The organism is Tractidigestivibacter montrealensis (assembly GCF_024741235.1).
GTDB classification, from domain to species: domain Bacteria; phylum Actinomycetota; class Coriobacteriia; order Coriobacteriales; family Atopobiaceae; genus Tractidigestivibacter; species Tractidigestivibacter montrealensis.
Map to the genome: position 1 here is coordinate 1 of NZ_JANSKA010000008.1, position 57,671 is coordinate 57,671.

Annotated in this window: 47 protein-coding genes and 1 pseudogene (1 of these 48 running past the window's edge); 40 read left to right on the top strand and 8 right to left on the bottom strand. The window is 60.8% G+C overall.

The window, feature by feature from the left end:
• From NVS32_RS09985 to NVS32_RS10025, 9 genes are all read left to right on the top strand, one after another.
• Positions 1-189: hypothetical protein (locus tag NVS32_RS09985; protein WP_258499678.1), on the top strand; the 189-nt coding region annotated here is incomplete at its 5' end.
• A gap of 572 nt (positions 190-761) precedes the next feature.
• A complete protein-coding gene (locus NVS32_RS09990; RefSeq protein ID WP_258499679.1) occupies positions 762-3,464 on the top strand; it encodes a PRD domain-containing protein in 2,703 nt (900 codons plus the stop codon).
• Positions 3,465-3,482: 18 nt separating this feature from the next.
• A complete protein-coding gene (locus NVS32_RS09995; RefSeq protein WP_258499680.1) occupies positions 3,483-3,914 on the top strand; it encodes a PTS sugar transporter subunit IIA in 432 nt (143 codons plus the stop codon).
• A 12-nt stretch (positions 3,915-3,926) separates the two neighbouring features.
• Positions 3,927-4,424, top strand: coding sequence for a PTS sugar transporter subunit IIB (locus NVS32_RS10000; RefSeq protein ID WP_258499681.1), 498 nt, complete (start codon positions 3,927-3,929; stop codon positions 4,422-4,424).
• A gap of 6 nt (positions 4,425-4,430) precedes the next feature.
• Entirely contained in the window at positions 4,431-5,246 is an 816-nt protein-coding gene (locus tag NVS32_RS10005; protein WP_258499682.1) for a PTS mannose/fructose/sorbose/N-acetylgalactosamine transporter subunit IIC, read from the top strand.
• Positions 5,243-6,082 carry a PTS system mannose/fructose/sorbose family transporter subunit IID gene (locus tag NVS32_RS10010; RefSeq protein ID WP_258499683.1) on the top strand — a complete coding sequence of 280 codons (840 nt, stop codon included), beginning with the start codon at positions 5,243-5,245 and terminating at the stop codon, positions 6,080-6,082. The genes NVS32_RS10005 and NVS32_RS10010 overlap by 4 nt, the downstream gene beginning before the upstream one ends.
• An 11-nt stretch (positions 6,083-6,093) precedes the next feature.
• Entirely contained in the window at positions 6,094-6,978 is an 885-nt protein-coding gene (locus tag NVS32_RS10015; protein ID WP_258499684.1) for a class II fructose-bisphosphate aldolase, read from the top strand.
• Positions 6,979-6,987: 9 nt separating this feature from the next.
• The gene (locus NVS32_RS10020) at positions 6,988-7,965 is read left to right on the top strand and encodes an aldo/keto reductase (protein ID WP_258499685.1); all 978 of its coding nucleotides are present in this window, start codon (positions 6,988-6,990) and stop codon (positions 7,963-7,965) included.
• A 9-nt stretch (positions 7,966-7,974) separates the two neighbouring features.
• Complete coding sequence (locus NVS32_RS10025; RefSeq protein ID WP_258499686.1) at positions 7,975-8,880, top strand: AEC family transporter; 906 nt, start codon at positions 7,975-7,977, stop codon at positions 8,878-8,880.
• 226 nt (positions 8,881-9,106) lie between these two features.
• On the opposite strand, the gene NVS32_RS10030 is transcribed toward NVS32_RS10025, so the two are convergent.
• Complete coding sequence (locus tag NVS32_RS10030; protein ID WP_258499687.1) at positions 9,107-9,820, bottom strand: GntR family transcriptional regulator; 714 nt, start codon at positions 9,818-9,820, stop codon at positions 9,107-9,109.
• Between the two features lie 219 nt (positions 9,821-10,039).
• Here NVS32_RS10030 and NVS32_RS10035 point away from each other — a divergent pair, with 219 nt between their 5' ends.
• From NVS32_RS10035 to NVS32_RS10060, 6 genes are all read left to right on the top strand, one after another.
• The gene (locus tag NVS32_RS10035) at positions 10,040-11,146 is read left to right on the top strand and encodes an SIS domain-containing protein (RefSeq protein ID WP_258499688.1); all 1,107 of its coding nucleotides are present in this window, start codon (positions 10,040-10,042) and stop codon (positions 11,144-11,146) included.
• Between the two features lie 39 nt (positions 11,147-11,185).
• The gene (locus NVS32_RS10040) at positions 11,186-11,692 is read left to right on the top strand and encodes a PTS sugar transporter subunit IIB (RefSeq protein WP_258499689.1); all 507 of its coding nucleotides are present in this window, start codon (positions 11,186-11,188) and stop codon (positions 11,690-11,692) included.
• Between the two features lie 65 nt (positions 11,693-11,757).
• The gene (locus NVS32_RS10045) at positions 11,758-12,558 is read left to right on the top strand and encodes a PTS mannose/fructose/sorbose/N-acetylgalactosamine transporter subunit IIC (RefSeq protein ID WP_258499690.1); all 801 of its coding nucleotides are present in this window, start codon (positions 11,758-11,760) and stop codon (positions 12,556-12,558) included.
• Between the two features lie 2 nt (positions 12,559-12,560).
• Positions 12,561-13,376, top strand: a complete 816-nt coding sequence (locus NVS32_RS10050) for a PTS system mannose/fructose/sorbose family transporter subunit IID (RefSeq protein ID WP_258499691.1) — start codon at positions 12,561-12,563, stop codon at positions 13,374-13,376.
• A gap of 259 nt (positions 13,377-13,635) precedes the next feature.
• Positions 13,636-13,965 (top strand): hypothetical protein, encoded by a 330-nt coding sequence (locus tag NVS32_RS10055; RefSeq protein WP_258499692.1) that lies wholly within the window; start codon positions 13,636-13,638, stop codon positions 13,963-13,965.
• Positions 13,965-14,615, top strand: coding sequence for a hypothetical protein (locus tag NVS32_RS10060; RefSeq protein ID WP_258499693.1), 651 nt, complete (start codon positions 13,965-13,967; stop codon positions 14,613-14,615). Before NVS32_RS10055 ends, NVS32_RS10060 begins: the two co-directional genes overlap by 1 nt.
• Before the next feature lie 88 nt (positions 14,616-14,703).
• Here the strand turns inward: NVS32_RS10060 and NVS32_RS10065 are convergent, their stop codons facing one another.
• Entirely contained in the window at positions 14,704-15,432 is a 729-nt protein-coding gene (locus tag NVS32_RS10065; protein ID WP_258499694.1) for a hypothetical protein, read from the bottom strand.
• 547 nt (positions 15,433-15,979) lie between these two features.
• On the opposite strand from NVS32_RS10065, the gene NVS32_RS10070 reads away from it, so the two are divergent.
• Positions 15,980-17,389: an exopolysaccharide biosynthesis polyprenyl glycosylphosphotransferase gene (locus NVS32_RS10070; protein ID WP_258499695.1), complete on the top strand. Its 1,410-nt coding sequence runs from the start codon at positions 15,980-15,982 to the stop codon at positions 17,387-17,389.
• A gap of 30 nt (positions 17,390-17,419) precedes the next feature.
• Here the strand turns inward: NVS32_RS10070 and NVS32_RS10075 are convergent, their stop codons facing one another.
• From NVS32_RS10075 to NVS32_RS10085, 3 genes are read right to left on the bottom strand one after another with little or no spacing between them, the layout of a single operon-like run.
• Positions 17,420-19,330: an ABC transporter ATP-binding protein gene (locus NVS32_RS10075; protein ID WP_258499696.1), complete on the bottom strand. Its 1,911-nt coding sequence runs from the start codon at positions 19,328-19,330 to the stop codon at positions 17,420-17,422.
• The gene (locus NVS32_RS10080; RefSeq protein WP_258499697.1) at positions 19,320-21,149 is read right to left on the bottom strand and encodes an ABC transporter ATP-binding protein; all 1,830 of its coding nucleotides are present in this window, start codon (positions 21,147-21,149) and stop codon (positions 19,320-19,322) included. Before NVS32_RS10080 ends, NVS32_RS10075 begins: the two co-directional genes overlap by 11 nt.
• Positions 21,146-21,661, bottom strand: a complete 516-nt coding sequence (locus NVS32_RS10085) for a MarR family winged helix-turn-helix transcriptional regulator (protein ID WP_199589964.1) — start codon at positions 21,659-21,661, stop codon at positions 21,146-21,148. Before NVS32_RS10085 ends, NVS32_RS10080 begins: the two co-directional genes overlap by 4 nt.
• Positions 21,662-21,923: 262 nt before the next feature.
• On the opposite strand from NVS32_RS10085, the pseudogene NVS32_RS10090 reads away from it, so the two are divergent.
• Positions 21,924-22,718, top strand: a pseudogene (locus NVS32_RS10090) (HAD family hydrolase).
• A gap of 55 nt (positions 22,719-22,773) precedes the next feature.
• Here NVS32_RS10090 and NVS32_RS10095 read toward each other — a convergent pair.
• Positions 22,774-24,792, bottom strand: coding sequence for a YgiQ family radical SAM protein (locus NVS32_RS10095; RefSeq protein ID WP_258499698.1), 2,019 nt, complete (start codon positions 24,790-24,792; stop codon positions 22,774-22,776).
• Positions 24,793-24,996: 204 nt separating this feature from the next.
• Between NVS32_RS10095 and NVS32_RS10100 the strand changes: the two genes are divergently transcribed.
• The 7 genes from NVS32_RS10100 to NVS32_RS10130 all read left to right on the top strand — a co-directional run bounded on the left by NVS32_RS10100 (position 24,997) and on the right by NVS32_RS10130 (position 32,196).
• Positions 24,997-26,043 carry an inorganic phosphate transporter gene (locus NVS32_RS10100; RefSeq protein WP_258499699.1) on the top strand — a complete coding sequence of 349 codons (1,047 nt, stop codon included), beginning with the start codon at positions 24,997-24,999 and terminating at the stop codon, positions 26,041-26,043.
• A 9-nt stretch (positions 26,044-26,052) separates the two neighbouring features.
• The gene (locus NVS32_RS10105) at positions 26,053-26,673 is read left to right on the top strand and encodes a DUF47 domain-containing protein (protein ID WP_258499700.1); all 621 of its coding nucleotides are present in this window, start codon (positions 26,053-26,055) and stop codon (positions 26,671-26,673) included.
• Positions 26,674-27,412: 739 nt separating this feature from the next.
• Positions 27,413-28,351: a quinolinate synthase NadA gene (gene nadA / locus NVS32_RS10110; RefSeq protein WP_258499701.1), complete on the top strand. Its 939-nt coding sequence runs from the start codon at positions 27,413-27,415 to the stop codon at positions 28,349-28,351.
• Between the two features lie 5 nt (positions 28,352-28,356).
• On the top strand, positions 28,357-29,598 hold the full coding sequence (locus tag NVS32_RS10115; RefSeq protein ID WP_258499702.1) for an L-aspartate oxidase: 1,242 nt from the start codon (positions 28,357-28,359) through the stop codon (positions 29,596-29,598).
• Positions 29,595-30,458, top strand: a complete 864-nt coding sequence (nadC, locus tag NVS32_RS10120) for a carboxylating nicotinate-nucleotide diphosphorylase (protein ID WP_258499703.1) — start codon at positions 29,595-29,597, stop codon at positions 30,456-30,458. The genes NVS32_RS10115 and nadC overlap by 4 nt, the downstream gene beginning before the upstream one ends.
• A 10-nt stretch (positions 30,459-30,468) precedes the next feature.
• On the top strand, positions 30,469-30,999 hold the full coding sequence (locus NVS32_RS10125; protein ID WP_258499704.1) for a transcription repressor NadR: 531 nt from the start codon (positions 30,469-30,471) through the stop codon (positions 30,997-30,999).
• Positions 31,000-31,158: 159 nt separating this feature from the next.
• Complete coding sequence (locus NVS32_RS10130) at positions 31,159-32,196, top strand: branched-chain amino acid aminotransferase (protein WP_042088820.1); 1,038 nt, start codon at positions 31,159-31,161, stop codon at positions 32,194-32,196.
• 429 nt (positions 32,197-32,625) lie between these two features.
• Here NVS32_RS10130 and gpmA read toward each other — a convergent pair whose 3' ends face one another.
• Positions 32,626-33,390: a 2,3-diphosphoglycerate-dependent phosphoglycerate mutase gene (gene gpmA / locus NVS32_RS10135; protein ID WP_117652307.1), complete on the bottom strand. Its 765-nt coding sequence runs from the start codon at positions 33,388-33,390 to the stop codon at positions 32,626-32,628.
• 113 nt (positions 33,391-33,503) lie between these two features.
• Between gpmA and NVS32_RS10140 the strand changes: the two genes are divergently transcribed.
• From NVS32_RS10140 to NVS32_RS10215, 16 genes are all read left to right on the top strand, one after another.
• Positions 33,504-33,719 carry a FeoB-associated Cys-rich membrane protein gene (locus tag NVS32_RS10140; RefSeq protein ID WP_258499705.1) on the top strand — a complete coding sequence of 72 codons (216 nt, stop codon included), beginning with the start codon at positions 33,504-33,506 and terminating at the stop codon, positions 33,717-33,719.
• Between the two features lie 151 nt (positions 33,720-33,870).
• On the top strand, positions 33,871-35,211 hold the full coding sequence (locus NVS32_RS10145) for a glutamine synthetase family protein (protein WP_258499706.1): 1,341 nt from the start codon (positions 33,871-33,873) through the stop codon (positions 35,209-35,211).
• 1,056 nt (positions 35,212-36,267) lie between these two features.
• The gene (locus tag NVS32_RS10150; protein WP_258499707.1) at positions 36,268-37,119 is read left to right on the top strand and encodes an amino acid ABC transporter substrate-binding protein; all 852 of its coding nucleotides are present in this window, start codon (positions 36,268-36,270) and stop codon (positions 37,117-37,119) included.
• Positions 37,120-37,211: 92 nt separating this feature from the next.
• Complete coding sequence (locus NVS32_RS10155; RefSeq protein WP_258499708.1) at positions 37,212-38,054, top strand: ABC transporter substrate-binding protein; 843 nt, start codon at positions 37,212-37,214, stop codon at positions 38,052-38,054.
• A 78-nt stretch (positions 38,055-38,132) separates the two neighbouring features.
• Entirely contained in the window at positions 38,133-39,605 is a 1,473-nt protein-coding gene (locus NVS32_RS10160; RefSeq protein WP_258499730.1) for an amino acid ABC transporter permease, read from the top strand.
• On the top strand, positions 39,595-40,461 hold the full coding sequence (locus NVS32_RS10165) for an amino acid ABC transporter ATP-binding protein (protein WP_303646629.1): 867 nt from the start codon (positions 39,595-39,597) through the stop codon (positions 40,459-40,461). Before NVS32_RS10160 ends, NVS32_RS10165 begins: the two co-directional genes overlap by 11 nt.
• A gap of 262 nt (positions 40,462-40,723) precedes the next feature.
• Positions 40,724-41,398, top strand: coding sequence for a response regulator transcription factor (locus NVS32_RS10170; protein WP_258499709.1), 675 nt, complete (start codon positions 40,724-40,726; stop codon positions 41,396-41,398).
• 607 nt (positions 41,399-42,005) lie between these two features.
• On the top strand, positions 42,006-43,670 hold the full coding sequence (locus NVS32_RS10175) for a S1C family serine protease (protein WP_258499710.1): 1,665 nt from the start codon (positions 42,006-42,008) through the stop codon (positions 43,668-43,670).
• A gap of 486 nt (positions 43,671-44,156) precedes the next feature.
• On the top strand, positions 44,157-45,620 hold the full coding sequence (locus tag NVS32_RS10180) for a DUF2130 domain-containing protein (protein WP_258499711.1): 1,464 nt from the start codon (positions 44,157-44,159) through the stop codon (positions 45,618-45,620).
• Positions 45,621-45,922: 302 nt separating this feature from the next.
• Positions 45,923-46,252 carry a metal-sensing transcriptional repressor gene (locus tag NVS32_RS10185; RefSeq protein ID WP_258499712.1) on the top strand — a complete coding sequence of 110 codons (330 nt, stop codon included), beginning with the start codon at positions 45,923-45,925 and terminating at the stop codon, positions 46,250-46,252.
• A gap of 72 nt (positions 46,253-46,324) precedes the next feature.
• Positions 46,325-48,955: a heavy metal translocating P-type ATPase gene (locus NVS32_RS10190; RefSeq protein WP_258499713.1), complete on the top strand. Its 2,631-nt coding sequence runs from the start codon at positions 46,325-46,327 to the stop codon at positions 48,953-48,955.
• A gap of 157 nt (positions 48,956-49,112) precedes the next feature.
• The gene (locus NVS32_RS10195; protein ID WP_258499714.1) at positions 49,113-49,994 is read left to right on the top strand and encodes an ROK family protein; all 882 of its coding nucleotides are present in this window, start codon (positions 49,113-49,115) and stop codon (positions 49,992-49,994) included.
• 334 nt (positions 49,995-50,328) lie between these two features.
• Complete coding sequence (gene ligA / locus NVS32_RS10200) at positions 50,329-52,560, top strand: NAD-dependent DNA ligase LigA (protein ID WP_258499715.1); 2,232 nt, start codon at positions 50,329-50,331, stop codon at positions 52,558-52,560.
• A gap of 1,254 nt (positions 52,561-53,814) precedes the next feature.
• Positions 53,815-54,867 (top strand): nucleoid-associated protein, encoded by a 1,053-nt coding sequence (locus NVS32_RS10205; RefSeq protein ID WP_258499716.1) that lies wholly within the window; start codon positions 53,815-53,817, stop codon positions 54,865-54,867.
• Between the two features lie 144 nt (positions 54,868-55,011).
• On the top strand, positions 55,012-56,250 hold the full coding sequence (locus NVS32_RS10210) for a coiled-coil domain-containing protein (RefSeq protein WP_258499717.1): 1,239 nt from the start codon (positions 55,012-55,014) through the stop codon (positions 56,248-56,250).
• The gene (locus tag NVS32_RS10215; protein WP_258499718.1) at positions 56,243-57,247 is read left to right on the top strand and encodes a hypothetical protein; all 1,005 of its coding nucleotides are present in this window, start codon (positions 56,243-56,245) and stop codon (positions 57,245-57,247) included. The genes NVS32_RS10210 and NVS32_RS10215 overlap by 8 nt, the downstream gene beginning before the upstream one ends.
• Positions 57,248-57,277: 30 nt before the next feature.
• Here NVS32_RS10215 and NVS32_RS10220 read toward each other — a convergent pair whose 3' ends face one another.
• Positions 57,278-57,671: the final stretch of a Sapep family Mn(2+)-dependent dipeptidase gene (locus NVS32_RS10220; RefSeq protein ID WP_258499719.1), read on the bottom strand. It continues 1,052 nt past the right edge of the window; the window shows 394 of its 1,446 coding nt (coding positions 1,053-1,446); its start codon lies beyond the right edge, outside the window; it ends in the stop codon at positions 57,278-57,280.

Here is a 57,671-nt window from a genome sequence, read left to right on the forward strand (position 1 = left end):
CGAAGTGTCGAAAACCTGCTGAGCGTTCCGTCGACTCCTACGTTAGCGAATACAGTCGAAGCAGTCGACGGCCGCGCTGAGGTAGGCCTTGAAGCCATCCAGCCGGAACTCGGTGACGTCGGTGACGCAGAGCAGGCCGGGCTCGGCGGCGTGGAAGCCGTGCGTCCCGTCCTCGCGGAGGGGCAGTAGCCGACGGTGGTCGGTGTGGCTGCATGCCTAAACGCGAAACTTTTGCGTGCTCAGAGCCGAGGCTATCCCGCACTGAAAAGCGGTACTACCCTCAGCCAGCAAACCAGAGACTAATAGTCCCGTAGCTTATCCTTGTGGTTCTTCTCGGCGTCGGAACTGTTGCGTGCCTCCACCTCGCCACTCCGGGTGGCCTGACACCAACATTCGGCATGCAACCGTCCGGAAAAGCCTCGAACCAGCGACGCCCGTTCCTCGATGTCGATTATTGTCCTACGCAAAGGTATTACTCGCCAGGTGGCGTGCCTTGAGGTGAAATCCTAAGGTATGCGAGAACCTTAGTTGATTGATGGTTTGATACCATCGCCCATGACGTTCTTCAACTTTCCTAGGCCTAATTTGTTTGTCAGCTTCTCTCCTGTTAACAAACTCGCGATATGACTTCAACAGAACTGGCGGTTGTTCGTCAGATAACCGTTTACGCCACCCTGTGTGGGAATTAGTGACTAAGGATCTCATCGAAGCAGGCTTGAACTGAATCGCCGATGCAGAGTATGCACCAAGAAAGGAGCCACATGCAGAGCAGTAAAAACAAAGTGTATGAGTTGCTTGACCGCCGAACCCGGGACTCCGTCATCTCTGATGAGTCGCTGTTTCAAGCGTCTAGCGTTGCCTCTGAACTGTTTGTAAGTCGAACTCTAGCAAGTCAGTATTTAAACGCCTTGCATGCGGATGGCCTGCTTGTCAAGGTCTCGGGAAGACCCGCCCTTTTCTACTCCAAGAAAGCGCTAGAGCAACGCTATCAGGTCGAGTTTCAAAGCGATGACTTTCTTAGTGTTCAGGAGCTCATCAATTGGATATCAAGCCACTCTCGAATGAAATATGATTTTGAGGATGTTATCGGAGCTCGCACCACCCTCAGGCATGTAATTGCCCAGATAAAAGCTGCTGCTTGCTATCCGCCTCGTGGTCTGCCCCTTCTTCTCGTTGGGAGTGTTGGCAGCGGAAGATCTGGCATTCGCAAAGCAACTGAAAAGTGGTGCGTCTCAGAGCGCATCATCGAAGGGGGGATGCCGGGTTTTACGCTTGATGCGGCATCATATGAAGAGCCTTCCCAGCTTCTCGTAACTTTGTTTGGCAAGAAGGACAGCGACGAAGGTATGCTGGCCAAGCATCCGCACTCCCTCTTCTGGGTAATCAATAGCCAGGCAATTGATTCAGCGACTTGGAGTACGCTGCTCTCGTACTTTGGTAACGGCCATGAGAAGGAGCCGTCGGCTGTTCCTCAGAGTCGTTCTCGACTTTTCTTCGAATGTACGTCGACTCCCGATGAGGTTATGTCACATGCATGGGCAAAACAAATTCCGATGATTGCGTGCATGCCAAGTTTTGTGGATCGGAGCTTGGAAGACCGCGAAGCACTTGCGGTTAAGGCATTCAATAAAGAGTCCAACAAAATTGGAAGACGGGTACTTGTCAGCAGCATTGTTCTTCACAAGTTGGCGTCTAAGACATATGAGGATGGGCTGGTGGGCCTTGAGCTTGACGCCACTATTGCCTGTGCAAATGCCCTAGCTGACAAAGGCGAGTCCGGCCAGGCTCTGAAGATCTACTCGATTCATGCCCCCGGTTTATTCGATGGGAAAGCATCGTACGAGAATATGCCAGAGGAGCCTGTGCTCGTTGACGTTGCAAGGTATGACCTGGTGTCGAAGGGCAGCGAGGGATTCTCGTTGCTGACCAACGTCGTGAATGATGTTGAGAACAACGGAGTGACTGACTCTTCTGCATTGTCGCAAGAGACCTTTGCCCATCTCTCCGCTTACTTTGAATATTTGATGCGCAATAGAAAGCACCTTTTGGCTGGAAGCTCAGTTGGCGATGCTGCCGGAAAGGTCATCAACGGTTCATTTGAACGTCTCGGATGCTATGTTCCGGTGAGTTTTGGAGCCCATCTTTCCAACAGCATGCTCTTTTTCAAGTCTAACCAATTGGCGGCATCCGAATGGCAAGGGCGTATGGGCAGAAGCTTAAGGGATGCGCGCCTCATTGTGGGACAGCGTTTGATTGACGAGACACAAGTGATGAGCCACGTCGCAAATGATCTTCATGATTACCTCGGGCTTAAGCTAGATGCCAACAGTCTGATGATCGGGACGCTATTTCTTCGTGCTTGCTCGCTTAGGATGTCTGCAAAGTGCCGAGGGATAATTGCTGCGCATGGTTACTCAACGGCCAGTAGTATTGCCGATTCCGCAAACGCACTTCTAAAGAGTCATGTATTTGATGCAATTGACATGCCGCTTGATATATCGGCAAACCAGGTTGCAGACAAGCTAAAAGAACATTTGTCTCGATTTCCAGGCAAGTCAGACCTTGTCGTCCTTGTCGACATGGGGAGTCTGAAGGATATCGGTAGATGTCTCAGCGAAACACTCAAGGTCAACGTCGGAGTGCTAAACGGCGTTTCGACGCCGATGGCATTGGCTGCTGGAGAGCAGATACTTTCAAATCAGCCCATGGCAGATGTGCTGAGGGAAACGGCGGAGAAGTCAAGGGACGCAGTAAAGTACTCAATATCAGAATGTCCTAGCGTCCGTGCGTGCATAGTATTTACCTCTGAGAACGGTATTCCAGCCGCTGCCAGGCTTGCCGACCTATTCGCAAAGAGCCTTCCAAGAAGCATTGATGTTGACCTGATTCCGTGCGACTACATGGCACTTGCTTGCGGCGATGTCATCCCGGAGCTCGAGGGAAAGGATATCCTGTTCGCCTTTGGAGTGAACAATCCAAACATCAGCGGAGTTGAGTTCGTCTCGCTTGAGGAAATCGTAGATGCAGATGCAGCTCGTACTGCAGGTATTAACTTGAGAAACTATTTAACTGCAGGAGAGGTTGCAATCTTAAAGCAGAATCTGATTAAGAATTTCTCGCTCGAAAACCTGATGAAGCACCTGACCATTCTCGAGCCGAATTCGCTAATGGAGGCCGTCTCGGCTGCGGTTGACAGCCTCCAGGAGAACATTGGAGCTCACTTCTCCTATCGCATGACAATGCGAATGTACATTCATGTCGGATATCTTGTGGAACGCCTGGTAACAAAGGACATCATCGAGTATCGGGGCGCAGATGTGTTTGCGCGTGATCACCCTGACTTTGTGAAGGCGGTCGTCTCAAGCTTCAAGAACATTTCCATAGCATATGGGGTCAAAATGCCCGCCGAGGAAATCAACTACCTCTACGACTTAATCAATATCGATTGCGGTTCGAAAATCTGATTACTGAGGAGAACAGGCATGTCACGGAAGCTGCTCATAGCCACTCATGGATACCTGGCTAATGGCTTTAGAAGTTCCATTGAGATTCTTACTGGAACGTCTGCCGGCATCGACACGATAAATGCCTATACAGAGGAGGGAGGGGAGGATTACACGAAGAGCATCGCGGAGTTTTTGGAGTCTGTGGGCCCGGAGGACGAGGGAGTCATCTTGACTGACATCGTTGGTGGCAGCGTGAATCAGAAGGTAATGCAGACGTTACGCACTAGCAGACCAAACATATTTCTCATCTCCGGAACCAACCTGATTACCGCGCTTGCCGTCTTCCTTGAGGATAGACCGCTCACAAAGGAAGTCTTAAACGAGATAGTCGATCAGGCAAAGGTGCAGCTGATCGAGATGCCGACATCGTTTGACAGCAGTAGCAGCAGAGAAGACGACTTTTTCTAAGGGGGTAATGGCATGATTTCCCAGATTAGAGTTGACGACAGGCTCATACATGGTCAAGTCGCCCTCGTATGGTCAAAGGAACTTGGCGTTCGGCACATTGTCGTAGCTAACGATCATGCAGCGACCGACGACGTAACAAGAATGACTCTCCAGATGGCGCTGCCATCAGGGATTAAGCTGCTAGTCAAGACTGTCGATGACGCAGTAAAGGTCTTTAACGACCCGCGAGCAAAAGATGTGCCGATGTTCGTCCTGACGAACTGCGTTCATGATGCGCTGAAGATTGTAAAGGAGTGTCCTGGCAGAGTAGAAGCCGTGAATGCCGCAAACGTTGGGAGGTTTGACAGCACACCCAACAAGACGCAGCTCAATGCATGCATTACGCTAAACGACCAGGAACTCGCCGACCTAAAGGAACTTGCAGCATCGGAAGTTCCAACCTACGCGCAGGTCGTTCCGATTGACCCGAAGACTCCAGTAGCAAAGCTAATTAAAGACGCGGGAAAGTAGGGGAAAATGGAATCCTCAGTTACCACAGCACTTTTGGCTGCACTTGCGTATTACATTTGCTATGCCGGCAACTGGATGTTCGGCCAGTGCATGATAGAACGACCGATTGTAGTCGGAATGGTGGCTGGCCTTTTCTTGGGTGACATGCGGACTGGCATCATGGTTGGCGCCGCCCTTGAGGCTATTTTCATGGGTGCAGTAAACATTGGTGGTCAGGTCTCCGCCGAGCCCGCCTCAGCGACGGTTTTCGCGGTTGTGTTTGTACTCTCGAGCGGAATCGATGCCGATGCTGCTTTGACACTTGCGGTCCCAATTGGCGTTCTGATGGGATTTGTCTCAATGGCCATCAACAACGTCGCGTTTAACGCTTTCGTTCCCTTTATTGACGCTGCTGCCGAGCGCGATGACGTAAAGGCGATTACAAGAATCAATTTTGGAGCATGGGGACTTCGCTTTGGAATCTTTGCTCTGATCATGTTTTTCGGTGTGCTTGCCGGTCAGGAAGCCGTCTCGGCTCTTGTATCGGGAATTCCCGACGTAGTGATGCGGGGCTTCAAGGCAGCGGGTGGCTTCATGCCCGCCGTGGGCTTCGCTATTCTTGCGAAGATGCTCTGGAGCAAGGAGCTCGCACCCTATTTTCTGCTTGGCTTCATCCTTGTTATCTACCTTCAGCTCCCGCTCATTGCCGTGTGTGCAATCGGAATCGTGATCGTTGCGGCAGTTGCGTCTAGGGATATGGATTTAATGAATCTCAAGAAATCCTTGAAAAACAAGGGGACCGCATCTTCCGAGAGTGACGAAGTGGAGGACTTCCTATCATGAGTGACATCATCAAGAAGAGCGATCTCTCGCCAGAAGACAAGAAGATGCTCACCAAGATATTCTGGCGCTCGTTTACCATCTTTGCAGGTCGTTCGGGCGGCCAGGTCCGTCAGCACGGCGCAGCCTTCATCTGGGTAATGCTCCCAGCTCTCAATCGCTATTACAAGGACGACCCCGAGGGACACCGACAGGCCCTAATTCGCCATGCGATGTTCTATAACATCACCCAGGCAATTGGAACCTACTGCATGGGCCTTGTCGCATCAATGGAAAAGGAAAACAGCACGAATCCGGACTTCGACCCGCAGTCGATCGTGGCCATCAAGACCGCCCTCATGGGGCCACTATCGGGAATCGGAGACTCATTCTTCTGGGGCGTGCTCAGGGTTATCGCCGCTGGCGTGGGAATTAGCCTTGCTTCCTCCGGATCAATCCTCGGGCCGATTCTGTTCCTGCTGATCTACAACATCCCTGCAATCATTTGCCGCTACGAGCTTACGTTCGCAGGCTTCACGATGGGTGAGAGCTTTATTTCTGAGATTAGTAAGGACGGCCTCATTGACGTCTTCACAAAGTGCGCGAGCATTATTGGTCTCATGATGATTGGCGGAATGACAGCGGCTAACGTAAAGTTCACATCCATTGTGGAGTTTCCTATCGTTGGCGCAGATCCTGTTACTTTGCAGAGCTACCTTGATGCCGTCTTCAAGGGCCTTGTACCCCTGGGCCTCACCTATGGCTGCCTGCGCCTCATGCAGAAGCGAGTCAACCAAAACCTCATCCTTGTCGGAGTGCTCGCGCTTGCCATCGTCCTCGCTCTTCTTGGAATTGTCTAGGGGGTATCAAAGTGCTTGTTTCAATGAGGGGAATATTGGCGGATGCCGACAGCAAGAACTATGCGGTAATGGCATGCAACTGTTGCAACATGGAGAACGTTGAGGCTGTTGTGGCCGCAGCCAGTTCGAAGAGATCTGCAGTGATAATCAACATTTCTCCCAGGCAGTTCCACCTTCATGCGGATTTAGCCGCCATGGTTCCAATGATTGTCAATCTTGCTTCCGCGGCTCCCGTTCCCATTGCATTAAACCTAGATCACGGAAAAGAGTATGACGACATTGTCGCTGCCTTGAATGCGGGCTTTACCTCCATCATGTTTGATGGCTCTGCCCTCACCTACGAGGCAAATCTTGCTATTACTAAGCAGATTTCTGTAATGGCTCATAACCAGGGGTGCGCATGCGAAGGCGAACTGGGCCATGTCGGCCAGGCCAGTGCCGGGGATGGGGAGAAAACCGATTACTTCACCAATGTGGACTTGGCAGTCCAGTTTGTAAAAGAGACTGAGGTTGACGCCCTTGCGGTCGCTATTGGAACTGCTCACGGCAAGTATCCTGCCGGATTTGTCCCAAAGCTCGACTTCGCTCGACTAAAGGAACTGAAGAGTGCGCTTCGGTTGCCGCTCGTCCTCCACGGTGGCTCGGGGTCCGGAGAGGAAAACATCCGAAAGGCCGTCGATTGCGGTATTAACAAGATTAACGTCTGCACCGACGTGTTCGCAGTTGGTAGAGACTCGGTTGCACGGGCGCTTGCAAGCAACCCTTCGGCGGATTGGTTGGATTTAATGAGCGGCGCCCAGAGGGATATGCAGGCTTATATCGAGTACTACATGGATTTAATTGGGTCCTCGGGAAGATATCAGTACACTCTCGCGGATAAGCAGCAGCTCGACTAGGGATGGGTAATGTTATATACAGATAACGAAAAGTGTCAGGCCACTCTATCTGCTCTGGGCGCCGGTACATGGTCCCTCGGTGGAAAGAATGCCTATGGCCTCGTGTACGGTCAGGTCGAGGAGGACAATGCGATTAACGCGCTGAGGGTTCTCATCGATAACGGAGTCAACGTCGTCGATACTGCACCGGTTTACGGCGTTCACGGTGCTTCGGAGACGATTGTTGGCAAGGCATTACGGGATGGGTACAGGGATAAGGTTTTCCTAGTAACGAAGTTTGGCAACTACAACGATGCCGAGACTGGGAAGAGAATCATTAACAACAGCCGCGAAGACATCATGAAAGAGATTGATGAATCGCTCGATCGGCTTGAAACTGATCATATCGACCTCTATATCATGCACTATCCCGACCCGGTGGTCCCGGTGTCCGAAACCATGGATGCGCTCAACGAGATTAAGGCCCAGGGGAAAATTAAGCACATCGGAGTGAGCAACGTAGATCGCAGGCAGCTTGAAGAATGCATGGAGTTTGCCGAGATAGATGCGATACAGCTCCCATATTCTATGGTCAATCGGTCGGCAGAGGATCTTCTTGTGTGGTCTCACTCCCACGGGCTCATGACAATGGCATACGGTGCCATGGGCGCGGGCATATTGTCCGGGTCCTATAGGGAACTCCCGCACTTTAGCGAAAAGGACATCCGCTATACGTTCTATCCGTACTTCAAAGAGCCGATGTTCTCCGAGATTCAGCGTCTGCTACAAGATATGGACATCATTGCCGAAAGACACGAATGCCCCCTCTCCCATGTTGCACTTTCTTGGGTGGCTCACAAGGAGTTTGTTACGACGTCACTTGTTGGATCGACGAACGTCAACCAGGCTCGCGAAAACGCCAGGGCATACTCCCTTACTCTCTCCGAGGACGAAATGGCATTTTTGGACGCATCGATAAAAAGAAACCTTGATGAAACAGGAGCATAGGTCTGAGAGATGGTTAGCCCTTGGGTTAGTGCGGTTACTTATACATGCTTGATTGCACTGACGCTTGCGTTGAAGGCGGGCGGCTATCTCCCGAAGGATGCCGACCATGTTTTGTCTAGAATCATGGTCGGCATCACCTTGCCTGCAACTATAGTAGAAAATCTAAATGGGAAAACAATAGACCTTTCTTATTTTCATCTAATATTATTCGGAATTTGTTTTAACTTGATACCGCTTGTCCTTTCGAGGCTTTCGGATACCCATTCTCAGGTTGTTGCAGAGAGAATGGCGGGTACATCTGGCTTCAATATCGGAAACTTCGCAATTCCGTTTGTCAGTGGTTTGTTTAGTTCGGAGGCGCTGGTTATTACGAGTGTCTTTGATATAGGGAACTCGCTCATGTGCCTTGGGGTTAACGGGTTGTTCATTGCGAAAGAGACTGATTCTTCATCTTCAACTTCTCCTATGGTGATATGCAAATCGTTGGTGAAGTCAGTTCCAGTTATGACATATCTTGTAATGCTCATTTTTTGCATAGTTGGTCTCTCCATGCCAAATCAAATCATGCCTATCGTTGACAAGTGTGCCGCGGCAAACCCGTTAGTCGCTATGGCAGTCATTGGAACCTCTATAGTCCTACCTGCAGACAATTCAATTAGCTGTGTCTTTTCGTCAATCAAAATTCTGCTCATTAGACTTGCGGCAGTTGCGATTGAGATTGGAATTCTATTTCTGATACCGATATCACTTTTTGAGAGGCAAACGCTCATTGTGCTCTGCTTATCACCGGTCGCAGCGATGAGCGTCGTGTTTGCCGAACAGTATTGTCTTGACAAGGGATCCGTAGCATTGGCAAACGTTCTCTCAATTCCTATTTCACTTCTGAGCATGACGGTTGCTCTCTCGCTGATGTGACAGAGGGTCGTATGTGTGATGCTCCGGATTCTCTGGCTAAATATTTGATGGAATGGCACTTGGCCTTTTCCGCTTACGCTATTCAGCCTAGAGAGAGGAGGCCGTTGCTCAACGCCCGTCTCGATTGGTCAGCGTTGTAGGCCCGGATTGGCCTGTGGCCAATCTGCTTGGCGAGACTGTTCGAGGCAGCCTACATTCCGAAATAACGACGCCTTGTTATTGACCCCTACATCTCGAACCGGTATGAATATAGGTCTCCGTTGTAGTACGTGGTGATGTACTCAAACGGGACCTTTGTTCCTTTGTATTCTGCGTAAGTCACATGCGTCATTTGCAGTATTGCCCCATCGTCGAGGCCAAGTAGCCGTTGCTGTTCCTCCGTAGGAAGTGTTGCGCTTATCTCCATATCGCATCCGGCAACGTGAATGCCCAGTGTTCTCACATAGGCATAAAAGGATTCATTGAGAGCTTCGACACTTATGGCTGGAATTATCTGTGATGATACGTATGTGTCACTTATGGCTATGGGCTTACCGTCGCCAGTACGCAACCTCAAAAAGTGGTGAATGAGCTCTTCGCTATTGCAACATAGCTTCTGGGACGCAACTGGGAACTGGGAAGCAGGAAGAACCTCGTAACTTAGGAGTTTTGATCCCGCTTTCATCCCAATGTGTTGCATGTCTTCGGTGAAGCTGTCTCCTGCAAGGAGACTCTTCCTTACGTGCTGTGCGGTAACGAAGCTCCCTTTCCCGGGAATTCTTGAAATATAGCCACTGCTTGCGAGGTTGTTGAGCGACTTATTTATGGTCATACGAGAAAAGCCAAACTGATCGCATAGCTCCTGTTCAGTTGGTATCTTTTCACCAACTGATATCCTGCCAGCGGAAATAAGACCTCGGATGTATTCCTCGACCTGCTGATACTTCGGCTTTGCTGACACTGCTCCTCCATTGCCCTCGCGGTTCAAGGCCACATTGGACGCTATGACATTAGCACGTAACATAATCGTTTCACGGTTGACTATGTATATACCTTTATTTCTTTGCTTTCATCTCGCAGCTATGCCGTTTGCGGAATGCTTCAAAAATGTTCTTGCATAGTAGGCGAACTATATGTATATACATAAGTATACATCGGACTAGACAATCTTGGAGGTACGATGATCACCGAACTCGAAGACCCTACGATGATTGGCTATATCCATGACGGAGGGAATGCCCTTCGAAATGTCCTGGAGAACGAGGACGCATTTGTCTCGCCATTCCGAAGCGTGATAGAAAGCAACGACATCCAAGAGATTCACTTCGTGGGTTCCGGCACAAGCTATAATGCTTCCCTCTACATCGCAAAGATGATTAGTAGGTTCTCTCACATCGCATCATATGCCGCATATCCCACCCGGTCCGACCCAAAGGTTGACGTTGCCTGCTCCGGCTATCGGGCGAGCCAGATTCTCTACGTTGGCGTCTCGCAGTCTGGTACGAGCGTCTCGACGATTGATGTGCTTCGCAGGGCGCGCGAGGCAGGTGCGTCTACCATAGCGCTGACCGATGTCATGGACAGTCCCGTGGTGGAGGAGGCAGACCATGCCATTCGCCTCTTCACTGGCCATGAGGTGGTGCACGTCGAGACTCGTGGATACCTCGCAACGCTGTTCGAGGGCTTCCTCATTGCGCTTGACCTAGGTCGCACGCGAGGGATCCTGGCGCAGGAAGAATTCCTCTCACGACACGAATCTGCAAGGCGGTTTTCGGAGGAGTTTGATGGGCTCATTGCGCAGGCTGAGGATTGGTACTCCATGCATGCCGATGAGCTCCAGTCACTCGGAAGAGCGTATGTCTGCTCGTATGGCGTAAACGAGTGCACTGCTGAAGAGGCGGAGTTAAAACTCACCGAGACCTTTGGAAAGCCGGTACGCGGCTATGAGCTTGAGGAAATGATTCATGGTCCGCACTACGCGCTGGATGAGGACACGTTCGTCTTCTTTGTTGCACCTTCTGGAGAATGCCTTAAGCGTATCCCGGTGTTTCTCGACTGGTTCAAGAAGAACCAGATTACTGAGCACGTATTTGTGATCACTTCCGGGTCGCATCTCGGCCAGTTTGGGGACAAGTCGCTCTGCCTAGGTGGAGACTTCTCTGAGGAACTGAGTCCCATTGCAATGATTCTTCCTTTTTACATTATTGCGGCCCGTAACTGCATTTCCGCAGGCATCAATACGAGGGACAAGCCCGCAAACCGCATCGCCTTCGCGCACCTCGACTAGGCGGGTGGTGTTCGTAGCGTATCGTTTGGAGGTAGCAAGATGATTGCATTGGCCAGAGCAGACGACCGGTTGATTCATGGGCTGGTTGCGGTTGCGTGGACGTCGAGCGTGGCGCCAGAGACCATTCTCGTCGCAAATGATTGCGCGGCAACAGACAGCTTCAAGAAGGAGACGATGCGTCTGGCGAAGCCTGCCGGCGTAAAGCTGTTCATCAAGTCCGTTGAGTCATCCGCGAAGGCGCTGAACAACCCAATCAATGATAGCAAGAGGATTCTGCTGATCACCGCATCGGTGGAGGATGCGGAGCGTGTTTACTCGCTGCTGGACGAAAGCCACAAGTTCACGGTCCTTGACATTGGGACTGCGGGAATCGTCAAGAAAGAAGGTGAGACATACAAGCTCGTCATCCCAGGGGTCTACGTAAGCAAAGAGGAGTACGAGGCAGCGAAGAGGCTCGCCCAGAAGGGGGTAGACGTCTTCTGCCAGGCAAACCCTGCCCTAGAGAAGGCCTCGCTCTCCGATATGGGGAAAGCCCTCGAGAAGTAACGGCGTTAATTCGAAAAAACTCATGATTGCGAGAGAGCACTGCTGCTGAGGAGAGTGGGGGAGCAATGAGCCAGGTACTTCAAGGTCTTCTTGTCGCATTAATTGCGGCGGCGGTCTACATGGAGTCCCGCATCGGCGGTCAGCACATGCTTGACCGACCGATAATCATCGGCCCGCTGGTTGGCCTGGTGATGGGAAATCCGGGAATGGGGCTTGCAATTGGCGGCGAGCTCGAACTCGTGTGGATGGGCCTGAATGGAATAGGGACAACAACTCCACCCAACGTCGTCGTGGGCTCGGCCTTGGCAACAGCGCTTGCCATTAGCACCGGGGCATCCTACGAGACGACGCTCGCGCTTGCGATTCCGATTGCCGTTGTTGCCCAGCTTTGTGATATTGCTGCGCCCGTGGTGAATACGTTCTTTGCTCATCGCGCGGACAAGTGTGCTGCCAATGGGGACTACCGCGGTATCGAACTTTGCAACTGGGGTGGGGCAGTTGTCTACTTCCTCTTCAAGTTCGTGCCTGTCTTCCTGGGATTTGTCCTGGGTTCAGGGCTCATTACGTCCTTTGTGGACATGATTCCGGCCGTGATTCAGAACGGCCTTGCCCAGTCCGGCAACATCCTGCCCGCCCTTGGTGTCGCGATGCTCATCCAGCTTACCTGGGACAAGAAGTTTGGTGCGTTCCTCTTCTTGGGCTTTGGGCTCGCTGCGTTCCTGAAGGTTGACACCCTCGGTGCCGCGTTCTTTGGTGCTGTTATTGCGTTTATCTACTACAAGCTGAGTGGCAGGAACTCTAGCGAGAGCGCACTCGGGATGAATGTTGTCTCCGGTGGGGTAGACGATGACAGTGAGGAGCTCTAACCATGGCGGAAGAGAAGAAGCTCAGCGAGGGTACCCTCCGCAGGGTCTTTAACAGGCACTACCAACTGCTCAGCTGCTTCAACTACGAGCGGCAGATGTCAACGGGATATTGCTACACAATGCTACCGGCGCTTCGCGAACTGTATAAGGACGACGAGGAAGGTCTCAACCAGGCTGTCAAGAGGCACCTTGAGTTCTTCAATTGCGCAACGAGTACGAGCCCGTTCATCATTGGCCTCTCGTGCGCGATGGAGGAGGAGAACGCCAACAACCCGGGAGAGTACGACTCCTCCTCGATAACCTCGGTGAAGGCTGCACTTATGGGCCCGCTTGCCGGAATCGGCGACAGCTTCTTCTGGGGTACGTTCAGGGTGATTGGCGCTGGCGTTGGTGCTCCTATGGCTGTCGCGGGAAACGTCCTTGGCCCCATCTTTTATGCTCTTCTCAACGTTATTCCCTCCGAGGTCGTGAGGCGGTGGGGATTCAAGATCGGCTATGCGGGCGGGGGCAAGTTCCTCGAGCGCGTCTCTGCTGACGGTACCCTTGACAGGCTGACCGAAGCGGCGAGAATCATGGGTCTTGTTGTCATTGGGGCAATGATTCCCTCGATGGTGGTGCTGAGCCTTGGAGCAACGATTGACATCAACGGGGCGCAGGTGGTGCTTCAGGACATCATTGACCAGATTTGCCCGTGCCTGCTCCCCGCACTGCTTACGCTGGGTTGTTATAAGCTCCTGAAGAGGGGTGTATCCGGAACGGCGGTAATGTTCGGGCTTCTTGCGCTGGGGGTCGTTCTAGCTGTTCTGGGGCTTGTCTGATGACGATGGCTGTTGCCTGAGTCGTATAGGCAGATATACTCAGTGTCTTCCCCATGGGCCCTAGACGTTTTCTGAATCTAGATTGCCAGCGTGTAGTCTTGGCCCAGGCCCCTCCTGTTCTCTGCCCTTATCCTCCAGCTGAGCGGCTTCTTTGGCTTCGCGTCACGACATCACTCGACGTTGGAGTCGAGCTCCCTCTGAACTCCTTGAAGGTGACGCCTGTTCAGTCCTCTCCATCGAAGAAGTCGCTCTTGAGCGCATGTCTAAGAACCCCTTGCGCCTAGCGTTGGTAAGTCTCTTGGCCCTGCGCGACATCGGGTGCGTCATTGTGGCCGGCGGCACATGCCGCCGGCCATTCGTTGGTCATGTAGAAAATGCGGCGCTCTTGTCCATTAACGAGTTAGAGATTCTGCTTCTGACGGCGACGGTTGTGCCGCATCGCCTGGGAGATTGGGCGAGACAAATCGACCGTCTCGCTGAAAAACGCAAGGACCGGTTAGGCGACATCCACATTGCCCATGCGCGGCGGATGGTCTCAACGAGCGCAACGATGAGCTTGACTCGGCCATCTCTGATCTTCAAGATTTGATGAACTCCGGGGATGCTCCTCTCGATCAATCAACCATAGAAGCCGCAAGCGTTGCCATTGGCGCAGCACAGGGGGCCAAGCAATCTGTCCCAGAAATGCCAGAGGATGCCGACGCAATCAATGCCGAAGCTACCGCAATGGGGAGCATGGGGGAGTATTCCGCCCAGCTTGACGCCCTCAACACTGCGAAGGTTAATCTGCAGAACAGCATCTCGCAGATGAAGCAGGTCACTAACCCAACCGAGCAGTTCGTAATCCAGCGCATCAGCGGGCTTTCGAACATTACGGGCGTCGAGGCTGTGACAGAAGACAATGATCCCAACGGGAACCTCGGTAAGGCCGGCGGCTACACTGCTTGCGTCTACTTTGCTTCCGATTTGGTGGATCAGTCAAAGGTTTATATCTCCGACGGATACAGCGGCATTGTTGGTGCTGGTACAGACGGCGGTGGAGCAGTCGAGGTCTACGCGAACGTAGACGATGCAAACAAGCGCAATGATTACCTGGCTGTATTTGATGGCACCATTCTCTCCTCGGGCTCCCATGATGTCGTGGGCACGTGCGTGGTGAGAACTTCTCATCTCCTGACTGCCTCCCAGCAGAAGGCGCTTGAGGGAGAAATCGCCGACAGCCTGACGAAGCTCGAATAGCGGTGGGCGGTGACTCAACCGGCAATATACTCCTGCTGCAAAACGGACTTTGCTTTGCGGGGGAGTGCCTCTCGCAGCTCTATCCCCATCAATACGCGTACGGACTGAAGTCGCTCAGGAGCGCCTGGCCGCTCTGCTCGTCAGTGGGCAGGACCAGCTTCCCATCCATGCCGCTTGTCACGAGCACGTGGTTGTCGAAGGACCTTCCGTCGGTGCCGTGGAGGGAAACGGCAAAGTTGGGGTTGAACTCGCCCGCGCTCGCCTGGATCAGCACTGGCTCGCCGGTATCGGACGCGTAGATGGTGTCGCTGGCCTTCTCGGACCACTGGCCATCGTCAGTCGTGGAGTAGAGCCACTGGCACACGCTCACCGAGTCGCCGGCGTGGGCCGGCACGATGCAATAGATGTCGCTTCCCTCGGTGACGGCCTTTGCCGTGACGTCCGCCATGAAGGGGTACTTGGTGAGCAGGGGAGTTCCGTCCTGGTAGGTGAGGGTGGAGAGCCACGACGAGAAGTCGCCGGACGTGATGTCCCCGTCGTACATGCCCAGGTACCACACGGCGCCCATGGTGCCATCGGATGCGATCTCTTCTCGGACAGACGCGAGGTCGGCCGACTCTTCTGGCTGAGCGGGCTGGGCGGGCGTCTCGGTTGACGAGGTTGTATCGGTGGACGGGGCATCCTGCGTTGCGGTGGCCTCGGACTGCGTCTGCTCTGGCTGGGAAGTTGGGGAGGTGGCGGTGGTTTCCCCTTCGCAGCCCGCGATGAGCGCGCCAGTGATGATGACGGGCAGAACTGCTGCGAGGTGCTTTCTCATGACACTCTCCCTGTGTCTGGCGGAGGGACGGAGTTGCGCGCGCGTGGGACGCACGGCGCCCCGTTCCCTCCGGTATGGCATTTGGGTTCCTGACCAGAGATTGCATCGTTAGGGCGCGTTTCGTCAAGGGGCTTTCCGGGGGTGGGGGTGGTGAGGCGGCGGCAACGACCCGGGTTGACTCCCTATGGGGACGAGCTTGTGCGCGCTCTGGCCCCTCTCTGGCAGCTATTTGCGGCTGGGCTACGGTCTTTCGGGGGTACCCCAAGTACAAAATGGTTCTATGTTTGTTGAACCTCAGGTCAGGGAATTGCTCCTGTGGCTGTGTCACATAAGGAATTGAACGGAAACTGCTGCCAACCGGGAAGCCTGTCTTGGGAAACCGCCCGCTGAAGGCTTCTCGACGGTGTTACCATCAAAATTCAATGACGTTACCCATCGAAACCGTTGTTACGCCAGCGACACGCCCTCCCTTTGGTCTGCGTATACTATCTTGAAAGTAATATATGAAAGTCCATCTAATGCTTTGCGCTTGTGTAGGGGTGTTGTCATGAAGTTGCCCAGATTTGCCCGCCGCCTGTTGCTCTGGGCACTCGATGTTGCCTGTGTGATGGCATCCCTCTACATTTCCCTCACCATGCGCTTTGGCCAGATTGGCCTCAGTGGGGCCGAGTCCCGCGTGGGTGACTACATCGTCCTCACCCTGCTGCTTCTAGTCACCTTCCTCAACTTTGCCGTGCACCGCAACCGCGGCTTCATGAAGCGCACGGGTTCCCAGGAGTTTGGAGTCGTGCTCAGCTACAACGTCTGGCTACTCGTAGGCATTGCGGTGCTGGTTGTGGCGCTGCACGTGCAGCCGAGCCCCTCTCGCCTAATGCTTCTCTACTTCGTCATCGTCAACGTGATCATCATGTCAGTCATGCGCGCCATCGCCAAGGCCGCCGCCCGAGCGCTGCTGGCGGGGGAGCGCCTTGGCGCCTCCATCGTGATGGTGGTCGAGCAGGGCCAGCGCGAGCGCATCGAGCGCGTCTTTGACACCGGCGCAACGTACTCAATTGCCGGCTGGCTTGAGCTTGCCGACGGTCGCGTTTCCGGTACCGTTGCCGATAAGGACGTGACCTCGGAAATCGAGGCCCTCCCAGAAGCCTTGGGCGACACCCGCGTGGACGACGTCTTTGTCTTTGCCCCCACCACGCCAGAGCAGGAGACCTCTGCCCTCCTGGATGCGGCGGAGCGTATGGGGTCCAACTGCCACGTTGCTCTCGCCCTTCCGGACCCGAGCCTCCAGGGCGCTTGCCTGGACCTCTTTGGCGGCTTCCCAACCGTGAGCTATTCCGGCCGCGGCAGCAGGTTCTACCTGGTCTTCCTTAAGCGCCTCATCGACATTGTCGTGAGCCTTCTCGTGATTGTCGTCGCGTTCATCCCCGGCGTCATTCTCGCCATCGTAATCGCACTGCAGAGCAAGGGCGCGCCGTTCTACTCGCAGGAGCGCCTGGGCCTTGGCGGCAAGCACTTCAAGCTGCTCAAGTTCCGCTCCATGGTTGCGGACGCTAACGACGTCGAGAAGTACTTCACGCCCGAGCAGCTGCGCGAGTGGCAGACCGAGCGCAAGTTGGACAACGACCCCCGTGTGACCGGCATTGGCCGCTTCCTGCGCAAGACCTCGCTTGATGAGTTCCCGCAGTTCATCAACGTTTTTAAGGGTGACATGTCCATCGTGGGGCCGCGCCCCATTGTAGACGAGGAGATCTCGCATTACGGGGACCGCGCCAGCGAGTTCCTAAGCTGCAAGCCCGGCATCACGGGCTGGTGGCAGGTCGAGGCGAGAAACGACGCCGACTACGCGTCTGGCAGGCGCCAGGCGCTGGAGCTCTACTACGTGCGCCACGCATCCGCGACGCTGGACTGGAACATCTTCAAGCGCACATTTGGCGCTGTCTTCCACGGTACCGGCAAGTAGGGAATGAGACAAAGGGAGTTTCCCTTTGTCTCATTCCAGCTCGCGGGTGCCGGTCCAGAGCTGCCAGTACTCGCCGCGCTGCGCGAGCAGCTCCTCGTGCGTGCCACGCTCCACGATGTGCCCGTGCTCAAGCACCATAATCGCGTTGGCGTTGCGCACGGTCGAGAGCCGGTGCGCAATCACGAAGACCGTGCGTCCGCGCATGAGGGCGTCCATTCCTCGTGCGATAAGCGACTCGGTGCGCGTGTCCACGCTCGAGGTTGCCTCGTCCAGGATGAGCACCGGCGGGTCGCTCACGGCTGCGCGGGCAATGGCGATGAGCTGCCGCTGCCCCTGGCTGAGGTTCGCGCCGTCTGCCGTGACCAGCGTATCGTAGCCGTGCGGCAGGCGCGAGATGAACGAGTCCGCGTTGGCCACGTGCGCGGCATGGCGCACCTCCTCGTCGGTTGCGTCGAGCTTGCCAAAGCGGATGTTGTCGGCAATGCTTCCGCGGAAGAGGTGCGTGTCTTGCAGCACGATGCCCAGAGACGAGCGAAGCGACGTCTTCTTGATGTCGCGCACGTCGATGCCGTCGTAGATTATCTTGCCCGAGCGCACGTCGTAGAAGCGATTGATGAGATTCGTGATGGTGGTCTTGCCTGCGCCCGTGGAGCCTACAAAGGCAATCTTCTGCCCCGGCTTGGCAAAGAGCGAGAGGTTCGCAAGCACCGTCTGGCCCTCGTCGTAGCCAAAGGTGACGTCCTCAAAGCGCACGTCGCCGGCGAGAGGAACCGTGGTGCCGTCCTCGCGGCGCCACTGCCAGCCCGCGGCGCCGGTCGCCATGCGGCGGGTGGAGCCAGCGGCGGCGCTCGCCGTTGCGGGGGAGTTGCCGTTCGCCGCCGCGTCGCCACTTGCCGCTGCGTCGTCCTCCGCGCCTACGCGCTCCAGCGTGACCGTGCCCTCGTCCTTCTCGGCAGGCTCCTCCATCACCGAGAAGACCCGCTCCGCACCGGCAAGCGCCGTGAGCATGAAGTTGCCCAGCTGCGTGAGCTGGTTGATGGGCATGGCCGCTTGACGAACAAACACCAGGTAGCTGGCCAGGCTGCCCACGCCCATGTGGCCGCCTATGGCAAGCGCCGCGCCCACCACGGCCACCACGGCGTAGTTGGTGTACGAGATGGCCACCGTCGCCGGCACCATCGTCGAGGCGTAGGCCTGGGCGCCGGTGCCGCTTGCCTGTAGGTCCTCGTTGAGCGCGCGGAAGCCCTCGAGGTTCTCGCCCTCGTGGTTGAAGACCTTCACGACTTTCTGACCTGCGATCATCTCCTCCACGTAGCCGTCAAGCGCGCCCAGGGTGCGCTGCTGCTGCGAGAAGAGCCGCTTGGAGCGCCTACCCGAGAAGCGCACGTAGGCCACGATGATCGCGTCGCAGGCCAGCGTGATGAGCGTGAGCCGCCAGTCGAGAACCACCAGAAGAACGATGGTTCCCACGGTCTGGATGGCCGCCTGCACCATGTTGGCAAAGCCGTTGTTGAGCGCCTCGGAGATGGTGTCCACGTCGTTGGTGAAGTAGCTCATCACGTCGCCGTTGCGCGTGCGGTCGAACCACGAGAGCGGCAGCGTCTCGATGTGGCAGAGAAGGTCGCGGCGAATGTCGAAGACCACGCGCTGAGCTGCGCGGACCATGGTCTGGGTGTAACCCACGCTTGCGACGACGCCCGCCGCGTAGATGGCGGCGGTGAGCGCGACAAGGTGCACGAAACGCGTCCAGTCGCCAGCGCCCACGGCGTCGACCACGGGCTTGATCATGTACGTTCCGGCGAGGTTTGCCCCGCCTGTCACGCAGACCAGCACGGCCACGGCCAAAAGCTGCCAGCGGGCGTGTCCTAGGTATGAGAGAAACCTTCTCAGCGTGTGGCGCAGGTCCTTGGGACCTGCGGGGGCGCCTCCTCTACCGGGCATCGGTGACCTCCTTTCGGGTGGTTGCGGGCGTGCTTGCGGGCGCGGTGGGGCCGGTGGGCGCGGCGGGGCCGGCGGCGCTGACGACGGCGCTCGTCTCGGCGGTGCCGCCCACCTGCGACTCGTAGAGCTCGCGATAGATGTCGTCCGTCTGCAGCAGCTCCTCGTGCGTTCCCGTAGCGTGCACGCGCCCGTCCTCGAGCACCACGATCTGGTCGGCGTCCATGACGGAGGCCACGCGCTGCGCAATCACGACCTTGGTGACGTCCGTGAGCTGGGCGAGGTTCTCGCGTATGCGGGCGTCGGTCGCCATGTCGCACGCCGAGGTCGAGTCGTCGAAGACCAGCACGCGGGGGTGCTTGAGCAGCGTGCGGGCAATGCAGAGGCGCTGCTTCTGGCCGCCGGAGACGTTGCCGCCACCGTGGCCCAGGTCTGCGTCAAGCCCGCCAATGCGGTCTAGGAACTCGTCCGCGCAGGCCAGCTGGCAGGCGCGGAGCAGCTCCTCGTCCGTCGCCGCGGCGTTGCCCCAGCGCAGGTTGTCGCGGACGGTGCCCGTGAACAGGACGTTCTTCTGGAGCACAATGCCCACGCCATCACGCAGCGCCGCAAGGTCGTACTGGCGCACGTCGTGGCCACCTACCTCCACGGTGCCAGAGCTTGCGTCGTAGAGGCGCGCCATGAGCTGCACGAGCGAGGTCTTGCCGGAGCCCGTGGCACCCAGCACGCCCACGGTGGAGCCGGGGGCAAAGTGCAGACTCACGTGCGAGAGCACGTCCTTCTCGGCCGTGGGCGAGTACTTGAAGCTCACGTCGCGGAAGGCTACGTCGCCTGTGTCTACGTGGTCAATGCCATGCGCGGGGCTCTCTATGGCGGGCTTCTCGCGCAGCACCTCGCTCACGCGGTGGATGCTCGTGACGGCGCGCGCCAGGAGGAGAAAGACGTTCGAGATCATCATCAGCGAGTTCATGATGAGCAGCACGTAGCTCATGAATCCCGTGAGCGTGCCCACGCCCATCTCGCCTGCCATGATCATCTGGCCGCCAAACCACAGAAGCGCCACGCTTGCCACGTTCATCGAGAGCGTGAAGACGGGCGTGTTGATTACGGCGGTCCTGAAGGTGCGCGTGGCGGCGTTGGCAAGGCGCGCGTTGACCTGCTCGAAGCGCTCGGCCACGTAGCCCTCGCGCACATAAGCCTTGATGGCGCGTATGGCCACGAGGTCCTCCTGCAGTGCGTCGTTGAGCTGGTCCATCGCGTGCTGCATGGACCCAAAGAGCGGCGCCACGTGATGCACAATAAGTGCTAGGGCGCACGCCAGCGCGGGCAGGATCACAAAGAAGACCACGGCCAGCTTGGCGCTCATGGTGCAGGCGATGATGAGCCCGCACACGAGCATGACCGGGCCTCTCAGCATGGGCCTAAAGCCCATCACGAGGGCGTTCTGTATCACGGTGACGTCGGTGGTCATGCGCGTGACCAGGGAGGACGTGTCAAAGTCGTCGAGGTTGGAGAAGGCGAAGTCCTGCACGTGGGCGTACTCGGCCTCGCGCAGGCCGGCGCCAAAGCCCATGGCGACCTGGGCCGAGAAGCGCGCGTAGCCCATCCCCAGCGCGCCGGCGACGGCGGCCAGCGCAACCATGCGCGCGCCGAGCGCCAGGACAAGGCCCATGTCGCCGGTGGCCACGCCCACGTCGACGATGCTTGCCATCACGAAGGGGATGCAGAGCTCGAGCGTGGCCTCGGCGAAGGCGCAGAGCGCGGCGAGCACGAACTGCCTGCGGTAGGGCTTGAGGTAGCGGGAAACGAGGGTAAGATCACTCATCGCGCGCCTCCCTGGGGGTTGTCGTGGGGCGCTGCAGGATGCGGCGCTGGTGCCGGGGCCGCTGGCGCCGCCGGGGCGCTGGCGGTTGCGAGGTTCTCGTGCACGCGCTCGAGCAGCGCGGCGAGCGTGGCGCGCTCCTCGGCCGAGAGGCCGGCGAGCATGACGTCCTGCTCGTTGTCGCAGACGCTGTCCCAGGCAGCAAGCGCGCCGTGGCCCGTTGCTGTGAGCTCCACGGTCTTGGTGCGGCGGTCCTGCCCGCGCGTGGTGCGGACGAGGCCCGCCTGGCGGAGCAGGTCGAGCATGCGCGAGATGGCGGCGTCGTCCACCTCGAAGAACGCGGCCATCTCGTGCTGGGTGCTTGTGCCGTGAACGGCCAGGTAGGCGAGGAGCTTGGGCTGGCCAGGGCCAAGGCCCAGCTGCGCCATGCGCGGCCGCAGGTAGTTTGTCTGCGCGTGGTAGGCGCGGTAGAGCAGCATGTGCATGTCCTCGAGGGAGCGTCCCTCTTGCTCCATGGTTGTCACCTCCGATGAGACAAAGGGACTGTCCCTTTGTCTCATTGAGACAGGGGAAGCCCCGTATCTTGACGTATCAAGTAATCCTCTTCAGCGTATCTCGCGGCGGTATGGGGACAGTCGTCGCAGTGGGCCATCACAAAGTTGACGCATCAAGGGTTCACGAGCGGGGTATGCGCCCGCGCTATTGGCCTCGCGCGTGGTAGGGTATGGGCGCACTTCTCGCCCTAGCGCCGGCCGGCGCCGTCTGCAAGGAGAACCCATGCGCACACCCAAGCTCATTGCCAGCGACATCGACGGCACCATGCTCGTAAACTGGGCGCCGCGCTTCTCGCCGCAGATGCTGGGGCTTGTCGAGCGCATTGTGGACGCGGGCATCGTCTTTGTGCCCGCCTCGGGCAGGCAGTACACCAACCTGCGCCGGCTCTTCTCGCCCGTGGCCGACCGCATTCCGTATGTGTGCGAGAACGGATCGCTTGCCATTCTCGGCGACGAGCTGGTCTACCGCGCCACGATGGATGACGGTCTTGCGCGCGAGGTCATCGAGGACATGCTTGCTGACCCCGGCTGCGAGCCGGTGGTCTCGGGGATGCGGACGGTCTACGTGCGCGCTGGCGCCCCCGAGCTGGTGGACCACCTTGTGAACGTGACGGGCTACAACGTGACCGAGCTGGATGATGTCACGCGCATTCCGGAGCCGTTCATGAAGGTCTCGGCGTACTGCACCGACGGCGTTCCGCGCGAGCAGCACTGGCACGAGCGCTTTGGCACTCGGTGCACGGTCAAGGTCACGGGCCTATAGTGGCTCGACCTCATGCCCAATGGCGTCGATAAGGGCGTTGCCCTGTCTGCGCTGGCCAAGCGCCTGGGGATTGCGGCCGAGGACTGCATGGCGTTTGGCGATGCCGAGAATGACGTGGAGATGCTCGAATGGGCGGGCTGCCCCGTCACGATGGAGACGTCGCAGCCTTCGGTGCTGCCGCTTGGTCGGTACCGCACCGACACCGTCGAGCACGCGTTCGAGCGGATCCTCGACGGTCCCGGGTTCGACTGGTAGCACGGTGGGGCGAGGTGTCCGGCGCGGCGAGCGGAGGAAATTGCCCCTCCGGCGTCTAGCGCGCCCGGCGAGAACGCCGCCCGCCGCGACCCGCGCCGCGACCCGCGCCGCGACCCGAATCCCGCACCCGCGGCCGCTCCGGCCTCACCAGGCACTTGGGTCCGTAGCCGATAAGGTCCTCTCGGTGCGCGCGATGCAGCGCCTCCACCACCAGGTCGTAGTTCTTGGGGTCTCGGTACTGGATGAGCGCGCGCTGCATGGCCTTCTCGTGCGGGTTTGTGGGGCAGTAGACGTGCTTCATGGTGCGCGGGTCAAGCCCGGTGTAGTAGATGCAGGTACTCACCGTCGACGGGGTGGGGTAGAAGTCGCTCACCTGCTCGGGGTTGTAGCCCAGGTCGCGGCAGAACTCGGCCAGCTTGACGGCATCCTCCATCGTGGACCCCGGGTGCGAGCTCATGAGGTAGGGCACCACGTACTGCTCCTTGCCGCACGCGCGCGAGGCCTTCTCGAACTCGTGGACAAAGCGCTCGTAGACGTCGTTTGAGGGCTTGCCCATCACGCGCAGCACGTCGTCGCACACGTGCTCGGGCGCCAGGCGCAGCTGGCCGGAGGTGTGGTACTCGGCCAGCTCACGGATGAAGGTGTGGTCCTTGTCGTATAGCGCGTAGTCAAACCGGATGCCGCTGCGGATGAAGACCTTCTTGACGCCGGGAATCGCGCGGAGCTTGCGCAGCAGCCCTACGTAGCGCTCGTGGGTTACGCGCAGGTTGGGGCAGGGCTCGGGCGCAAGGCAGCGACGGTCCACGCAGGCGCCGGCCTTTGCCTGCTTGGGGCAGGTGGGCTGCATGAAGTCTGCCGTGGGGCCGCCAACGTCGTTGATGTAGCCCTTGAAGTCGGGGTCGTGCGTCATGGCCGTGGCCTCGGCAACCAGGGACTCGTCGCTTCTCGCCTGGATGATGCGCCCCTGGTGGAAGTTGAGCGCGCAGAACGAGCACTCGCCCAGGCAGCCGCGGTTGCTGGCAAGAGAGAACTTCACCTCGGCGATGGCCGGGATGCCGCCTGCAGCGTCGTACATGGGGTGCGCGGCGCGGGCGTAGGGCAGCTCGTAGACCTCGTCCAGCTCCGGCGTGGTGAGTGGCTTAGCAGGCGGGTTCTGAATCACGTAGACGCCGTGCTCGTACTCCTCGACTAGCGGGTGCGAGAGGTACGGGTTGAGGTTTCTGCACTGGATGCCAAAGCTGCGCGCGTACTCGGTCTTGTCGGCGCGCATTGCCTCCCAGGTGGGGAGAACCACGGGGTCAACGCACTGCTCGGTGGTTCTCGCACGGTAGACCGTGCCGGCAATCCAACTGATGTCGTGGACATCCACGCCGCCGTCGAGGGCGTCGGCGATCTCGATGATGGAGCGCTCGCCCATGCCGTAGGAGATGATGTCGGCGCCGGAGTCCAGAAGTATCGAACGCTTGAGCGAATCCGACCAGTAGTCGTAGTGGGCAAGGCGGCGCAGTGATGCCTCGATGCCGCCCAGCACGATGGGCACGTGCTTGCACGTGCGGCGGATGAGGTTGCCGTAGACCACGTCCGCGTGGTCGGGGCGCAGGCCCATCTTGCCGCCGGGGGAGTAGAAGTCCTTGGGGCGACGGTGCTTTGCCACGGTGTAGTGATTGACCATCGAGTCCATGTTGCCGCTGCACACGAGAAACGCCAGGCGCGGCTCGCCCAAGACGGTGACGCTTGCGGGGTCGCGCCAGTCGGGCTGCGCGATGACGCCCACCTTGTAGCCGTGCGACTCCAGCACGCGCGTGATGATGGCGCAGGCAAACGAGGGGTGGTCAACGTAGGCGTCGCCGCTCACAAAGACGAAGTCGCACTGGTCCCAGCCGCGCGCCTCCATGTCCTCGCGCGAGACGGGGAGAAAGGCCGAGCGGTCCGGGCCGCGGTGCGCCTGCGCCGAGACGGGCTTGCCGCCGTGGGCGCGGTGGGCGCCGTGCGTGCGATGGTCGCCGTGCGCGCCGGCGTTGCTCCGTGACCCGTCGTGCCCGCGCTGTTGAGACTCGCGCGTCTTCTCGTCCATGCGTCCTCTTTTCTCTGGATCAACGCAACCAGTGTAGTAGAAAGGCCAGCTCAAGCGCCCGCAGGCACCGGCGACGCCACGTCGCGACATTACGTCATGAAATTGGCAGCGGAATGTCAGTAACGTGTAACCTGCCAGCGAGAGCGCCATATTTGGTTGCATCAGGTATGATGCTTGCGCAAACAATCGAAAGGTAACGCCTACATGGTCAGCTTCTCCCAGTTTGTCGCAGCCGTCCAGACCAATCCGTTCCTCGCCTTGGTCATGGTCCTGGTCATCGGGACCATCTTCGTAAACGGCGCGACGGACGCCGCGAACGCCATCGCAGAGCCCGTGGGAACGCGCGCCATTGGCGTCAACCAGGCCATCGTCATGAGCGTGATTTGCAACTTTGTGGGTCTTATCGGCATGACGCTCATCTCCACGGCCGTGGCCAACACCATGAGCGGCATGGTCGACTTTGGCGGAGACACGCACGCCGCCCTTATCGCTCTGGCGGCGGCGACCGTAGGCATTGTGACCTGGGCTTCTATCGCCTGGGTCTTTGGCATTCCCACCTCCGAGAGCCACGCCCTCATCGCCGGCCTCACCGGAGCTGCGCTCGCCGTGCACGGCGGACTCGAGGGCGTGAACATGGGCGAGTGGATCAAGGTCATCTACGGCCTGGTGCTCTCATCGGTTCTGGGATATGGCGCTGGCTGGATAATCGCCAAGGTCATCCCCATTATCTTCCGACAGGCTGATCGACGCCGAATGAATAGTATCTTCAAGAAGTGGCAGGTCGTGGGCGCCGCCGGCATGGCTACTATGCACGGCGCGCAGGACGGCCAGAAGTTTATGTCCACCGCCATGATGGCCGTGCTTCTCTCGCAGGGCATGTCCGTCGACGGCGCGCAGTTCCCGCTTTGGATTGAGGTCATCTGCGCCGCGGCCATGGCCATTGGCACCGCCATCGGCGGCAAGCGCATCATCAAGAAGGTGGGCATGGAGATGGTCTCGCTCGAGCAGTACCAGGGCTTTGCCGCCTCGGTGAGCGCCACGGCGTCGCTGCTCATAGCCACGCTCACGGGCCTTCCCGTCTCGACTACCCACACGTCGACCGCCGCCATGATGGGCGCCGGCGCGGCAAAGAACGTTCGCTCCGTCAACTGGGGCGTTGCCAAGGAAATGGTCCTTGCTTGGGTCTTCACGTTTCCCGGCTGCGGCCTCATTGGATACCTGCTCACCAAGCTTTTCCTCGTCGTTTTCTAAGGAGAACCCATGCCCCGTGCCAAGAAAGAGGACATCTTCTATACCCTGCTCAAGGACTTTGCTGCGCGCATCGAGGACGCGGCCGTGGAGTACGTGAAGGTCATCACGGACTTTCCCGAGACCACGTCCGAGATTCCGCAGATGAAGGTCTACGAGAACAAGTGCGACGAGAAGGTCAAGCACATCATGGAGGAGCTCTGCTCGTCCTTCGTGACTCCCATCGAGCGCTCGGACATCAACGACCTCGCGCTTGCCATGGACGACATCGTGGACTACATGAACGCCATTGCCTCGGGGCTGGACCTCTTCAACGTGAACGAGATGCGCAAGGAGGGCCCGCAGATGGCCAACCTCACGCTGACGGCCGTCAAGGACATCCATGTGATGATCGATCATCTGCCCGACTACAAAAAGGACACGCTTGTCATGGAGAAGGCCATCGCCGTGGGCCACATCGAGGACGAGGGCGACCTTGTCTATCAGAACGCGCTGCGTCGCCTCTTCCTGGAGGAGCCCAACGGCCGCTATACCGTCACATGGACGCGTCTTTTCGACCAGATGGAGAACCTGCTTGACGCGTGCGACAACACCGCCGGCGTCGTGCGCTCCGTGGTGCTCAAGGGCGCGTAGGAGAGCCTCTCATCGGCGTGTTCGGTGGCGTGAGCGCCGAAAGGCAAGTTTTCACAACAAGTGTGTACGTAATCGCGCCTTCCGGCGACGGAAGGCGCGTCTCGTACAGAGTCCGTTGGAGACGCTGGCTTCGGTGCCTCCCTATTTTTGGACAAGCGTCTTTCTGTGACCCCCGGGCTGCATGAAAACGCTCTATCGGACGGGATTTTCTCATCCGTCGCATAAAAATAAGCTATCGGATGGTCTGTTAAGAGCCTCGACATCAATCGTTGAATTATACTTACACAAAGATGAATAAATCACATAATATATACAAAGTTATGTAACAGTAGTTTCATTACTGATGTAATCTCTCAAGAGGCACCGTCCGATAGAGCGTTTTTATGCAGAGCTTTCGGAACCTCCGTCCGATAGAGCATTTTTATGCGTGGGTCGACGCACCGCCCATATGCCGTAGTCGTTGTATCTAGTGCCAATGGATTTCTGAGTACCAATCAGGCGACTAGTGCACTCGTGCAGCCGTATCTGCGAAGTCCTCTCTCCGGAATCAAGCCGGTGTCCGTATCCGAGCTCTTGTAGAAGAAGCGGACAAAGGAGCCCTTCGTGGCATCCAGGAGACAAGGACGTTTCCTGGGGGCTGTGCCTACCGTTATGTGCTTTCAAGAACTGTCTTGTCAGATGGCAAGACAGAGTGTCATACTGTCGCCCCAGTGGCCGCACCAACCAAGGGGGGAGCATCGTGGAGGAAGTCCAAACTGGGCACAGGGAAGCGCTTGCCGAGAAGGTCGAGCGGCTCAAACGCGAGAGGGGCGCCGTGGTTCTGGCACACTACTACGTCCCGGCCGAGACCCAGCGTCTTGCTGACTACGTGGGCGACTCGTTTTACCTGGCTCGTCTTGCAAAGACCCTCGATGCCTCGATTATCGTGCTGTGCGGTGTCTCGTTCATGGCCGAGAGCGTGAAGCTCCTCAACCCCGCGCGCCGCGTCCTCATGCCGGAGACCGCCGCGGACTGTCCCATGGCACACATGGTGCGTCAAGAGGACGTGGACCGCGTGCGCGCCGAGGTCGCCGATCTTGCCGTCGTGGCCTACGTGAACACAACGGCCGAGGTCAAGCGCTGGGCGGATGTCTGCGTGACCTCCTCGAACGCCATAAAAGTGGTGCGCGAGCTGCCCGAGAAGAACATCCTCTTCATTCCCGACATGAACCTTGGTCGATACGTTGCCGAGCAGGTCCCCGAGAAGCACGTGATTCTAAACCGAGGCTACTGCCCCACGCACAACAAGATCGGCCTCGCGCAGGTCGAGGCGCTGGAGCTGGCGCATCCGGACGCACTGATCCTGGCGCACCCCGAGTGCACGCGCGAGGTGCTCGACGAGGCAGACTTCATCGGCTCCACCAAGCAGATCATCGAGCGCATTGCCACGGGCGAGGAGCGCGAGTTCATCGTGCTCACGGTGGTGGGCGTCGCGGACCAGATTGAGCGCCGCAGCGAGGGCCAAGGCAAGCGCATCTACTTCCCCGAGCCCGCGCCCGTGTGCCCCAACATGGCCATGGTCACCCCTGAGAAGCTGCTTTCCTGTCTGGAGAACATGGCGGGGGAGGTTGCGCTGCCGGCAGAGCCGCAGCGTGCAGTCAAGCCGCTCGAGCGCATGCTTGAGCTGGCGGGGAGGTGAGTGGCATGGCAAGCACGGCTGTTGTGGAAAGGCCTGCTCAGATGGCCGATGGGGCGGTGGCCCCGCAGCCGCGGGCGCTCGTGAGCGACGTCGTGATCGTGGGCTGCGGCGTGGCCGGGCTCTACTCGGCGCTCAACCTGCCGCGTGGCCTGCGCGTGACCATGATCTGCAAGGAGGACCTGGAGAGCTGCGACTCCATGCTCGCGCAGGGCGGCATCTGCGTGATGCGTGACCCCGACGACTACGACTCTTGGTTCGACGACACCATGCGCGCCGGCCACGGCGAGTGCCGCGCGCAGAGCGTGGACACCATGATTTGGTCGAGCCGCGACGTGATCCGCGACCTGGTGCGCCTGGGTGTCGACTTTGACCGCACGCCTGAGGGCGGCTTCGACTACACCCGCGAGGGCGCCCACTCGCGCCCGCGCATCCTCCACCACGCCGACGTCACCGGCAAGGAGATCACCACCAAGCTGCTCGCGCAGGTGCGCCGTCTTGACAACGTGGAGATCCACGAGCACGTGTGCATGGACGACCTTCTCGTCGAGGGTGGCTCCTGCGTTGGCATCGTGGCGCACGACGCGCGCGGCCGGCGCCTGGAGCTGCGCGCACGCGACGTCATTCTCGCCACGGGCGGCATCGGTGGGCTCTACGAGCGCTCGACCAACTTCCCGTGCCTCACGGGCGACGGCTGCCGCGTGGCCGCGGCGCACGGCGTGGCGCTCGACCACATGGACTACGTGCAGATTCACCCCACGTCGCTCTATACCGAGAAGCCCGGGCGCGCCTTCCTGATCTCCGAGAGCTGCCGCGGCGAGGGCGCCATCCTGCTCAATGCCGCCGGCGAGCGCTTCTGCGACGAGCTCCAGCCGCGCGACGTGGTCTCGAAGGCCATCTACGACCAGATGGAGCGCGAGGGCTCGCACTACGTGCGCCTCTCGTTCGAGCTTGTGCCCGAGGACGTCATCTGCGGGCACTTTGCCCACATCTGGCAGCGCTGTCTGGAGGAGGGCTACGACATCCGCCGCGAGCCCATCCCCGTGGTGCCCGCGCAGCACTACCTCATGGGTGGCATCCACGTGGGCGCAAACTCCCAGACCACCCTGCCGCATCTCTACGCGGCGGGCGAGACAAGCTGCAACGGCGTGCACGGCGCCAACCGCCTGGCGAGCAACTCGCTTCTCGAGAGCCTCGTCTTCTCTCGGCTTGCCGCGCGCGACATCGTACGAGAAAGGCATGCCGCATGAACTCGGTGACACTTAAGCTGCAGGCAGAGCCGCTGATTCTCTCGGCGCTGCGCGAAGACATCACCAGCGAGGACGTAACCACGGCGTCGGTGATTGGCGAGAAGGCCACGGGCGAGGTGCGCCTCATTGCCAAGGAGGACGGTGTCATCTGCGGACTGGACGTGTTCGCACGCAACTTCGAGCTGCTTGACCCCACGGCCACCTGCGAGTTCTCGGTCGAGGAGGGGGCCGACGTCACCGCCGGCCAGGATCTTGGCTGCGTGCGCGCCCACGTGCGGGCGCTTCTCTCGGGCGAGCGGGTCGCGCTCAACTACCTGCAGCGCATGAGCGGCATTGCCACGGCGGCGCGCCGCATGTCCGCGCTCTTTGCCGGCACGCGCACGCGCCTGGTGGACACGCGCAAGACCTGCCCCAACATGCGCGTCTTCGAGAAGGAGGCCGTCCGCGTGGGTGGCGCGGGCAACCACCGCTACAACCTCTCTGACGGCGTGCTGCTCAAGGACAACCACATCGACGCGGCCGGCGGCGTTGCCAAGGCCGTTGCCGCCGCGCGTGCCTACGCGCCTTTCGTGCGCAAGATCGAGGTTGAGGTCGAGACAATCGACCAGGTCCGCGAGGCGGTGGACGCCGGCGCCGACATCATCATGCTCGACAACATGGACCTGGATGCCATGCGCGAGGCCATCCGCGTGATCGACGGCGCGGCCGAGGTGGAGGTCTCGGGCAACGTCACGATGAAGCGCGCCGCCCGTCTCGCCGACCTGGGCGTGGACTACGTCTCTTCCGGCGCGATTACCCACTCCGCGCCCATCCTCGACCTCTCGCTCAAGCACCTCACCGTGACTTCGAATCCATGCTAGGCTGAGGTGCATGAGCGGAGAAGATCGCAGGGCAAAGATCGTGGCGCTCCTCGGCGAGGCCGGGGAGCCCATTTCTGGTGGCCAGCTGGCGCGCGAGCTTGGCGTGAGCCGGCAGGTAATCGTGCAGGACGTGGCGCTCCTCAGGCGCAGCGGCGTCGAGCTTGAGTCCACGCACCGTGGCTACGTGCTGCGCCGGCACAACATGCCGCGGCGCATCTTCAAGGTGTACCACACCGAGGAGCAGATAGAAGACGAGCTCAACCTCATCGTTGACCTGGGTGGCACCGTGGAGGACGTGGTGGTGAACCACCGCACGTACGGGGTCATCTCCGTGCCGCTCAACGTATCCAGCCGGCGTGACGTGGCGCGCTACCTGGCCGACATTGCGTCGAGCAGGTCGACGCCCCTCTCGCGCGTGACCTCCGGGTACCACTTCCACCATGTGAGCGCCCCTTCCGAGGAGGCGCTGGACGAGATTGGCGCGGCGCTTGCCAAGCGTGGCTACCTGGTGGACCGCCTGCCCTACGAAACCGTGGAATGAGACAAAGGGACAGTCCCTTTGTCTCATTCCACGCCGTGTTGGTCCTCTGTTGGCTTTGTTACAAGCTCCGCAATGATTGCGACCAGCTGGTTTCAGCGTCCTAATCTGGTTGAACGCACGCTCGCACCTGCGCGCGATACGGATGAGAGGGGAATACCAATGGAGAAGAAGGACATCGACTGGGGTAGCCTCGGTTTTGCCTACATGCATACCGACTACAGCTACGTCTCGAACTACAAGGACGGCGCCTGGGACGAGGGCACGCTCACGCCCGACCACACCGTTACGCTCTCCGAGTGCGCAGGGCTTCTCCACTACTGCCAGGAGGTCTTCGAGGGCCTCAAGGCCTACACTACCAGGAATGGCGACATCGTCTGCTTCCGCCCGGACCAGAACGCCGAGCGCATGTACAACTCCGCGAAGCGCATCTGCATGCCGCCGTTCCCCAAGGATCGCTTCGTGAAGGCCGTCGAGGAGGTCGTCAAGGCGAACGCCGCCTACGTCCCGCCCTTCGGCTCCGGTGCCACCCTATACATCCGCCCGCTCATGTTCGCGACCGGTGACGTCATTGGCGTGAAGCCTGCCGACGAGTACCAGTTCCGCATCCTCGTGACGCCCGTTGGCCCGTACTACAAGGGCGGCGTCAAGCCCGTCAAGCTGCAGGTCTCTAAGTTCGACCGTGCGGCACCCCACGGCACCGGCAACATCAAGGCCGGCCTCAACTATGCCATGAGTCTCTATCCCAGCGTCGAGGCGCACAGCAAGGGCTACGCGGACAACATGTTCCTCGACCCCAAGACTCGCACCTACGTTGAGGAGTCCGGCGGCGCCAACATCCTCTTTGTTAAGGAGGACGGCACCCTCGTTGTGCCGCAGTCCTTCACCGACTCCATCCTGCCTTCCGTCACGCGCCGCTCGCTGGTTGACGTGGCCGAGAAGATGCTGGGCATGAAGGTCGAGCAGCGCCCTGTCAAGTTCCAGGAGATTCTGGACAACGAGTTCGTCGAGGCCGGCATGTGCGGCACCGCCGCGGTCATCTCGCCCGTGGGCGAGGTCGACAACGACGACGTCCACTACGTCTTCAAGAGCGGCATGGAGAACGTTGGTCCCGTCATGAAGAAGCTGCGCGAGACGCTCACCGGCATTCAGTCCGGCGAGATCGAGGACCAGTTTGGGTGGGTTCACAAGATTTGCTAGTCACCAGGTACGTGTAGGCCGGAGGCCGGTTTCCTACGAGAGGTGCGCTGCGCGGAACTTCTCTCCGGAAACCGGCCTTCGGCGTATCGATGAGACAAAGGGACAGTCCCTTTGTCTCACTGGGACCCTGCGTGGTCCCTACCTTCTCGCGATTCCGACTGTCTGAGCACTGTGGGGCACGGCCTCGATAGATAACAGCGTTCATAGGCGCGAAAATGTCGAATTTGTTCCCGTTACTGCATGGTGAGGTACGGTCGCCCTTCTCGTCCGCGGGATTTAGTTGCCCGGTAAAGCAATCCCGTTGCCCGGTAAAGCAATCCCGTTGCCCGGTAAAACAATCCCGTTGCCCGGTAAAGCAATTCCGCGGCACATAAAAGTCCCCCGGCGACGAGAGCCGCCGGGGGACACTGGGCTGCAATGGCAGACAGCCTACTTCTTAGCCTTGCCCTGGTTGGCAACGGCGTTGATCTTGGCCTCGATGGTGGCGGGGTCGCCAATGTAGTGCTTGTCGAGGATGTTCCAGTCCTTGTCAAAGGTGTAGGAACAAGGAACACCCGTGGGGATGTTGACCTTGAGGATCTCCTCGGGGGTAAGGTGCTCAAGCTGCATCACGAGGGCGCGCAGCGAGTTGCCGTGGGCGGCGATAAGAACGCGCTTGCCGCTCTCGAGCTGCGGCTTGATCTCCTGCTCGAAGTACGGCCACGCGCGGGCGATGGTGTCCTTCAGGCACTCGGTGTAGGGGAGGTCCTCCTGCGGCACGTCGCGGAACATCGCCTGGACGTGCGGGTCACGCTCGTCGCCGGGCGTGAGCGCGGGCGGCTGGACGTCGAAGGAACGACGCCAGATGAGGACCTGCTCCTCGCCGTGCTCCTCGGCGGCCTTGGCCTTGTTGAGGCCCTGGAGTGCGCCGTAGTGGCGCTCGTTGAGACGCCAGGTCTTGTGGACGGGCAGCCACGCGCGGTCCATCTGGTCAAGGACGATGTTCAGCGTGTGGATGGCGCGCTTGAGCAGCGAGGTGTAGCAGACGTCAAAGTCGAAGCCCTGCTCCTTCAGTGCCTTGCCACCGGCAGCCGCCTCCGCGCGGCCGGTGTCGGTGAGGTCGACATCGGTCCAACCGGTAAAGAGGTTGAGCTTGTTCCACTCGGACTCGCCGTGACGAATGATCACGAGGTGCATGTTCTGGTCGTCAGCCATGGGCTTCCCTTCTCTTGGGCTTTTTCGTGCGCTTCCGCACACCTGTAGATAGTATGACGCAAAAGGGTATAGTTGACATAGGTTAACTTGAAGCTTGCATGAGGGAGGTAGCCATGAATCCTCTTGACGTTGTCATTCTCCTTGCGGTGGCTGCGGTGGTGGCCCTGTGCGTTCGGTCGATTGCCCGTGGCGAGACGAGCGAGTGCAGTACCTGTGGAGACACTGGCTGCACGGCGCGCTACACCGGCGGGCATTGCCGCGCCGCCGACGACATGCTCCGCCGTGCCAACGAGGCGCTCGACAAGCCGGCGCACCCCAACGCTGGATAGTTCGCCAGAAAGAGGTGGCGGCGGTTGCCCCAACGTGTCTCCCACGTCATAATTCCCTCCGATGGGAAGGTGGAAACAGGCACGAAATACGGTTGTGGGAACGTAGATGTGATTGAGAAATACCTGCGCCCGTGCCGTCGGGAGGAGACCCATGAGCACCGAGAAGGACATTGATTTTGTTCTACGCACCGTTGAGGAGCGTGACATTCGATTTGTGCGCCTGTGGTTCACAGACGTGCTGGGCACGCTGAAGTCGTTCGCGATCTCGCCGGAGGAGCTTGAGGAGGCGTTTGAGGAGGGCATTGGCTTCGACGGCTCGTCGATTGACGGCTTTGCTCGCCTCGAGGAATCGGACATGCTCGCCTTCCCCGATGCCGAGACGTTCCAGCTTCTGCCTTGGCGCCCCACCGAGAGCGGCGTGGCGCGCGTGTTCTGCAACATCTGCACGCCTTCGCGCGAGCCGTTTGCCGGCGACCCGCGCGGCTGCCTCGAGCGCGTCTTCGAGCGCGCGGACCGCGAGGGCTACGTCTTCAACGTTGGTCCCAAGATCGAGTACTTCTACTTTGACAACGACGTGGATCCCGTGCCTCTCGACACCGCCGGCTACTTTGACCTTACGCCGAGCGACGTGGCAAACGATCTGCGCCGCCAGACCACGCTTACGCTCGAGAAGATGTCCGTCCCCGTGCAGTACTCCTTCCATGGCGGCGGTCCGTCCCAGAACGTCATCGAGCTGCGCTTCACCGAGGCTGTGAGCTGCGCTGACAACATCATGTCTTCTCGCCTGGTCATCAAGCAGGAGGCGGCGGCCGAGGGGCTGTTCGCGTCGTTTATGCCCAAGCCCCTCTCGGATGCGCCGGGCTCCGCCATGTTCCTGTACCTCTCGCTCTTCGACCACGACGGCGAGAACCTCTTCTGGGCGCCCAAGACCGAGCACCCCGCGCACCTCTCCGAGCTGGCGCAGCACTTTGTGGCGGGCCTTCTCCGCTACGCGCCCGAGTTCACGCTGGTCACCAACCCCACGGTGAACTCGTACAAGCGCTTTATCACCTCCGGCGAGGTCCCCAACTACGCCACGTGGGGGCGCAAGAACCGCTCCGCGCTGGTGCGCGTTCCTACGCACAAGCCCGGCAAGCATGTGGCAACGCGCGTCGAGCTGCGCAGCGCCGACAACACCGCCAACCCGTACCTTGCGCTGGCCGTCACGCTGGCTGCGGGCCTCAAGGGCATCGAGGACGAGCTTGTGCTTCCCGAGGAGGCTACGGTTGACACCTTCTCGCAGAGTGAGCGCGAGCTTGCTGCCGAGGGTATCGAGCGTCTGCCGCGCACGCTGGGCGAGGCGGTCGATCGCTTCGAGGAGTCAGAGCTCATGCGCGAGACGCTGGGCGAGCACATCTTCAACTACCTCGTGGAGAGCAAGCGCCGCGAGTGGGAGGAGTTCTGCACTACCGTTACCGACTGGGAGCGCGTCCACTACTACGGCGGCGTGTAGGCCGCGGCCTTCTCGCCGAGAGCTGCATTGCGCATTGCGGCGCCCGCCGGAAACCCGGCGGGCGCCTTTCTCGTGAGACAAAGGGACAGTCCCTTTGTCTCATGCCACGCCCGAGCGAAGGTCTCGCGGCTAGTGCGTACAAGAAGGGCCTGATAGCGTCATCGGAGGTCCCGTTGACATCCACTCTCCGCCCTAGAGCATCTCTCCCTATCGCCAGACCGGTGCCTTCTTCTTACGCCACCGATTTCCCCGAAGCTGATTATTGCGCGTTATTTCTCCATAACCCACAAGTCAACTGGCCTTATATCGAAATGGCGAGAAATAACGCGCAATAAATTCGGAGGATGGGGCGGGTTGCGTGGGTAGAGCGACAGTGCTGGCGGTGCGAGATGCGCCAGCTCTTGGGTCCTCCAATCACCTTCGTTCGGAGATTAGCTCCCTTTCTTAGAACGGTTTCGCGGCAACTGGGCAAACGTCGAAGTCGTTTAAGAAATAGAGCTAAACTCTGCGGGCATGCGGCGCAAGCTGGAGGACGGTAGCCGCCAGCTGCGTTGTTGATGGGTGAGAGGGGTGCGGCGTCTCGGCTCGTCTCAGTACTTCCGGTTGGCAGCAGTTTTGGTTGAAACCCTTATGTGACCGTGCAAATATAGCAATTCGCTGACCTGCGGTTTATCAATACTCGAACTACTCGATACTCGTGGGTATCTCGAAAAACCGTATCCCAATCGTCAATGTCTGCCAACTCGACTACGTGAGCTCAGTGGAGCCTCGTCGCTCCTGCTGTCACACACGCCTGCCCAGAGACTCCACTTATGCGCTTTGTTGCATAGGAATTCAATGACCCATACAGATATTGGTCAGAATATTCCATAAATTGGCATAAACATAGACAATAATGCATAAATTGTCGAAAAATAGCAGCTCACTCTTTGTCAATCTTGTTAAGAAACCGCGCTGCGCCGCCGTTCGCGGAGCCGTTGAGCCAAACTACTTGACCAACGGAGGGGTGGTATCAAGGCCGTAATGTTCCCCTCACGTCAGAGAGAAGAGCATCTCATGAAGCAGCTCGCGTCACTCACGCGCCGCGACTTTCTCGCGTGCGCAATGGCAGCCATGGGCACGGCGGCACTCGCCGGATGTGGCTCCGCGTCGTCCTCAACGGGCACTTCTACCAGCGCATCAACAACCTCAGCCTCGCAGGACACCTACACCCTGGTGAAGGATGGACAGCTCACCATTGCCTCCGACCTCGCCAACCCGCCGCTTGACTACACCGACACCTCGACCAACGAGCCCACGGGCTTCGAAGTCGAGCTCATGCAGGCCATTGGCGAGAAGCTCGGCCTTACGAGCGTGTACCTCTCGCCCGTGAAGTTTGACACCATCATCCCCACCATCAAGCAGGGCGGTACGGCCGACGTGGGCGTCTCCAACTTCACCATCACCGACGAGCGCAAGCAGGAGATCGACTTCACCGACCCCTACCTGGACTCCAACCAGGGTCTCGTGACCGCAAAGACCTCCACCAAGACCACGCAGGACGACCTCAACTCCACGGACGTCAAGGTGGCCGTGCAGGCCGGCACTACCGGCGAGTCCTGGGTCGAGGAGAACCTCCCCAACGCCACGCTAGTCTCGCTCGACGATCCGGTTGTGGCACTCACGGGCGTCCAGTCCGGCCTCTACGACGCGGCCGTGGCCGACCTCCCCGTGGTCCAGTACCTCGTGAACAACTCCTTTACCGACTGCCAGGTCTCCATCGAGATCCCCACGGGCGAGCAGTACGGCATCGTTGTCTCCAAGGGCAACCCCGCGCTCACGAGCGCGATCAACGACGCGCTGGCCCAGCTCGACGAGGAAGGCACGCTGAAGGACCTCAAGACCAAGTGGTTTGGCTCAGACCTGTAACGCTCCGAGTCCACCGCCTGTAACGTTGTGCGGTAACAATGGGGGACAAGCACTGCCCGTCATCGGACGGGGGAAAGGAAGAAGGGAACACCATGAAGAATTCCATGAGCAGGCGTCAGTTCATTCTCGCCGCAGGTGCCCTTGCGGGCAGCGCGGTGCTCGCTGGCTGCGGCGGCAGCTCCACCAGTAGCTCCAGCACGTCTACGAACACGGACTCGTCCGCGAGCGACGACTCCTACACGCTCGTGAAGGACGGCACCCTGACCGTCGTTGCCGAGCTGGGCTTTGCACCGTTCGAGTACATGAATGACCAGACCGGCGACCCCGAGGGCTTCGACGTCGACGTCATCAACGCCGTCGCAGAGAAGATGGGCCTCCAGTGCGAGTACCTGCCTAACCAGAAGTTCGATACCCTGGTGCCCCTCATCAAGCAGGGCGGCAAGGCCGACGTCTCCATCGCTGCCATCACGATTACCGACGAGCGCGAGGAGTCCGTCGACTTCTCCGAGCCTTACCTCGACTCCAACCAGGCTATCGTTGCCCTGAAGGGTTCCACCGAGACCGAGGCGACCCTGAACGACGCCTCCAAGCAGGTTGTCTGCCAGGGAGGCACCACCGGTAACGACTGGATCACCGAGAACCTCCCCAACGCCACGTGCGTGCCCGTCGACGACGTCACGGCCGCCCTCACCGGCGTCCAGACCGGCCTCTACAACGCCATGGTCGTCGACCTCCCCGTTGCCAAGTACATGCTCACCAACTCCTTCTCCGACCTGGACATCATCGAGGAGATCGCCACGGGCGAGCAGTACGGCATCGCGATCTCTAAGGACAACCCCAACCTCACGAAGGCCGTCAACAAGGCGCTCGAGGACATGAAGAGCGACGGCACGATGGACTCCATCGAGACCAAGTGGTTCGGCTCGACCATCTAGCAGGCATCATCAGGCACGGAAACGACGGCGGGGCCACACGGCCCCGCTTTCCAGTCAGGAGCAATTACCTTGTCACACATGCATGAGAACGCCATGACGAGAGGGGAGAGCCACCACACGCGGCGCCTGCCTTTGCTCGCCCTCGCGCTTTCGGCCGCGCTCGTCCTTGTCGCCACCATGGCGCTTCTCCCCGTGAGCGCGCTTGCCATGACCACCAACAAGGCCACGGCACGCCCCAACGAGGACGGCGGCTCCGGAGTCATTGGCGCCATGGACACGCGTCTCACCTGGGAAGGAACGGTCGGCGGCGACGAGGAGGTCTCCTCGATCACGCTGAGTCTCCCCGAAGGTGCGACCTTTGACCACGCGAGCACCCGCATCACCGTGCTCGACGGCCTCAATCGCACGAGCATCGACGGCACCGCCACCTCGTCGGGTAACTCGGTGGACGTGCAGTTCTCGGAGGGCATTCCCGCGGGCTCGCTCGTGCGCCTTGAGATTACGAACATGCAGTTCCCCGCCGACGGCGGTGACTACGTGGTCTCGGGCAGCTACACCACCGCGGACGGCCAGTCGCATGCGCTTGACGACTCCGCCGCCATCACGGTGATCGCCAACACGCCGCTCCAGGCAGCCGTGAGCTGGCTCGACGCACAGCCCTGGGTCGCGGCGTGGAACTCCAACCCGTTCCTCGGCATGTTCTTTAAGCCCCAGCTGCTCCTGACGTCGTTCGCCTCGCTCTTCCCCGGCTGGCTCGTCTGCCTGGGCATCGTGCTTGCCTGCTACCCGTTTGCCATCGTGCTTGGCCTGGCCTTCGCCATGCTCAAGACCAGCCGTCACAAGGTGCTGCGCGCCATCGCCATCTGCTACATCAACCTTTTGCGCGGCACGCCGCTCTTCCTGCAGATTTACATCATGTTCTTTGGCCTGCCCATGGTTGGCATCAACATCGACAACAACGTCTTGGGCGTCATTGTGATGGCCGTGAACTCCTCGGCGTACTTGGCCGAGATCTTCCGCGCGGGCATCCAGTCCATCCCGCAGGGCCAGTACGAGGCCGCGGCATCCCTGGGCATGAACGGCTTCCAGACCATGACCTCCATCATCCTGCCGCAGACCGTGCGCCGCGTCATCCCCACGGTTACCAGTGACTTCATTACGTCCTACAAGGACACGTCGCTGCTATCCTCGGTGGGCGTCATGGAGCTCATGATGTTCTCGAAGAACCTCACCACCACCTCGGGCAACATCACCCCGTACATGGCTGCCGCCATCTACTACCTCATCGTGACGCTGCCGCTCATCAAGGTTGTTGGCATCATCGAGAACAACATCGCCCGCTCCGAGCGCGGCGGCGGCCCCAGGCCCAAGCGTCGCGCCGTGGCCGGCGCGTCTCAGCAGGCTTCTAAGGCCGAGGAGGAGCTTGCCGCCTCTGCCGAGGTCTCCCACGCCGAGACGGCCAAGCCTGCCGCCGACGTGTTTGCGGCCCTCTCCGCGCCGTTTGTCTCGCATCCCACCGTCGACCTTGGAGGTGTCGCAGATGGCGAGTAAGCACCGTCATTCGCATGAGGACGTGCCCGTCGTCCCCGATGCCCTCTCTGCCGAGGAGGCGGCCAGCCTCGCCTTTGCCTCGGACAAGACCCTCACCAAGCACCACTTCACCGAGGGCGAGCACCCCATTGTGCGCATCGAGCACCTCAACAAGTCCTTCGATGACACCAAGGTCCTGCGCGACGTCAACCTGGACGTGTGGCCGGGCGAGGTCGTCGTGGTGCTGGGGCCGTCCGGCTCGGGCAAGTCGACGATGCTGCGCTGCATCAACCTGCTCGAGACGCCTACGGCCGGTCACATTCTGATCGAGGACCAGGAGATCACGGGGCAGAGCAAGACCGACGTCAACAAGCTGCGCCGCGAGGTTGGCATGGTGTTCCAGTCGTTCAACCTCTTCCCTCACCTCACCGCCAAGCAGAATGTGATGATCGGCCAGACCAAGGTCCTCAAGCGCTCTAAGGAGGACGCCGAGGCCGAGGCCATGAAGCAGCTCACGGCCGTTGGCCTGGCGGACCGCGCTGACTTCAAGCCGCCTCAGCTCTCCGGCGGCCAGCAGCAGCGCGTGGCCATCGCGCGCGCCGTGGCCATGCACCCCAATGTGCTGCTCTTCGACGAGCCCACGAGCGCCCTTGACCCAGAGCTGGTTCGCGGCGTCCTCGACGTTATTCGTGACCTGGCCGAGAACTCCGGCATGACCATGATCGTGGTCACGCACGAGATGGACTTTGCCCGCGAGGTCGCCGACCGCGTGGTCTTCATGGAGGACGGCGTGGTGGTCGAGCAGGGCGTGCCCGAGAAGGTCTTCGACCATCCCGAGAACGCGCGTACGGCCGAGTTCCTGGGTTCCATCGGGTAGCGGAGGGCTCGCACCGCGGCTGTCGTGGCCTGCTAATATTGGTGTTTTAGGGACAATGTTTGCCATAAACTGTCCCTAAGATATGTGCACAGTTTGTGAGTTGGGGGCGTCGCATCGGCTGCAGCCGTGTGCGGCGCCCCCTTCTAGCTGCGTCTCGTTTGGATTTTGTTGAGGCTCGCTAGCCACGTGTGCGGCTGTGCTACTCTGTTTTCTGGACTATGAACAAGTTGCAATAGCTTTGACCAACCGGCAGGGGGCTAGAGTGCATCACAAGAACATCCTGCTCATATCTGGTACCACGCGCCTGCACGATCGCATGCGCGAGCTTTCCCACGCCATAGACGTCTCAATTGCCCTTGCAAACGAGGAGACGTTCTCGCAGGCAGTTTCTTCTGGGCACGAGTTTGACCTCGTTATTCTCGATGCGGACGGTATGCCCCAGGACACCCTCAACGCCGTGGATTCCTTTGTTGCCGAGAACGGCTTTATCCCCATGCTGCTGGTGCAGGATCCGGACAAGCTCTCCACCATGCGCATGCCCACGCAGGGCAAGAACGACTTCATTCTCTCCACGGCCGGTGTAGACGAGCTTGAGGTGCGTTGCTCGCTTCTGCTGTGGCCGGGCGAGGAGAGTGCTCCCGCGGACATCGTGACTGTGGACAACATGACCATCAACCTTGCCACCTATCAGGTCTACATTGACGAGAAGCCCGTTGACCTCACGCTCATGGAGTACTCGCTCCTGTCGTTTTTGGCCACGCACCCTTCGCGCGCGTACTCGCGCGAGACGCTGCTGCACCGCGTGTGGGGCTTCGAGTACTGTGGCGGCACGCGAACCGTCGACGTGCACATTCGTCGCGTGCGCTCCAAGGTTGGCCCACAGGTTGCGGCGCACATCGTTACCATCCGCGGCGTGGGGTACCTCTTCCGCGTGTAGGCTTGGCGTTTGGGGATAGATTGAGTTGCCGGGGGCTGCTGCGAGGCGGCCCCTTTTTGGTGCTGGTTTGCAGCCGGCTGCACGCTGGCGGCTGCGGGAAGGCTGCTCGTCTGGCTCTACTCGCCTCGTTTCAATTATTGCGCGATATTCCTTGCAATACTGGCGTTTTACCAGTTGGATGTCCTCACATCAGTGAATTTCGTGCAATAAATCTGCTGAGAGACCCTGGCATCTCGAGCCCAAGTTGCAGAGAGGGCCAACGGGCTCCGAGGCCTGCTGCATGCCCGTATCTGCCGCTCCTCCAGCCGTTCTTTAGTGGTATTTGAGAACCGGATTCGACATTTCCGCAGGTCGCGAGAATTGCGATTCTCAGATTCCGATAAAGAATGCAGAAGGAGAGGGAGCGGGGGGCCGAGCGCGGGCTCAGGAGGTTACGGGCAGTGAAGGGACGTCTCGCTCCGCTGGGTTTTCAGGAACACAAAAGACTTGTTGCGCAGGCGTGGCGATACAGCGCCAAACGCGGCACCCTTGGCGTAACGGGGTACATTCACAGTCGTAAGCAGGACGGCCCCGGTGGGCCGCCACAGACGAAGGGTGGGACGTTTCCATGGCAGACTATTCCACGGGCAAGCCTGGCGAGGGTATGAACGGCGCCGGCTCGGCCCCTCAGCAGAACCAGGGCACGGAGCCCACGCAGGCACAGCCCACGCAGGCACAGCCCACGCAGAGCTATGACTATGCAAACTATGGCGGCAAGGGCGCGGCGTACTCGCCAAGCGCCGGCTACGTAGGCGCAGGCCAGCAGGGCGGCTCGCAGGCGGGGCAGACGACGCAGCAGCCTCAGCCAGTCCAGCCCGCAGCGGGCGGCAACGGCGGCGTGGGCAATGGCGGAGACAAGCCAGGCAAGGATAAGAAGGCCGGCGTGAGCAAGCCCATCGCTGCAGGTGCGATCTCTGGAGTTGTGGCAGCGCTCGTCGTGGTGCTCGTGCTGAGCCTCACGGGCTTCTTCGGCAAGCCCTCCACAACTGCGGGCTCCAGTTCCTCCTCGGGTAGCTCCAGCTCGAGCAACGGCACCATCAACATCACGTCGAGCGATACCGACGCGTCGACGGCCGAGGCCGTAGCCGCAAAGGCCATGCCCTCCGTGGTCTCGGTGAATGTCACTACCGACAGCGGTGAGGGTCTTGGCTCCGGCGTCATTCTCGACACGGACGGCGACATCCTCACGAACTACCACGTGATTGACGGTGCCACCTCCGTCAGCGTGACCATCAGCGGCAAGAGCTACGAGGCCAGCGTGGTTGGCTCCGATTCCTCCTCCGACCTCGCGGTCATCAAGGCCGACCTCAACGGTGACTCCGTGACCCCCATCGAGGTGGGCGACTCCTCCCAGCTCAACGTTGGCTCCTGGGTCATGACCATTGGCAGCCCGTTTGGCCTCGACCAGTCCGTCTCCGAGGGCATCGTCTCTGCGCTGTACCGCAACGAGCTCCTGCAGTCCAGCTCGGGCGACACCATCTACACCAACCTCATCCAGGTTGACGCTGCTATCAACCCCGGCAACTCCGGCGGTGCGCTCGTGAACGATGAGGGTCAGCTCGTGGGCATCTCCACGCTCTACTCGTCCTCGACTGAGTCCTTCGCGGGCATCGGCTTTGCCATCCCCGGCAACTACGCCATCAAGATTGCCGACAAGATCATTAGCGGCGAGGAGGTCACGCATGCCTACATCGGCCTCTCGATGCAGACTGTGAACGCCCAGAACGCCCGCTCCAACGGGCTCTCCGTGAACCAGGGCGCCTACGTTGCCGAGGTCGTCTCTGGTGGCCCTGCCGACCAGGCCGGCATCCAGAAGGGCGACATCATCGTTGCCATGGACGGCGAGGCGATCACTTCCGCCGACGGCATGGTCCTTGCGGTGCGCTCGCATGACATTGGCGACACCGTCACCGTGACCGTCGTGCGTGGCAACGATACCAAGGACCTCACGGTGACGCTTGGCTCCGACGAGGCTCTCCAGGCTCAGCCCGAGCAGGAGAACTCCTCCTCTAACAGCACCACCGGGAACGGCATTGGCCTGAATGGCGACGGCACCGGCCTGAACGACAACAGCAACGGCAACAGCACCACGCAGGACGAGCTTGAGCAGTGGATCGAGGAGCGCATGCAGCAGCGCCAGAACTCCACCGGCTCCTACACCACCGGCAGCGGCGCGAGCTATTCGACCGGTGCCGAGGCAACCACGCTCTCGGCTGAGGGCTGGGCTGCCTAGGCCAGCATCTGCACAAGCACCGCCACATCACACGCGGCGAGGGCCCCTGGGCTCCCGCCGCGTTTTTCTGTCTCACGTTGTGCGGCCGTGCGGAGTCCTTGAGGCTGCTGTCGCAAGTGTTTGCTGTCGCAAGTGTTCTTACCGGGCCGAAGGGAGAAATGCACGAGTCCTGCGGAAACTTCCCCGCCAGTCTACGGGCCGGTAATAAGTGGTGGCCAGTTGCCCCCGTTGTTACCGGCCCGTTGAGCAGCGCGGACATTTGGCCAGTTGGCGAGAGCAGCTTGCCACGGGCCCGCAACAAGGACTAAGCTCCTTCCGCTCGTTGTTGCCGGGCCGTTGCCCCGCGAGCAAGCTTTACCAGTTGGCGGGAGCGAAGGAGAACGTGCCGGTAACAAGCCGCGAATCCCGCCATGCTTCTCTGTCTCGCTTATTTGTGTCGCGCGGGCCGTGTACCCTTTATGCAGGAACATTGCCAAAGGAGGTCCCATGGCCGAGATAAAGTGCCCCAACTGCGGGAAGGTCTTCCAGGTGGACGAGGCGGGCTACGCTCAGATTCTGCAGCAGGTGCGCGACGCCGAGTTTAAGCGCCAGCTGGACGAGCAGCGCGCCCTCATGGAGCAGCGCGAGGCGGCTGCCGTGGAGGCGGCACGCGCCAAGGCCCAGGAGGCGCTGCGTGCGGAGGTCGCCAAGCTCTCCTCGCAGCTTGAGCAGGCGCAGGCCGCGGCCAAGGTGCAGCAGGCCACTGCCGAGAAGAGCGCACAGGAGCTCCTTGCGCGGGCGCAGGATGCGGCAGCGCAGAAGCTTGCGGCCGCACAGCAGGAGTCCGCGGAGCAGCTTGCCCAGAGGGATGCCAGCATCGCGCGCCTCACCGAGCAGCTCCGCGCGCAGGAAGAGCAGGCCAAGGGCGCTCGTGAGCTCGCCGTGACGCGCGCCACCGCCGAGCGCGACCGTCGCCTGGTCGAGCTGCAGTCGCAGGTGCAGGAGGTTTCGGCCAAGAAGGACCAGGAGATTGCCGTTCTCAACCAGCGCCTGGTCGAGCAGGAGAAGTACAAGGACCAAGAGATTCGCGACCGGGACGACGAGATTGAGCGCATCAAGAACCAGCGCTCGCGCCTCTCGGTCAAGCTCATTGGCGAGACCCTGGAGCAGCACTGCGAGTCCGAGTTCAACAAGGTACGCATGATGGCGTTCCCGCGTGCGGAGTTCCACAAGGACAACGACGTGGTCGACGGCAGCAAGGGGGACTACGTCTTTAGGGAGTGCGACGAGTCCGGCACAGAGATCGTCTCGATCATGTTCGACATGAAGAACGAGGACGACAACTCCGTGAACCGCAAGCGCAACGAGGACCACTTTGCCAAGCTCGACCGGGACCGTCGCAACAAGCACTGCGAGTACGCCGTTCTCGTCTCTACGCTTGAGCCCGAGAGCGAGCTCTACAACGCGGGCATCGTGGACGTCTCGTATCGCTACCCCAAGATGTACGTGGTGCGCCCGCAGTTCTTCCTGCCAATCATCAGCCTGCTGAGAAACGCCGGCCTGAACGCGGTCTCGGCTCGGCGCGAGCTTGCCGAGGTGCGCCAGCAGAACCTCGACGTGACAAACTTCGAGGAGAAGCTCGAGAAGTTCAAGCAGGGGTTTGGACGCAACTACGAACAGGCCTCCAAGCGCTTCTCGGAGGCAATCGAGCAGATTGATCGCTCCATTGCGTCGCTCCAGAAGGTGAAGGAGAGCCTCACCAAGTCCGAGAACCAGCTCCGGCTTGCCAACGACAAGGCGGAAGACCTCACCATTAGGCGCCTCACCCGAGGCAACAAGACCATGAAGGCGGCGTTCGAGGAGGCCGCGAAGACACAAGCGGGGGAGGGTGGCTCTGACGCGGGCTCGGTTCCTGCGGAGCACGACGAGGGAGACCCGGCCAACGCCGTGGAGCCTGACGTGGTGGAGTAGGACGGTTTGGGCCGCGCGGGAGTTGGGGACGCCGGCGGTACGTGCGCTACACATTCGGGTCCGAACATGTGACCCGCGCAGGTCGATACTCAATCGGCGTCCAAATGTGTAGCGGACTGTCACACAATCGGCGTCCGAACGTGTAGCGACCTGGGCGCGCTACACAAACGCCCTCGAATGTGTAGCGGTCGCAAACGTAATCTTCTCGTTTGACTGGTACCCCAAAGGGGTATATTGTCTCATGGTAGAAGATGCCCCAGGGGAGTATATGATCCCCCGATGCACTTAGGAAGGGAGCCAGCATGGAGACAACCGAACACGCATGCGCTGGGACAAATTCCGAGACGTGCGCCCACATGAAGCAGACGCCCCGCTCCGAGGAGCTCAGGCACGATGTCACCTGCCGCATCAACCGCGCAATCGGGCAGCTTAACGGCGTCAAGGCCATGGTCGAGGAGGACCGCTACTGCGGAGACGTCCTGACTCAGCTTGCGGCGGTGGAGTCCGCAGTGAAGGCTGTGAGCCGCGAGATCATGCAGGACCATCTCGAGACCTGCGTGGTTGAGCGCATCCAGGCGGGCGACACCGAGGTCGTGGACGAGGTCATGCGCCTCTTCAAGAAGTTCATGTGAGTCTCGCGTAAAGCGAGGTCAGACAGCATTTCCCTGCTCCCAGGGACGCAACAGCGAAGGGAACCAAGCACTATGAAGCAAACGTTCGACATCACGGGCATGACCTGCGCGGCCTGCTCGGCACGGGTTGGCAAGGCCGCATCCGGCGTGCCTGGGGTGACAGAGGCCAACGTCAACCTGCTCAAGAACTCGATGGAGCTCGACTACGACGGCAACCCCAAGACGGCGCAGGCTGTAGTCGCCGCCATCGAGGAGGCAGGCTACGGCGCCTCGCCTCGACAGGAGGCAAGCGGCGCTGCCTCGCGCAGCTCGTTCGTCGACCCCAGGGAGGGCGCTCAGAAGGCGATCGAGGCCAAGAAGAAGCAGCTCATCTGGTCCATCGTCTTTGGCGTGCCCCTCTTCTACCTGGCCATGGGTCCCATGCTTGGCTGGCCGGAGGTTCCCGGCCTTGCCGGCATGCAGGGCATGATGGCCTCCGCGATGACGCAGCTCCTTCTCGCCACCTGCGTGCTCTTTGTCAACCGCAGCTACTTTGTCATGGGGTTTAAGACCCTCTCGCACCTCTCGCCAAACATGGACTCGCTCATCGCCATTGGGTCTGCGGCGAGCTACGCCTACAGCCTGGTGGGGGTCTACCAGATGGCGCTGGCACTTGGTGCCGCGGACCTCGAGGGCGCCCACTACGCCATGATGCACTCGCTGTACTTTGACTCGGCCGGCACCATCCTTGTGCTCATCACGCTGGGCAAGTACTTCGAGGCCCGTGCCAAGGGCAAGACAACCTCTGCCATCAGCGCACTCATGGACCTCGCGCCCAAGACGGCACGCGTGCGCCGCAACGGCCAGGAGGTCGAGGTGGCTACCGACGAGGTGCGCGTGGGAGACATTGTGGTGGTGCGTGCCGGGGAGTCCGTACCGGTCGACGGCATCATTCGCGAGGGCTCCGCCTCGATTGACGAGTCTGCCATCACCGGAGAGCCGGTTCCTGCCGAGAAGGGCGCGGGCGACCGCGTGACCGGTGCCACCGTGAGCCAGCGCGGCTGGTTTGCCATGGAGGCCACGGCTGTTGGCGACGACACGGCGCTTGCGAGCATCATCCGCCTCGTGGACGAGGCCACAAGCTCCAAGGCGCCCATCGAGCGCCAGGCCGACAAGATCGCCGGCGTCTTTGTCCCGGTGGTCATGGCGATTGCCGCCGTCACCTTCCTGGGTTGGATTGCAGTCTTTGCCCCCGGTGACTTTGCGACGGCGTTCAACCATGCCGTCTCGGTGCTGGTCATTTCCTGCCCCTGCGCGCTTGGCCTGGCCACGCCTACGGCAATCATGGTAGGCACGGAGCGCGGCGCCAAGGTGGGCATCCTCATCAAGAGCGCCGAGGCCCTTGAGGGCGCCTGCGACCTGGACACCGTGGTGCTCGACAAGACCGGCACCATCACCGAGGGTAAGCCGCGCGTGACCGACGTGCGCCTGGCTGCCGGCGTGGACGAGGTCGAGCTTGCGCGCGTTGCCGCCGCGCTCGAGCGCAAGAGCGAGCACCCGCTTGCGCAGGCCGTCTGCGACTACGTGGACGAGACACATGCAGGCGCTGATAAGGACGTGGACTCCGCAGGGTTCGAGCAGGTCGCCGGCGGTGGCGTGCGCGCCCAGGTCGACGGCGCTCCCGCCATCGCGGGCAATGCTCGCCTCATGGCGTCCGCTGGCGTGGACGTCTCGGCGCTCGCCCCGCAGGCGGACGAGCTTGCGGCCCAGGCAAAGACGCCGCTCTACTTTGCGCTCGGTGGCCGTGCGCTGGGGCTTCTCGGCGTGGCGGACGTGGTGAAGGAGACCTCGGCCTCGGCCGTGGCACGTCTGCGCCGCATGGGCGTGCGCACCATCATGCTCACGGGCGACCAGGCAAAGACCGCTAAGGCAGTGGCGCGCCAGGTGGGCGTCGACGAGGTCGTGGCCGGCGTGCTTCCCAGCCAGAAGGAGCAGAAGGTCCGCGAGCTCCAGGGCCAGGGCCACAAGGTGGCCATGGTGGGTGACGGCATCAACGACGCCCCGGCACTTGCCCGCGCCGACGTGGGCATTGCCATTGGCGCCGGTACCGACGTTGCCATTAGCTCGGCAGACGTGGTGCTCATGCACTCCGACCCGGCAGACGTTGCCACCGCCATCGAGCTGAGCCACGCCACCATGCGTGACATCCGGCAGAACCTGTTCTGGGCGCTGTTCTACAACGCGATCTGCATCCCCGTGGCCATGGGCGTGCTCTCGCCCCTGGGCGTGACGCTCAACCCCATGGTAGGGGCGGCGGCAATGGGCTTCTCGTCCGTGTTTGTTGTCTCCAACGCGCTCAGGCTCTTTGCCTGGAAGCCCAGGCAGGCGGACGAGAAGGACGCTGCGCCTGTTGACACCAAGGTCATTCCGGCCGTTGCGGAGCATGATGTCGCACCCGCGGCCGAGGTCAAGAATGCGACTGCCGCGGAGGCAGCCGCCAACGAGAGGAGTACTGCCATGGAGAAGAAGCTCAACGTCGAGGGAATGATGTGCGACCACTGCGTTGCCCACGTGACCAAGGCCCTCGAAGGCGTTCCGGGCGTGAGCTCGGCCAAGGTCTCGCTTGCGGACAAGAACGCCGTGGTCGAGGCGGCGCCTGAGGTCACCGATGAGGCACTTGTCGCCGCTGTCAAGGACGCGGGCTACGAGGCCACAGTGGCGTAGCGTCAAGCGCCATCCACGTGGTGTTTCTCGACAGGAAGTTCATGCCGTTCAAGGGTCTCGCCGGCGTCGTGCCGCGAGGCCCTTGTTCTGTAATGCAGATATGTCTAGCTTGGCAGACGCCCAGGATGCGCCTGCCGTCGGACGAACGGGGGATGGCATGGCAAGGATTGGCGCGCTCGAGGCCGGCGGAACCAAGATGGTCCTTTCCGTGGGGACGTCCCAGGGAGAGGTCCTCGAGCGAGAGGAGATTCCAACCCAAGGCCCAAACGACTGTGTCGATCGCATGGTGGAGTGGTTTGACTCGCACAGCGTCGAGGCGCTTGGCATTGGCGCCTTTGGCCCCACCGGTGTGAACCCGTCGTCCTCCAGCTACGGCAAGATCCTCGAGACGCCAAAGACCGCGTGGCGCCACTTCGATTTCCTGAGTGCCTTCAAGCCGCTTGACATCCCCATTGGCTACGACACCGACGTCAACGTCGCCTGCCTGGGCGAGGTTACGTACGGCTCGTGCAAGGGGCTTGACACCGTGGTCTACCTTACGGTTGGCACGGGCATTGGTGCGGGCGTCATGGTGAGCGGGCAGCTCCTGCACGGCATGCTGCACCCCGAGGCCGGCCACATCCTGCTTGAGGTCCAGCCGGGTGACGAGGGCAACTGCGTGTGCCCGTACCACGACCGCTGCTTTGAGGGCCTGGCGGCCGGACCCTCGATCGAGCATCGCTGGGGCAAGAAGGGCTTCGAGCTGGCAGACCGCCCCGAGGTATGGGACCTCGAGAGCACCTACCTGGCCGAGGGAATTGCCACCTATGTGCTGTGCTACTCGCCGCAGCGCATTGTGCTCGACGGCGGCGTGATGAAGCAGACCCAGCTCTTCCCGCTGGTGCGCAAGAAGGTCCTCGAGTACCTGAACGGCTACCTCGTGACGCCCGAGCTGGCGGACATCGACTCCTACATCGTGGAGGCCGGCTGCAAGGGCGACCAGGGCGTCCTTGGCTGCATCGAGCTGGGCCGCCGCGCGCTGGAGGCCGCCCGCGCGTAGGGGCAGCGATCTTCTCGTTAGGACTTGCCGCAAGTTCTCCTGGGCTCGCCACGCATTCGGGTGCGATTGAGTGGCGAGCCCAGCTTGATACACGTTCGGGCATCGAATGTGTATCCGCTTGCCACACGTTCGGGTGTCGAATCTGTGGCGTCCTGCGCGGGTCACACGTTCGGGTACGAACCTGTAGCGTGCAGCGAATCCATAGCGCACGGCAGGCTTAGGGCACCCGCGCCCTGCCCCCGCATGCGTCTGTGCCCTTCTCGGCGCTGCCTCAATTCTGCTGGCTGTTTGCGCTACCCTTGCTTGGTGATTGCCGGGTACGAGAGGGGACAGCATGGCTGAGAAGACCAACAGGAACAACGCAGGCGCGGCCGGAATGCAGGGCTCGCTCTTTGGCGATGCGAACGCGGCGTCCTTCTCGGCTCAAGAGCCTGTCGAGAAGCCAGCCAGCCCCGCTCGCACTGCGCGCGCACGTGCGGCCGAGCTCAACCGTATCCTCAACCACGCGGCCTACGCCTACTACGCGCTCGACGCGCCCGAGATGACGGACGCCCAGTTCGACCGCTACCTCCAGGAGCTTCTCGCCCTCGAGAAGGCCAACCCCGAGCTGGTCACGCCGGACTCCTACACCCAGCGCGTGGGCGGCTATGTCTCCGAGCAGTTCGAGCCAGTTCGCCACGCTAGCCGCATGTACTCCATCGATGACGCCATGAACCTGGACGAGCTGGACGAGTGGCTTGCCCGGACCGACGAAGCCCTAGGCTCAACGCCGGAGAACCCCGTGGCCTACACCTGCGAGCTCAAGATCGACGGCCTGGGCGTGGCGCTCACGTACACGGATGCCCAGCTCGTGCGCGCTGCCACCCGCGGCGACGGTACGACGGGCGAGAACGTCACGGCCAACGTGCTCACGATCCACGACGTGCCTCGCGCGCTGGCACCCGAGGGCCTCAAGCTTGTGGCCGACGCCGGCCTTGGCCGCTCCATCGAGGTGCGCGGCGAGGTCTACATGCCCAAGCACTCGTTCGTCCGCCTGAACGAGGCGGCGGACGCTGCAGGCCGCGAGCCCTTTGCAAACCCGAGAAACGCTGCTGCCGGCAGCCTGCGCCAGAAGGACCCCAAGATCACGGCCCACCGCGACCTCGAGACCTTCATCTACGCCGTGGCGGACGAGTCGCCGCTCTCGGTGACCAGCCAGTGGGAGTTCTTGCACTGGCTCTCTAGCTGCGGCTTCCACGTGAACCCCAACGCCCGTCGCTGCACCTGCGCCGCCGAGGTGCATGACTTCTGCGCCACCGCGCTCGCGCACCGAGAGGACCTTGACTACGACATCGACGGCGTGGTGGTGAAGGTCGACTCCTTTGCCAGCCAGACGGCGCTTGGCTTCACCGCCCGCGCGCCGCGCTGGTCCATCGCGTTCAAGTTCCCGCCTGAGGAGAAGCGCACGGTCCTTCGCGACATCCGCATCCAGGTGGGCCGCACAGGCGTGCTCACCCCCGTCGCAGAGTTCGACCCCGTGAGCGTTGCGGGCTCGACCATCGCGCGCGCCACGCTCCACAACATCGACGAAATCCGCCGCAAGAACGTGCGCGTGGGCGACACCATCGTGGTGCACAAGGCCGGAGACGTGATTCCCGAGGTCGTGGGCCCCGTGCTCGAGCTGCGCCCCGCAGGCTCGCAGGAGTTCCAGATGCCCACGCACTGCCCCAGCTGCGGGAGCCCCGTGGTGCGCGAGGAGGGCGAGGTTGCCTACCGCTGCGTCTCCATCGACTGCCCGGCGCAGGCCGTCGAGCGTCTCATCCACTGGGGAAGCCGCAACGCCATGGACATCGACGGCCTGGGCGACGAGCTGGTGGGCCGCCTGGTTGAGAACGGCACCTTGACCGACGTCGCGGACTACTACGACAAGCTTACCGTTGATGCGCTTGCCGCCACGCCCACGGGCCGCGCCTACGAGACAAGCACCAAGGACCACACCGAGGGCGAGAACATTCTCGTTGGCCGAACCATTGCCGAGAAGGTCATGGTGCAGGTGGAGGAGTCCCGCGGCCGCGGCCTTGCGCGCGTCCTCTTTGGCCTGGGGATCCGGCACGTGGGCGCCAACGTGGCCACGGTGCTTGCGCGTCGCTTTGGCTCGCTCCAGGCGCTCATGGCCGCAAGCGAGGAGGACATCGCCACGATTGACGGCATTGGTCCCAAGATTGCGGCATCGGTGCGCGAGTTCTTCTCGGTGCCCGAGAATGTCCGCGTGCTGGAGCGGCTGCGCGAGGCGGGCGTTGTGCTTGAGGAGGAGGTCGCGGAGCCGGAGCGCCCGCAGACGCTTGCCGGTCTCACCTTTGTCCTCACGGGTACGCTTGAGCACTTCACGCGCGATGAGGCGGGCGCGCAGCTCGAGGCGCTGGGTGCAAAGGTCTCCGGCTCTGTTTCGAAGCGCACGAGCTTCGTGGTGGCAGGCGCCGCTGCTGGCTCCAAGCTGACGAAGGCGCAGTCCCTCGGCGTGCCCGTGTTGGACGAGGCCGCGCTCGAGCGCATCCTCGAGACGGGGGAGGCGCCGCAGACGCAGTAGGCCATTCGGCGGTGTCGTATGCCACTCGGTGCTGCTCCAGCTGGTTGCTAAAACTCCCCCTTCGGGCGTCGTTTTGGCACACGAAGGGGGAGTTTCTGATGGGATTGCGTATGGAGGGGCTGCTCCGGCGTCGTTTTGGCGCACGAGCGCAAATTTCCGCACCAGGGATTAATGGCGATGGCTTTCTTGCTCTTACACCAACAGCTAAGTATCCCATCTCTGGAATGCTTTTGCACGGCTGCGTCCGTCGCGGACAATAGGTGACCGCTTGCGGCACGGATGCGCTTCCCGGGGTTTAACACCTTTCGAATTGGCTATAAAGACAGTGACTAAAGGGAGTCGCCCAGCAAGGACGACCGAGGTAGGAGGTGCATTCCGATGGGCAGTGACGAGAGTTCAACCAGGCGCCTGCCTTTGGATGCATGAATTCACCCCAGAGGCGGTGGCAGATCCCTCGCAACGTCAAAGTCGATACGGTGGCACCGCGAATACGCTGATTAGACAGCGACGTGAATCACAAACAGGGCAGGCGCATCTTTTTCTCCGGTCGGTGAAGAACCGACACCCCCAGACAGGTTCCTAACACCACGAGAGGAACGGAGAACGGGTTCGCACAAAGCGAACCATTACTGATAGCACGTGCCTATCACCTTTGTCGCCTCCCGCGCGGAAGCGACCTCCCTAAGGGGGAGAGTCCAAAGTATCACGTAGGTGGGCGGGCGCCCGGAAGGGCGCCCGCCCTTTTGTGTCTTCGATCGATGCCCGTTTTGCTTGATGCGATGCATTAAGGCCTCGGCTGGGCCATTCCTGCATCGAAACCTCTTTCGTTACACAAATTGCCGATCTTGTGCGCCGAACTGCCCTACGTTACACGTAGTTTTGGCATAACCCCGAGTATCAGTTACTACATATTGATTAATAAGAGCATTCAAATACCACATATAGTATACAGATGGGCCTCGCTACTTTGTCGGACCGAAAAACCATGTGTAACGGAGGGCACTTCGGCGCAGCGAGGATCGAATTTGTGTAACGAAGGGCGGTTCGATGCACTTCCGCCTGCAGCACTAGACATCCGTGACAGCTCTTTCGTCGTTTCCCCTGCATTCCAAACACCGAGAAGTTCGCGGAGAACCTTCTGACCATTCCGCTTGGGCCGCGGGCCTCCTGTTTCCCACCTGCGGTATCCTTGGTGGTCGCGTGGCGGGCCCGCACGGGGCGGGCGCCGCAGCGCCCCAAGGAATGTGAGGTCACATGCTCAGGATCGGTCACGCCATACTGCACGTCTTCGACTTCGAGAGCGGCAGCACGTTCTTCTCCGAGCGCGAGCTCGACCTCGACAACCGTCAGACCCGCTCCTACGTTACGCGTCGACTGCGACGCATCCGCTCGAGCGCAGAGAGCAAGCACGGCACCTTTGCTCCCGAGAGCAACTTTGCCTCGGGCCTCAAAGAGTACCTTGCTGGCCAGGTGCCGTTCGTGGACTTCTCTGTGCAGATAGCCCAGTGGTTCTGGGAGGAGCTGCGCCGCGCTGAGGACCTCGAGCAGTGCGACCTCCTCGTAGCGGACTTCACGGACACCGGAGAGATGCGCGCCTCAGAGAATACTGATGAGGACAAGGTCTCGGATGCCTACGAGTCCGAGGGAACGCGCCTCTTTGCCGTGGTGCTTCTCCCCAGAAAGCAGGCGTTCATCCACGAGGTAGACGAGAACGGCAACGAGATTGCCCGCCAGGACGCCACGCTTCCCAACCCCACGCAGAAGGTCGACACCTACGTCCTCATTGACGCTGACACCCTTGCCATCGACTTCCACGACAAGGAGCGTAGCGTGGCCGGCGAGTCGCGCCAGATCATCCCCGAGCTCTTCCTGCAGTGCTCGCAGGAGGCGTCGAGCCACGAGGTCATCGACGAGGTCACGAGCATTGTGGAGGACCTCTCCGAGGAGTATGGCCTCACGCCGGCCGTAGAGGTTTCGCGCGCGAAGGCGGCGCTTGCCCGCCACGCGGATACCGACGAGGCCATCCAGCCCGCAGATGTGGGCCGCGAGGTCTTTGAGGACAACCCCGAGATGGCGCAGCGCTTCGAGGAGCGCACCCGCGAGCGCGACCTGCCCGAGGAGGTGCCGGTGCGCCGCGGTGCCGCCAACCGACTCACCCGCACGCATCGTATTCGCACCGACACGGGCGTTGAGATCGCATTTCCCTCCGAGCTGGCCGAGCGTCCGGGCTACATCGAGTTCTCGCACCAGGAGGACGGCAGCATCTCGATCGTGATTAGCAACGTTGCGCGAATCGAGAACCGCTAGGGGAGCCGTTGATCGTCACGGCGCCGCCGCCCGGCCGCCGGCCGCTGGCGGTCTTCCCCATGTGTTTTTCGTCCGTCATGCGGTGAACGGGTAGAATGGCATGCGTGACCTTTAACGTAACCCATCCGTACTCTAGGAGGCCCCATGCAGACCAGCGGCACCAGCAGCCGGCGTGCGTTCAACGCACTCGCTCCCGCGCGTACCGTCACGCGCAGGGATGCCTTCAGGCTGCTCATCGGCGCGGGCGTGCTCGCATTCGCCAGCCCCGTCGTCGCCTTCGCCACCTCTCAGTCGGACATTGACGCCGCACAGTCAGACGCCGATGCCGCGCAGTCCCAGCTCGACCAGATCAGCCAGGAGGTATCGGATCTCTCCGCGCAGCTCTCGGATACCGTCGGCCAGATCGATGACGTCTCCGCGCAGATTGACCAGACCCAGGCGGACATCGACGCCAAAGAGGCAGACATCGAGGAGAAGCAGAAGGACATCGACACCAAGCAGCAGGAGATCGAGCAGAAGCAGGAAGTCTTGGGCCAGCGTATGTCCTCTGCGTTCAAGTCCGGCAACGCCAGCACCCTCGACCTGCTGCTCTCCTCGGCGTCGTTCGAGGAGCTCACGTCCAACATCTACTACCTCGACAAGGTGTCCGAGCAGGACAATGCCATGATTGATGAGGTCAAGAGCCTCAAGGCGGACCTCGAGACGCAGAAGGCGCAGCTCGAGGACGACAAGGCCGTCCTTGAGTCCAAGCAGGCCGACCTCACGTCCCAGAAGGACCAGCTCAGCCAGCTCAAGAGCGAGCAGGAGTCCCAGCTCGCCGACGTCCAGGCCAAGCAGGACGAGGCCCAGACCCTTGTCGACCAGCTCAACTCCAACGTCCAAAGCCTCATCGACCAGCGCAACGCCGAGCTTCTCGCCGCCCAGGAAGAGGCCCGCCGCATGGCCGCCAGCAGGAGTTCAAGCAGCTCAAGCAGCCCGGTTACGATCGTCTCCGGCGCATCAGGCTCCCAGGCTGCCGTCATCTCCGCCACGTACAGCACCGGCTCTACCGGCGCGGGCTACTGCGCCGCGTGGGTTTCCAACGTCTTTGCCAACGCGGGCGTGGGCTCGTTTGGCGGCAACGCTTGCGACATGTACTGGTCGTACTGCTCGAGCTCGGACAAGTCATCCATCAAGCCGGGCATGATCATTGCCGTCCCCACCGAGCCCTACTCCGCCGCTGCGCGCCTGTATGGCCACATTGGCATCTACGTGGGGAACAACACCGTCCGGCACTGCCTGAGCGGCGTGATCACCACGCAGAGCCTGGACTCCTGGATCAGCCAGTTTGGAGTTTCTGCCACCCCGCGCTGGGGCTGGTTGGGTGGCGTGGCTCTTGCGTAGCACGGCTGGCGAGAGGGACGAGGTAGCCTCGGTCCCGCAGACCCCCGCGCAGGTGACGCTCGGCGTCGTCTCGGTCGTCATGGCCATTCTCGGCGCCGTGGTGCTGCTTGCCGGCGGTCTGGTGCTCCTTTCTGCCGTGACCGGCCAGGCAGACGCCTCGGATTCCGGCCTCACCATTGCCGGCATCACGCTCTCCGGCTGGTCTCCCATAGGCCTTTCCGTGGTGACGCTTGCCGCAGGAGCGCTGCTCTGCCTCACGGCATGGCTGGGCTTTGCCGCCTCGCGCGACTCCGGGCGCGTGGGACCCTACCGCTTCCTCTGCTACCTGGTTGGCCTGGTGCTTCTCGTTGCCATCCTCTGGAGCTGGGGCTCTGGCACCATCCTCATCTTTAACCCCGTCGTGCTCTCCACCACCATCACGTACGTGGTGGTGTGCTCGTCGCTTGCCGACCGCGTTCAGCGCGAGCACGACGAAGGCGTGCGCGGCGAGTCCTTCATGCTTGACGGCCACCAGCGAGCGCTGAGGCTCATCTCGCAGGTCATGATCGTGACTGCGGTGCTCAACGCCGTTATTGCTCTGGTGCTGTGGTATGCCGTCTCGAAGATGGACCCCGCTGCGCAGCTCAACCTTGCCAAGGCGCACTACACTGCCGGGCAGCTCTCGGGGAGGGTGCTCGCTTGGGGCCTGTCGTCTGCGACGGTCAACCTTCTTGTGGGCCTCCTTGGCCTGCGCGGTGCCAACCAGCCCGAGAAGATTCGGCCCTTCCTGTGGGTCTCGGCAATCTCTTTTGCCTACGCGGCAGTCCAGCTGGTGCTGGGCATTGTGACCTCGGGCGAAATGGGAAGCGTGCAGTCCAGCTCCATCACCGACGCCCTCTTCTACGGTGCCTGCACCTACCTCAGCGTAAAGATTCGCCGCCAGCCGCTCGACCGCGAGGGTCAGGCAACTGGCGGCGAGAAGGACCGCACGGGCGGCGTGGCTCCGGCCGACCGCTAGGCGAGACCTGCCGTCTCGCCTGGGTGCGGGCTATGCCTCGGGCTGGGTGAGCTCCAGCTCCATGAGCCGCGCGATGCTCACGATGTAGATCTTGAGCGCACGGCGCAGGCTCTCCTCCGAGACCGCCTCGTCGGGACCATGCTCGATGCCCACCCACGAGGGCTCCTTCGCGTACGGCTCGTGCGGGCCAAAGGCGCAGGCGCGGCGGAAGTGGCGCGCGTAGGTGCCGCCGCCAATGGTGAACGCCTTGCCCTCGCGGCCGGTGTACTCGGCGTAGGTCTCGAGCAGCGTGGCGATCTCCGGCGAGCTGGGGTCGATGTAGAAGGGCTCCACGTCGCGGCCCTCCTCGAAGCTCGCGTTGAAGCGCGTGGCAAAGCGCCTGAGCTCCACCGTGATGCGGCTGCCCGAGGTCGAGGTGGGATAG

What these genes read in the sequence shown, in the direction of transcription:
- NVS32_RS10180 (WP_258499711.1), top strand. Translation starts at nt 44,157, where the DNA reads ATGGCCGAGATAAAGTGCCCCAACTGCGGGAAGGTCTTCCAGGTGGAC.
- NVS32_RS10000 (WP_258499681.1), top strand. Translation starts at nt 3,927, where the DNA reads ATGATTTCCCAGATTAGAGTTGACGACAGGCTCATACATGGTCAAGTC.
- NVS32_RS10140 (WP_258499705.1), top strand. Translation starts at nt 33,504, where the DNA reads ATGAATCCTCTTGACGTTGTCATTCTCCTTGCGGTGGCTGCGGTGGTG.
- NVS32_RS10145 (WP_258499706.1), top strand. Translation starts at nt 33,871, where the DNA reads ATGAGCACCGAGAAGGACATTGATTTTGTTCTACGCACCGTTGAGGAG.
- gpmA (WP_117652307.1), bottom strand. Translation starts at nt 33,390, where the DNA reads ATGGCTGACGACCAGAACATGCACCTCGTGATCATTCGTCACGGCGAG.
- NVS32_RS10160 (WP_258499730.1), top strand. Translation starts at nt 38,133, where the DNA reads ATGCATGAGAACGCCATGACGAGAGGGGAGAGCCACCACACGCGGCGC.
- NVS32_RS10100 (WP_258499699.1), top strand. Translation starts at nt 24,997, where the DNA reads ATGGTCAGCTTCTCCCAGTTTGTCGCAGCCGTCCAGACCAATCCGTTC.
- NVS32_RS10040 (WP_258499689.1), top strand. Translation starts at nt 11,186, where the DNA reads ATGATTGCATTGGCCAGAGCAGACGACCGGTTGATTCATGGGCTGGTT.
- NVS32_RS10070 (WP_258499695.1), top strand. Translation starts at nt 15,980, where the DNA reads ATGAAGTTGCCCAGATTTGCCCGCCGCCTGTTGCTCTGGGCACTCGAT.
- NVS32_RS10055 (WP_258499692.1), top strand. Translation starts at nt 13,636, where the DNA reads ATGTCTAAGAACCCCTTGCGCCTAGCGTTGGTAAGTCTCTTGGCCCTG.
- NVS32_RS10050 (WP_258499691.1), top strand. Translation starts at nt 12,561, where the DNA reads ATGGCGGAAGAGAAGAAGCTCAGCGAGGGTACCCTCCGCAGGGTCTTT.
- nadC (WP_258499703.1), top strand. Translation starts at nt 29,595, where the DNA reads ATGAACTCGGTGACACTTAAGCTGCAGGCAGAGCCGCTGATTCTCTCG.
- NVS32_RS10155 (WP_258499708.1), top strand. Translation starts at nt 37,212, where the DNA reads ATGAAGAATTCCATGAGCAGGCGTCAGTTCATTCTCGCCGCAGGTGCC.
- NVS32_RS10025 (WP_258499686.1), top strand. Translation starts at nt 7,975, where the DNA reads ATGGTTAGCCCTTGGGTTAGTGCGGTTACTTATACATGCTTGATTGCA.
- NVS32_RS10065 (WP_258499694.1), bottom strand. Translation starts at nt 15,432, where the DNA reads ATGAGAAAGCACCTCGCAGCAGTTCTGCCCGTCATCATCACTGGCGCG.
- NVS32_RS10150 (WP_258499707.1), top strand. Translation starts at nt 36,268, where the DNA reads ATGAAGCAGCTCGCGTCACTCACGCGCCGCGACTTTCTCGCGTGCGCA.
- NVS32_RS10005 (WP_258499682.1), top strand. Translation starts at nt 4,431, where the DNA reads ATGGAATCCTCAGTTACCACAGCACTTTTGGCTGCACTTGCGTATTAC.
- NVS32_RS10115 (WP_258499702.1), top strand. Translation starts at nt 28,357, where the DNA reads ATGGCAAGCACGGCTGTTGTGGAAAGGCCTGCTCAGATGGCCGATGGG.
- ligA (WP_258499715.1), top strand. Translation starts at nt 50,329, where the DNA reads ATGGCTGAGAAGACCAACAGGAACAACGCAGGCGCGGCCGGAATGCAG.
- NVS32_RS10045 (WP_258499690.1), top strand. Translation starts at nt 11,758, where the DNA reads ATGAGCCAGGTACTTCAAGGTCTTCTTGTCGCATTAATTGCGGCGGCG.
- NVS32_RS10095 (WP_258499698.1), bottom strand. Translation starts at nt 24,792, where the DNA reads ATGGACGAGAAGACGCGCGAGTCTCAACAGCGCGGGCACGACGGGTCA.
- NVS32_RS10210 (WP_258499717.1), top strand. Translation starts at nt 55,012, where the DNA reads ATGCAGACCAGCGGCACCAGCAGCCGGCGTGCGTTCAACGCACTCGCT.
- NVS32_RS10175 (WP_258499710.1), top strand. Translation starts at nt 42,006, where the DNA reads ATGGCAGACTATTCCACGGGCAAGCCTGGCGAGGGTATGAACGGCGCC.
- NVS32_RS09990 (WP_258499679.1), top strand. Translation starts at nt 762, where the DNA reads ATGCAGAGCAGTAAAAACAAAGTGTATGAGTTGCTTGACCGCCGAACC.
- NVS32_RS10060 (WP_258499693.1), top strand. Translation starts at nt 13,965, where the DNA reads ATGAACTCCGGGGATGCTCCTCTCGATCAATCAACCATAGAAGCCGCA.
- NVS32_RS10075 (WP_258499696.1), bottom strand. Translation starts at nt 19,330, where the DNA reads ATGCCCGGTAGAGGAGGCGCCCCCGCAGGTCCCAAGGACCTGCGCCAC.
- NVS32_RS10185 (WP_258499712.1), top strand. Translation starts at nt 45,923, where the DNA reads ATGGAGACAACCGAACACGCATGCGCTGGGACAAATTCCGAGACGTGC.
- NVS32_RS10010 (WP_258499683.1), top strand. Translation starts at nt 5,243, where the DNA reads ATGAGTGACATCATCAAGAAGAGCGATCTCTCGCCAGAAGACAAGAAG.
- NVS32_RS10125 (WP_258499704.1), top strand. Translation starts at nt 30,469, where the DNA reads ATGAGCGGAGAAGATCGCAGGGCAAAGATCGTGGCGCTCCTCGGCGAG.
- NVS32_RS10035 (WP_258499688.1), top strand. Translation starts at nt 10,040, where the DNA reads ATGATCACCGAACTCGAAGACCCTACGATGATTGGCTATATCCATGAC.
- NVS32_RS10080 (WP_258499697.1), bottom strand. Translation starts at nt 21,149, where the DNA reads ATGAGTGATCTTACCCTCGTTTCCCGCTACCTCAAGCCCTACCGCAGG.
- NVS32_RS10085 (WP_199589964.1), bottom strand. Translation starts at nt 21,661, where the DNA reads ATGGAGCAAGAGGGACGCTCCCTCGAGGACATGCACATGCTGCTCTAC.
- NVS32_RS10195 (WP_258499714.1), top strand. Translation starts at nt 49,113, where the DNA reads ATGGCAAGGATTGGCGCGCTCGAGGCCGGCGGAACCAAGATGGTCCTT.
- NVS32_RS10020 (WP_258499685.1), top strand. Translation starts at nt 6,988, where the DNA reads ATGTTATATACAGATAACGAAAAGTGTCAGGCCACTCTATCTGCTCTG.
- NVS32_RS10205 (WP_258499716.1), top strand. Translation starts at nt 53,815, where the DNA reads ATGCTCAGGATCGGTCACGCCATACTGCACGTCTTCGACTTCGAGAGC.
- NVS32_RS09995 (WP_258499680.1), top strand. Translation starts at nt 3,483, where the DNA reads ATGTCACGGAAGCTGCTCATAGCCACTCATGGATACCTGGCTAATGGC.
- NVS32_RS10105 (WP_258499700.1), top strand. Translation starts at nt 26,053, where the DNA reads ATGCCCCGTGCCAAGAAAGAGGACATCTTCTATACCCTGCTCAAGGAC.
- NVS32_RS10130 (WP_042088820.1), top strand. Translation starts at nt 31,159, where the DNA reads ATGGAGAAGAAGGACATCGACTGGGGTAGCCTCGGTTTTGCCTACATG.
- NVS32_RS10165 (WP_303646629.1), top strand. Translation starts at nt 39,595, where the DNA reads ATGGCGAGTAAGCACCGTCATTCGCATGAGGACGTGCCCGTCGTCCCC.
- NVS32_RS10190 (WP_258499713.1), top strand. Translation starts at nt 46,325, where the DNA reads ATGAAGCAAACGTTCGACATCACGGGCATGACCTGCGCGGCCTGCTCG.